Annotated in this window: 48 protein-coding genes (2 of these 48 cut by a window edge); 25 read left to right on the top strand and 23 right to left on the bottom strand. The window is 72.4% G+C overall.

Going from position 1 to position 57,003, the window contains the following annotated elements; translation table 11 throughout:
• A protein-coding gene (locus tag ACZ4N4_RS39300) for a glycoside hydrolase family 15 protein (protein ID WP_453566829.1) crosses the window boundary here: on the bottom strand, positions 1-1,097 show its 5' portion. It extends 739 nt beyond the left edge of the window; only the first 1,097 of its 1,836 coding nucleotides appear in the window; its start codon is at positions 1,095-1,097; its stop codon lies off the left edge, out of view.
• 170 nt (positions 1,098-1,267) lie between these two features.
• On the opposite strand from ACZ4N4_RS39300, the gene ACZ4N4_RS39295 reads away from it, so the two are divergent.
• The 5 genes from ACZ4N4_RS39295 to ACZ4N4_RS39275 all read left to right on the top strand — a co-directional run bounded on the left by ACZ4N4_RS39295 (position 1,268) and on the right by ACZ4N4_RS39275 (position 6,342).
• The gene (locus ACZ4N4_RS39295) at positions 1,268-1,474 is read left to right on the top strand and encodes a hypothetical protein (RefSeq protein WP_453381762.1); all 207 of its coding nucleotides are present in this window, start codon (positions 1,268-1,270) and stop codon (positions 1,472-1,474) included.
• A gap of 2 nt (positions 1,475-1,476) precedes the next feature.
• The gene (locus ACZ4N4_RS39290) at positions 1,477-2,091 is read left to right on the top strand and encodes a nucleoside deaminase (protein WP_467598030.1); all 615 of its coding nucleotides are present in this window, start codon (positions 1,477-1,479) and stop codon (positions 2,089-2,091) included.
• A 111-nt stretch (positions 2,092-2,202) separates the two neighbouring features.
• Positions 2,203-3,606: a Si-specific NAD(P)(+) transhydrogenase gene (gene sthA, locus ACZ4N4_RS39285; protein ID WP_467598027.1), complete on the top strand. Its 1,404-nt coding sequence runs from the start codon at positions 2,203-2,205 to the stop codon at positions 3,604-3,606.
• A 292-nt stretch (positions 3,607-3,898) separates the two neighbouring features.
• Positions 3,899-5,371, top strand: a complete 1,473-nt coding sequence (locus tag ACZ4N4_RS39280) for an APC family permease (protein ID WP_467598025.1) — start codon at positions 3,899-3,901, stop codon at positions 5,369-5,371.
• 11 nt (positions 5,372-5,382) lie between these two features.
• Positions 5,383-6,342 (top strand): hypothetical protein, encoded by a 960-nt coding sequence (locus ACZ4N4_RS39275; protein WP_467598022.1) that lies wholly within the window; start codon positions 5,383-5,385, stop codon positions 6,340-6,342.
• A 10-nt stretch (positions 6,343-6,352) separates the two neighbouring features.
• On the opposite strand, the gene nicT is transcribed toward ACZ4N4_RS39275, so the two are convergent.
• From nicT to efeU, 3 genes are all read right to left on the bottom strand, one after another.
• Positions 6,353-7,513, bottom strand: coding sequence for a Nickel transporter NicT (nicT, locus tag ACZ4N4_RS39270; protein WP_467598019.1), 1,161 nt, complete (start codon positions 7,511-7,513; stop codon positions 6,353-6,355).
• Positions 7,514-7,652: 139 nt separating this feature from the next.
• On the bottom strand, positions 7,653-8,912 hold the full coding sequence (gene efeB, locus ACZ4N4_RS39265) for an iron uptake transporter deferrochelatase/peroxidase subunit (RefSeq protein WP_467598017.1): 1,260 nt from the start codon (positions 8,910-8,912) through the stop codon (positions 7,653-7,655).
• 47 nt (positions 8,913-8,959) lie between these two features.
• Positions 8,960-11,158, bottom strand: coding sequence for an iron uptake transporter permease EfeU (efeU, locus tag ACZ4N4_RS39260; RefSeq protein ID WP_467598014.1), 2,199 nt, complete (start codon positions 11,156-11,158; stop codon positions 8,960-8,962).
• A gap of 240 nt (positions 11,159-11,398) precedes the next feature.
• Here efeU and ACZ4N4_RS39255 point away from each other — a divergent pair, with 240 nt between their 5' ends.
• The gene (locus tag ACZ4N4_RS39255; protein ID WP_467598011.1) at positions 11,399-12,100 is read left to right on the top strand and encodes a phosphatase PAP2 family protein; all 702 of its coding nucleotides are present in this window, start codon (positions 11,399-11,401) and stop codon (positions 12,098-12,100) included.
• Between the two features lie 47 nt (positions 12,101-12,147).
• Here the strand turns inward: ACZ4N4_RS39255 and ACZ4N4_RS39250 are convergent, their stop codons facing one another.
• On the bottom strand, positions 12,148-13,095 hold the full coding sequence (locus ACZ4N4_RS39250) for a lysylphosphatidylglycerol synthase domain-containing protein (RefSeq protein ID WP_467598008.1): 948 nt from the start codon (positions 13,093-13,095) through the stop codon (positions 12,148-12,150).
• 146 nt (positions 13,096-13,241) lie between these two features.
• Here ACZ4N4_RS39250 and ACZ4N4_RS39245 point away from each other — a divergent pair, with 146 nt between their 5' ends.
• Together ACZ4N4_RS39245 and ACZ4N4_RS39240 are read left to right on the top strand one after the other, a co-directional pair.
• Complete coding sequence (locus tag ACZ4N4_RS39245) at positions 13,242-13,625, top strand: BlaI/MecI/CopY family transcriptional regulator (RefSeq protein ID WP_450756838.1); 384 nt, start codon at positions 13,242-13,244, stop codon at positions 13,623-13,625.
• Positions 13,622-14,515 carry a M56 family metallopeptidase gene (locus tag ACZ4N4_RS39240; protein WP_453566847.1) on the top strand — a complete coding sequence of 298 codons (894 nt, stop codon included), beginning with the start codon at positions 13,622-13,624 and terminating at the stop codon, positions 14,513-14,515. The genes ACZ4N4_RS39245 and ACZ4N4_RS39240 overlap by 4 nt, the downstream gene beginning before the upstream one ends.
• Before the next feature lie 198 nt (positions 14,516-14,713).
• On the opposite strand, the gene ACZ4N4_RS39235 is transcribed toward ACZ4N4_RS39240, so the two are convergent.
• Together ACZ4N4_RS39235 and ACZ4N4_RS39230 are read right to left on the bottom strand one after the other, a co-directional pair.
• Positions 14,714-17,059: a glycoside hydrolase family 65 protein gene (locus ACZ4N4_RS39235; protein WP_467598005.1), complete on the bottom strand. Its 2,346-nt coding sequence runs from the start codon at positions 17,057-17,059 to the stop codon at positions 14,714-14,716.
• Positions 17,056-17,790, bottom strand: a complete 735-nt coding sequence (locus tag ACZ4N4_RS39230; RefSeq protein WP_467598003.1) for a beta-phosphoglucomutase family hydrolase — start codon at positions 17,788-17,790, stop codon at positions 17,056-17,058. Before ACZ4N4_RS39230 ends, ACZ4N4_RS39235 begins: the two co-directional genes overlap by 4 nt.
• A gap of 77 nt (positions 17,791-17,867) precedes the next feature.
• On the opposite strand from ACZ4N4_RS39230, the gene ACZ4N4_RS39225 reads away from it, so the two are divergent.
• Positions 17,868-18,533, top strand: coding sequence for a nucleoside/nucleotide kinase family protein (locus tag ACZ4N4_RS39225; protein ID WP_467598000.1), 666 nt, complete (start codon positions 17,868-17,870; stop codon positions 18,531-18,533).
• A gap of 102 nt (positions 18,534-18,635) precedes the next feature.
• On the opposite strand, the gene ACZ4N4_RS39220 is transcribed toward ACZ4N4_RS39225, so the two are convergent.
• The 6 genes from ACZ4N4_RS39220 to ACZ4N4_RS39195 all read right to left on the bottom strand — a co-directional run bounded on the left by ACZ4N4_RS39220 (position 18,636) and on the right by ACZ4N4_RS39195 (position 26,892).
• Positions 18,636-20,453, bottom strand: a complete 1,818-nt coding sequence (locus ACZ4N4_RS39220; RefSeq protein ID WP_467597997.1) for a hypothetical protein — start codon at positions 20,451-20,453, stop codon at positions 18,636-18,638.
• 15 nt (positions 20,454-20,468) lie between these two features.
• Positions 20,469-22,223, bottom strand: a complete 1,755-nt coding sequence (locus ACZ4N4_RS39215; RefSeq protein WP_467597994.1) for a hypothetical protein — start codon at positions 22,221-22,223, stop codon at positions 20,469-20,471.
• Positions 22,224-22,225: 2 nt separating this feature from the next.
• Entirely contained in the window at positions 22,226-23,128 is a 903-nt protein-coding gene (locus ACZ4N4_RS39210; protein WP_467597991.1) for a carbohydrate ABC transporter permease, read from the bottom strand.
• The gene (locus ACZ4N4_RS39205; RefSeq protein ID WP_467597988.1) at positions 23,125-24,036 is read right to left on the bottom strand and encodes a carbohydrate ABC transporter permease; all 912 of its coding nucleotides are present in this window, start codon (positions 24,034-24,036) and stop codon (positions 23,125-23,127) included. The genes ACZ4N4_RS39210 and ACZ4N4_RS39205 overlap by 4 nt, the downstream gene beginning before the upstream one ends.
• A gap of 119 nt (positions 24,037-24,155) precedes the next feature.
• Entirely contained in the window at positions 24,156-25,484 is a 1,329-nt protein-coding gene (locus ACZ4N4_RS39200; RefSeq protein ID WP_467597986.1) for an ABC transporter substrate-binding protein, read from the bottom strand.
• 274 nt (positions 25,485-25,758) lie between these two features.
• Complete coding sequence (locus ACZ4N4_RS39195) at positions 25,759-26,892, bottom strand: ROK family transcriptional regulator (protein ID WP_453566863.1); 1,134 nt, start codon at positions 26,890-26,892, stop codon at positions 25,759-25,761.
• A gap of 324 nt (positions 26,893-27,216) precedes the next feature.
• On the opposite strand from ACZ4N4_RS39195, the gene ACZ4N4_RS39190 reads away from it, so the two are divergent.
• The 6 genes from ACZ4N4_RS39190 (at position 27,217) to ACZ4N4_RS39165 (ending at position 36,442) form a co-directional block, all read left to right on the top strand.
• The gene (locus tag ACZ4N4_RS39190) at positions 27,217-28,125 is read left to right on the top strand and encodes a BadF/BadG/BcrA/BcrD ATPase family protein (protein WP_467597983.1); all 909 of its coding nucleotides are present in this window, start codon (positions 27,217-27,219) and stop codon (positions 28,123-28,125) included.
• A 276-nt stretch (positions 28,126-28,401) separates the two neighbouring features.
• Complete coding sequence (locus ACZ4N4_RS39185; RefSeq protein ID WP_467597980.1) at positions 28,402-30,330, top strand: phosphatase PAP2 family protein; 1,929 nt, start codon at positions 28,402-28,404, stop codon at positions 30,328-30,330.
• A gap of 93 nt (positions 30,331-30,423) precedes the next feature.
• The gene (locus ACZ4N4_RS39180; RefSeq protein WP_467597977.1) at positions 30,424-32,106 is read left to right on the top strand and encodes an ArnT family glycosyltransferase; all 1,683 of its coding nucleotides are present in this window, start codon (positions 30,424-30,426) and stop codon (positions 32,104-32,106) included.
• A gap of 134 nt (positions 32,107-32,240) precedes the next feature.
• Positions 32,241-33,164 carry a MurR/RpiR family transcriptional regulator gene (locus ACZ4N4_RS39175; RefSeq protein WP_453566869.1) on the top strand — a complete coding sequence of 308 codons (924 nt, stop codon included), beginning with the start codon at positions 32,241-32,243 and terminating at the stop codon, positions 33,162-33,164.
• Positions 33,165-33,596: 432 nt separating this feature from the next.
• Entirely contained in the window at positions 33,597-33,980 is a 384-nt protein-coding gene (locus ACZ4N4_RS39170; protein ID WP_467597974.1) for a hypothetical protein, read from the top strand.
• Between the two features lie 95 nt (positions 33,981-34,075).
• On the top strand, positions 34,076-36,442 hold the full coding sequence (locus ACZ4N4_RS39165) for a SpoIIE family protein phosphatase (RefSeq protein WP_467597972.1): 2,367 nt from the start codon (positions 34,076-34,078) through the stop codon (positions 36,440-36,442).
• Between the two features lie 339 nt (positions 36,443-36,781).
• On the opposite strand, the gene ACZ4N4_RS39160 is transcribed toward ACZ4N4_RS39165, so the two are convergent.
• Entirely contained in the window at positions 36,782-37,588 is an 807-nt protein-coding gene (locus tag ACZ4N4_RS39160) for a peptidoglycan-binding protein (protein WP_467597970.1), read from the bottom strand.
• Positions 37,589-37,762: 174 nt separating this feature from the next.
• Here ACZ4N4_RS39160 and ACZ4N4_RS39155 point away from each other — a divergent pair, with 174 nt between their 5' ends.
• The 4 genes from ACZ4N4_RS39155 to ACZ4N4_RS39140 all read left to right on the top strand — a co-directional run bounded on the left by ACZ4N4_RS39155 (position 37,763) and on the right by ACZ4N4_RS39140 (position 42,489).
• Positions 37,763-38,506, top strand: coding sequence for a TetR family transcriptional regulator (locus tag ACZ4N4_RS39155; RefSeq protein ID WP_467597967.1), 744 nt, complete (start codon positions 37,763-37,765; stop codon positions 38,504-38,506).
• 189 nt (positions 38,507-38,695) lie between these two features.
• Complete coding sequence (locus ACZ4N4_RS39150; RefSeq protein ID WP_450756800.1) at positions 38,696-39,130, top strand: Zn-ribbon domain-containing OB-fold protein; 435 nt, start codon at positions 38,696-38,698, stop codon at positions 39,128-39,130.
• Positions 39,131-39,181: 51 nt separating this feature from the next.
• Positions 39,182-39,568, top strand: coding sequence for a nuclear transport factor 2 family protein (locus ACZ4N4_RS39145; protein WP_467597965.1), 387 nt, complete (start codon positions 39,182-39,184; stop codon positions 39,566-39,568).
• A gap of 155 nt (positions 39,569-39,723) precedes the next feature.
• Positions 39,724-42,489 (top strand): alpha/beta hydrolase, encoded by a 2,766-nt coding sequence (locus ACZ4N4_RS39140; RefSeq protein ID WP_467597962.1) that lies wholly within the window; start codon positions 39,724-39,726, stop codon positions 42,487-42,489.
• Between the two features lie 170 nt (positions 42,490-42,659).
• On the opposite strand, the gene ACZ4N4_RS39135 is transcribed toward ACZ4N4_RS39140, so the two are convergent.
• A complete protein-coding gene (locus tag ACZ4N4_RS39135) occupies positions 42,660-43,055 on the bottom strand; it encodes a PPOX class F420-dependent oxidoreductase (protein WP_453566881.1) in 396 nt (131 codons plus the stop codon).
• 36 nt (positions 43,056-43,091) lie between these two features.
• A complete protein-coding gene (locus ACZ4N4_RS39130; protein ID WP_467597959.1) occupies positions 43,092-44,264 on the bottom strand; it encodes a MalY/PatB family protein in 1,173 nt (390 codons plus the stop codon).
• A gap of 192 nt (positions 44,265-44,456) precedes the next feature.
• Here ACZ4N4_RS39130 and ACZ4N4_RS39125 point away from each other — a divergent pair, with 192 nt between their 5' ends.
• On the top strand, positions 44,457-45,830 hold the full coding sequence (locus ACZ4N4_RS39125; RefSeq protein WP_467597956.1) for a S1 family peptidase: 1,374 nt from the start codon (positions 44,457-44,459) through the stop codon (positions 45,828-45,830).
• Between the two features lie 83 nt (positions 45,831-45,913).
• On the opposite strand, the gene ACZ4N4_RS39120 is transcribed toward ACZ4N4_RS39125, so the two are convergent.
• Both ACZ4N4_RS39120 and ACZ4N4_RS39115 read right to left on the bottom strand, forming a co-directional pair.
• Positions 45,914-46,102 carry a hypothetical protein gene (locus tag ACZ4N4_RS39120; RefSeq protein WP_351323903.1) on the bottom strand — a complete coding sequence of 63 codons (189 nt, stop codon included), beginning with the start codon at positions 46,100-46,102 and terminating at the stop codon, positions 45,914-45,916.
• Between the two features lie 141 nt (positions 46,103-46,243).
• Positions 46,244-47,401: an ROK family protein gene (locus ACZ4N4_RS39115; protein ID WP_467597953.1), complete on the bottom strand. Its 1,158-nt coding sequence runs from the start codon at positions 47,399-47,401 to the stop codon at positions 46,244-46,246.
• Positions 47,402-47,533: 132 nt separating this feature from the next.
• Between ACZ4N4_RS39115 and ACZ4N4_RS39110 the strand changes: the two genes are divergently transcribed.
• Positions 47,534-48,736 carry a Gfo/Idh/MocA family protein gene (locus ACZ4N4_RS39110; protein WP_467597950.1) on the top strand — a complete coding sequence of 401 codons (1,203 nt, stop codon included), beginning with the start codon at positions 47,534-47,536 and terminating at the stop codon, positions 48,734-48,736.
• Between the two features lie 29 nt (positions 48,737-48,765).
• Here the strand turns inward: ACZ4N4_RS39110 and ACZ4N4_RS39105 are convergent, their stop codons facing one another.
• Positions 48,766-49,461: a L,D-transpeptidase family protein gene (locus tag ACZ4N4_RS39105; RefSeq protein ID WP_450756784.1), complete on the bottom strand. Its 696-nt coding sequence runs from the start codon at positions 49,459-49,461 to the stop codon at positions 48,766-48,768.
• 141 nt (positions 49,462-49,602) lie between these two features.
• Between ACZ4N4_RS39105 and ACZ4N4_RS39100 the strand changes: the two genes are divergently transcribed.
• On the top strand, positions 49,603-50,997 hold the full coding sequence (locus ACZ4N4_RS39100) for a pyridoxal phosphate-dependent decarboxylase family protein (protein WP_467597946.1): 1,395 nt from the start codon (positions 49,603-49,605) through the stop codon (positions 50,995-50,997).
• Here the strand turns inward: ACZ4N4_RS39100 and ACZ4N4_RS39095 are convergent.
• A complete protein-coding gene (locus tag ACZ4N4_RS39095; RefSeq protein WP_467597943.1) occupies positions 50,983-51,801 on the bottom strand; it encodes an SDR family NAD(P)-dependent oxidoreductase in 819 nt (272 codons plus the stop codon). The two genes, ACZ4N4_RS39100 and ACZ4N4_RS39095, sit on opposite strands and share 15 nt — an antisense overlap.
• Before the next feature lie 50 nt (positions 51,802-51,851).
• Between ACZ4N4_RS39095 and ACZ4N4_RS39090 the strand changes: the two genes are divergently transcribed.
• A complete protein-coding gene (locus ACZ4N4_RS39090; RefSeq protein WP_450756778.1) occupies positions 51,852-52,379 on the top strand; it encodes a hypothetical protein in 528 nt (175 codons plus the stop codon).
• Positions 52,380-52,492: 113 nt separating this feature from the next.
• On the opposite strand, the gene ACZ4N4_RS39085 is transcribed toward ACZ4N4_RS39090, so the two are convergent.
• Complete coding sequence (locus tag ACZ4N4_RS39085; RefSeq protein WP_467597940.1) at positions 52,493-53,122, bottom strand: MBL fold metallo-hydrolase; 630 nt, start codon at positions 53,120-53,122, stop codon at positions 52,493-52,495.
• Entirely contained in the window at positions 53,122-54,210 is a 1,089-nt protein-coding gene (locus ACZ4N4_RS39080) for an S-(hydroxymethyl)mycothiol dehydrogenase (RefSeq protein ID WP_467597937.1), read from the bottom strand. Before ACZ4N4_RS39080 ends, ACZ4N4_RS39085 begins: the two co-directional genes overlap by 1 nt.
• Positions 54,211-54,621: 411 nt before the next feature.
• Here ACZ4N4_RS39080 and ACZ4N4_RS39075 point away from each other — a divergent pair, with 411 nt between their 5' ends.
• On the top strand, positions 54,622-56,400 hold the full coding sequence (locus ACZ4N4_RS39075; protein ID WP_467597934.1) for an ABC transporter ATP-binding protein: 1,779 nt from the start codon (positions 54,622-54,624) through the stop codon (positions 56,398-56,400).
• 110 nt (positions 56,401-56,510) lie between these two features.
• Here the strand turns inward: ACZ4N4_RS39075 and ACZ4N4_RS39070 are convergent, their stop codons facing one another.
• Entirely contained in the window at positions 56,511-56,807 is a 297-nt protein-coding gene (locus ACZ4N4_RS39070; RefSeq protein WP_467597932.1) for a hypothetical protein, read from the bottom strand.
• 172 nt (positions 56,808-56,979) lie between these two features.
• Here ACZ4N4_RS39070 and ACZ4N4_RS39065 point away from each other — a divergent pair, with 172 nt between their 5' ends.
• A protein-coding gene (locus ACZ4N4_RS39065) for a nuclear transport factor 2 family protein (RefSeq protein ID WP_450756768.1) crosses the window boundary here: on the top strand, positions 56,980-57,003 show its start. Its footprint extends 342 nt past the window's final position; 24 of the gene's 366 nt are visible here — the first part of the coding sequence; the start codon lies at positions 56,980-56,982; its stop codon lies off the right edge, out of view.

The following is a 57,003-nucleotide window of genomic DNA, read 5'->3' as shown; positions in this document are numbered from 1 at the left end:
TCCAGCTGGAGCTGGTCGGCCGCGGCGTTGCCGACGCGCACCGGGGCGGATCCGCAGTGGCCCTCCAGATGCGTGAGCTCACGCTCGGGCAGGTCGGTGCGGCCGTCGATGCCGTACATGATCTGCAGCGGCCCCGAGGCGGCGCCGTCGCCGGGGGTGATGCAGGTGGTGAGGAACTTCATGAAGGCCTCGGCCTCGCCGGTGAAGCCGAGCCGCAGCAGGGCGTAGACGGCGAAGGCGGCGTCCCGGACCCAGACGTAGCGGTAGTCCCAGTTGCGCTCGCCGCCGAACTGCTCGGGGAGGCTGGTGGTGGGCGCGGCCACGATGGCGCCGGTGGGCGCGTAGGTGAGCAGCTTCAGGGTGAGTGCGGAGCGGTGCACCATCTCGCGCCAGCGGCCCCGGTAGCGGGACCGGGACAGCCAGCGCCGCCAGTAGCGGACGGTGGCCTCGAACTGCCGTTCGGCCTCCATATGCGCGCAGCCGCGCGGCGCGATGTGCTCGCCGGCCTGGTCGAGGGCGAAGACCGCGGACTCGCCCTCGCCGAGTTTGAAGTCGGCGTGGGCGTCCGCTCCGTCGCTCTCCATGACCACCGTGGCGGTGAGCGCCAGGGACAACGTCTCGGACTCGAACAGGGCGGTGCCGTCGACCAGACGCAGGGTGTGCGCGTCGGCGCCGTAGTTGAAGCGGGGGGCGACCCGGACCCGGAAGGGCACGGTGCCGCGCACGCAGATCACCCGGCGGATGAGCCGGTGCCGCTCGCTGTCCCCGGACTCGCCGGTGACGGGCATGAAGTCCTGGACCTCGCCGACGCCGTCGTCGGTGAAGAACCGGGTGATCAGCACGTTGGTGTCGGGGAAGTAGAACTGCTTGGTGCGGGCCGGTACGGCCGGGGCCAGCGCGAAGTGGCCGCCGCGCTCGGCGTCCAGCACGGCCGCGAAGACGCTCGGGGCGTCGAAGGACGGGCAGCAGTACCAGTCGATGGTGCCGTCGCTGCCGACCAGGGCCACGGTGCGCAGATCGCCGATCAGCCCGTGCTCGGCGATCGTCAGGTAGCGGGGGCTACCGGGCGCATTCTGAAAGAACCGCTGTTCGATCATCGCGGCGGCCTCCCCGGAACGGATGTATGGGCACATTACATCCAAAAGGGGATAATTTCCTTCCGGCATCGGGTACCCGGTGCCGGAAGGGCCCCGGGCCGCTCCGGATGCGGGGTGCGGCCGGCCGGGCAATCGTGAGAGTGTGCACCCCGCTCCGCGAAGGAGAGACCATGTCGACCTCAGAACCCGAAGCGTCCCGGTCGTCCGACGACCGCGCCACCCCGGACTCCCTGCTGCACAGCGCCCCCGGCACCGGGGTGGCGCCCGAAGACCTGGTGATGGCCTCGGGCCGGGACGTCACCCCGGCCACGCTGGAATGGGCCAGGAAGAAGATGGAGCGTGAGGGGCCGAACTGCGTCGAGAGGCTCCTGCCCTGACGTTGGACAGGCGCCGCCTTCTCGGCCTCCTCGGATCGGCGGGCGTGGTGTCGTCCGGGCCCGCCGTACTCCCACCGCGGGCCGTCCCCGCCGCCGTCGCCACGTCCACGGGCGGCGACGGCGCGGACCACGCGCCGTTCAGGAGCGAGGACCACGCGCGGTTCATGAGGGCCGCGGTCGAAGAAGCGCGCCGGAATCCGCGCTACCCCTTCGGCGCGGTACTCGTGGGCTCGGGCCGGGTCCTTGGACGCGGGGTGAACACCTCGGCCGAGAACCCGACGTACCACGGGGAGATGCTCGCCATGGCCGACTACGTACGCCGGGTCGGCAACCGCGGATGGGCCGCGACCACCCTGTACTCGACCGGGGAACCGTGTGCCATGTGCATGAGCGCCTGCGCCTGGGCGGGTGTGGGGCAGGTCGTCTGGGGCACCTCGATCGACGGGCTCGGCCGGACCGGGCTGGACCAGATCGCCCTCCCGGCGCGGGCGGTGGCCGACGCGGCCAGGTCCTTCTACACCCCCCGGCTGCTGGGAGGCGTCCTCTCCGGGACGACGGACGCGCTGTTCCGACGGGCCCAGCTCCTGCGCGGCGGCCGGGCGGGCGGGGCGCGGTGAGCCGCCCGGGCGGCGCGGGATGCGCAACGGCCCAGGTCCGTACCGGATTTCACGCGAAGGTTGGCCGTTCTCTCTTTCGAAGCGGGGGCGCCTGCTGACAGACTCCGCAAGGTGCCAGACTTCGACATGCTCGTCATCGGATCCGGACCCGGCGGCCAGAAGGCCGCCATCGCCGCGGCCAAGCTGGGCCGCCGGGTCGCCGTGGTCGACAGCCCCGAGATGGTCGGCGGTGTTTCCATCCACACCGGCACCATCCCCTCCAAGACCCTGCGCGAGGCGGTCCTCTACCTGACCGGCCTCACCCAGCGCGATCTCTACGGCCAGAGCTACCGGCTGAAGGAGGACATCACCGTCGCCGACCTGACCGCGCGCACCCAGCACGTGGTCAGCCGCGAGGTGGACGTCATCCGCAACCAGCTCTCCCGCAACCACGTCACCCTCTGCTCCGGCACCGGCCGGTTCGTCGACCCGCACACCGTCGCCCTGCGCGAACCGAACGGCGACGAGAGGCTGCTGACGGCGGAGCACATCGTCATCGCCACCGGCACCCGGCCGGCCCGCCCGGACAGCGTCGAGTTCGACGGCCGCACCATCATGGACTCGGACAACGTGCTGTCGCTGGAGCGGGTGCCGCGCTCCATGGTCATCGTGGGTGCCGGCGTGATCGGCATGGAGTACGCCTCGATGTTCGCCGCGCTCGGCAGCAAGGTCACGGTGGTCGAGAAGCGCGCGGCCATGCTCGACATGTGCGACGTCGAGGTCGTCGAGTCGCTCAAGTACCACCTCAGGGACCTGGCCGTCACCTTCCGGTTCGGCGAGACGGTCGCCGCCGTCGAGCGGCACGCCCGGGGCACCCTGACCGTGCTGGAGAGCGGGAAGAAGATACCGGCGGACACGGTGATGTACTCGGCGGGCCGGCAGGGCCTGACCGACGGACTCGACCTGGACAAGGCGGGTCTGTCCGCGGACCGGCGGGGCCGGATCAAGGTGGACGAGCACTTCCGCACCGAGGTGCCGCACATCTACGCCGTCGGCGACGTCATCGGCTTCCCGGCGCTCGCCGCGACCTCGATGGAACAGGGCCGGGTCGCCGCCTACCACGCCTTCGGGGAACCGGTCGGACAGATGGACAACCTGCAGCCGATCGGGATCTACACCATCCCGGAGATCAGCTTCGTCGGCCGGACCGAGGACCAACTCACCGAGGACTGCGTGCCGTTCGAGGTCGGCGTGGCCCGCTACCGGGAGCTGGCCCGGGGGCAGATCATCGGGGACTCACACGGGATGCTCAAGCTCCTGGTCTCCCCCGACGACCGGCGGCTGCTCGGTGTGCACTGCTTCGGCACCGGAGCGACAGAACTGATCCATATCGGTCAGGCGGTGATGGGCTGCGGCGGCACGGTCGACTACCTGGTGGACGCCGTCTTCAACTACCCGACGCTCGCGGAGTCGTACAAGGTCGCGGCCCTGGACGCCACCAACAAGCTGCGACAGCTCGACCGGCTGGAGGACTGAGGGGCTCACGGAACCACTGCTTCCGGTGTGGGGGTTGGCCACCCCGAGTGGCATATGTGATTACCGGTCGGTCAGCTTGAAACGCCAAAGGGTGCCGCTATAGTCACACCCACCCACGCGGTGTGACCGTTCGCCGACTCTCGGCATGCGGCCTTCACCACCCCTTTGTCTCTTCCGACCGGCCCCCTGCCCGAGGCCAACCCTCACCGGCTGCGAGGCGGGTCGTGCACCCCCCGTACCACCGCGGGCCTGCACTCCCGTGGGCCCTGCACGACCGGAAAGCGGCACAACCATGAGCAACAACAGGGGCAGAGGGCTGCAGGCCAACGCCCTCGGCACGTTCGACACGGTGGTGATGGCCGTAGCGGGCAGCGCACCGGCGTACTCGCTGGCCGCGACCACCGCGGTCCTGGTGGGTGCGGTGGGGATGGCCAGTCCGGCCGCGCTGCTGTGGTGCGCGATACCCATGCTGGGCATCGCGCTGGCCTTCAGCTACCTGGGCCGGATCGATGTCAACGCGGGTGCCAGCTACTCCTGGGTGGGCCGCACCCTGCACCCCTTCCTCGGCTTCGTCAGCGGCTGGGCGCTGGTGGTGTCGGCCACCATCTTCATGGTGGCCGGCTCACTGCCCGCCGGCTCGATGACACTCTCCCTGTTCGACTCGGGCCTCGCCGACAACGTGGCGCTGTCGACGGTGGTCGGGGCCGCCTGGTTCCTGGTCATGCTGGCGGTGGTGCTCGGCGGCGCCCGGCTCACGGTCCGCGCCCAGCTGCTGATGTCCGGCATCGAGCTGGCGATCCTGCTGCTGTTCGCGGTGCTCGCCCTCTTCCACACCGGCAACGCCCGCGCCTTCCACTGGTCGTGGCTCGGCTTCAGCCACTTCGACAGCGTCTCCGGCTTCGCCTCCGGCGCACTGATCGCCGCCTTCTACTACTGGGGCTGGGACGTCACCAGCAACCTCAGCGAGGAGACCCGCAACTCCCGCCGTACGACCGGACTCGCGGGCCTCATCGGGGTGGGCATCGTCTTCGCCCTTTTCGAGGTGTTCACCATCGCCGTGAACGTCATCCTCTCCTCCGACCAGATCGCGGCCAACGACGCCAACGTGCTGGCCGTGCTGGGCGACGAGATCGCGCCGGGGTGGGGCGGCAAGCTGCTGATCGTCGCCGTGATGCTGTCCACCATCGCCACCCTGGAGACGACCCTCATCCAGGTCACCCGCTCGCTGTTCGCGATGGGCCGCGACCGCACGATGCCGGCCGCGCTGGGCAAGGTACACCGCACCTGGAACACCCCCCACGTGGCGATCGCCGTGGTCGGCGCGGTGGCGCTCATGATGTTCATCGCCTCCAACGCGCTGCACTCGGTGGGCGAGATCCTCTCCGACGCCATCTCGGCGATCGGCCTCCAGATCGCCGTCTACTACGGTCTCGCGGGCCTCGCGGTGGTCGTCGCCTACCGCAAGATGCTCTTCAAGTCCACGGGCAACTTCCTGCTCGGCGGGCTGTGGCCGCTGCTCGGCGCGGTGTTCATGTTCTGGATCTTCGTCGAGTCGCTGAGCGAGCTGAGCGGCGCGGCGATCGCCATGGGCGTCGGCGGTCTGGCCGTCGGCCTGATCCCGATGCTCTGGTACTGGAAACAGGGCAGCGACTACTACCGGCCTGCCAAGCTGGACGCCACCCACACCGTCGAGACCGACTACGTGCCCGACGACCACGCCACCGCACAGGCCCAGGCTTACGAAGGCCTCCCCACGGATTTCTGAGGTAGTACCCGATGGCGAGAGACCGCTTCGTCCCCGACTTCGACCCGGATTGCGGGGACACCGCCCTCACCTCGGCCCGTCAGGACATCGTCATCGGCCGCTGGCAGGGCCTGCGAGACCTGCTGCGGGCCACCGGCCCGGACTGGCTGGTCCGCGGGCACCGGGTGCGTCTCCTCGCGCAGGCCTGCGCGGGCAGTTCGACGGCGGAGTCCTGGCTGGCCGCGGAACCGCACGGCGCCGACGCGCTGGCGCTGCGGGCGGCGACCGAGACGGCCCGGGCCTTCACCCTGGCCATCTCGGCGGGCCGGGGCGCGCCGATCGACCGGTCCAGGATCGACGCCGCCGTACTGGCCTGCCTGGCGGCCGCGGAGGCGTACCCGCAGGACCCCACCCCCTGGGTCTCCCTGATCTCGGTGGCACGGCTGTATCCGACCGGCGTGCGCCGGCAGGAACTCGCGCGCTGGTGGGACGAGTTGCACCGGCGCGACCCGTACAACGTGGAGGGCCATCTCCAGGTGCTCCACTACTACTCCGCGCGCTGGCACGGCACACACGGCCTGATGTACGACTTCGCCCGGGACGCCGCCGGGGTCGCCCCGCCCGGCTGCGCACTGCCGGTCCTCGTGCAGTACGCCCGCGTCGAGGAGTTCCGCTATGCCCTGGACGAGGCGAGGGGCCAGCAGACCTCGGTGGGGCACGGCCAGCACTGGAAGCACGACGGCGCGGTCAGCGACGTACGGCGCACCTGGGAGCGCTGGATCGCCCAGCGCGGTGAGGAGCCCGTCGCCCCCGGCGAACTGCGTGACCTCAACTACCTCACGCACGCTGCCTGCCAGGCGGGGGTCATGGACATCGCCTCGGCCCTGCTGCGGATCCAGGGGCGGCGGGTGACCCGCACCCCGTGGTCGTACACCGGTGACGCGGAGAAGCAGATCGCCAAGTGGCGGGCGGACCTGAAGATCCGCGGCTGACGGCGGCGGGCTACGCCTCGGTCTGCTCGGCGGGCCGGGCGAGGCCCGTCGTCCACTTCTCCTCGATGCGGCCCGCCTTCCAGATCAGCAGGGCGATCGCCCAGGTGGCGAAGAACAGGCCGACGATGACGAAGCCCACGGTGTTGAGGTCGAGGCCGGAGACCCAGTCCCAGAAGGCGCCGTGCAGGTCCAGCTTGTCGGCCAGGAGGCCGAGGAGTTCCACCGTGCCGATGATGAGGGCGACGGCGACGGACAGGCCGGTGATGGTGAGGTTGTAGTAGACCTTCCGGACGGGCTTGGAGAACGCCCACTCGTAGGCGAAGTTCATGAACGAGCCGTCGATGGTGTCGAGCAGCGACATCCCGGCCGCGAAGAGCACCGGCAGGGTCAGGATGGCGTACCAGGGCAGACCGGAGGCGGCGCCGGAGCCGGCCACCACCAGCAGGGCGATCTCCGTGGCGGTGTCGAAGCCGAGACCGAACAGCAGGCCCAGCGGGTACATCTGCCAGGGCTTGCGGATGGAGCCGGTGACCCGGCCGAGGAAGCGGTTCATGAAGCCGCGGTTGTTGAGCTGCGTCTCCAGGGCGGCCTCGTCGTAGGCGCCGGAGCGCATCTGCCGGAAGACCTTCCAGATGCCGGCCAGGATGACGAGGTTGATGCCGGCGATGAGGTAGAGGAAGGTCCCGGAGACCGTCGTACCGATGAGGCCGGTGACCTCGTGGAGGTGCGAGTTGTCGTCCTGGACCGGACCGGCCAGGGTCTTCATGCCGAGCGAGAGCAGCAGGGCGAGGCCGAAGACGATGCTGGAGTGGCCGAGCGAGAACCAGAAGCCGACGGACAGCGGGCGCCGGCCTTCGCCCATCAGCTTGCGGGTGGTGTTGTCGATCGCGGCGATGTGGTCGGCGTCGAAGGCGTGCCGCATGCCCAGGGTGTAGGCGGTGACGCCGATGCCTATGCCGAACGATTCGGTGCCGACGCTGAAGTGCTGCGGGGCGATGATCCCGACCAGGGTGCCCCAGCCGATGACGTGCAGGGCGAGCACGAAGGCGGCCATTCCGCCGACCCTGATCCACTCCTGCCGTGTCATGGAGCCCCGGAGACGGTGCCAGGCCGAGCGCTTGGTCTCGGCCTGGGCGGGGAGGGACGGAGCGGAACCAGGGGCGGCCGTCATCGAGAGGTGCATCCTTCGGTCGAGCATGTTGAGCAGCTGCGATCTGCAGCCAGATGTCATCCTCCCGTACTTGCAAATCGCTCGCACTAAAGCCGGTGACAGGCCTTTCCCATGAGAAGGTAAAGGAAGGGTAAGGCGCTCATGCGGCCAGCAGCCCGCTGCCCAGCCAGTCCTTGCCGTTCCGCACGCCGGGCAGGGCGAAGAAGTAGCCGCCGCCGGTCGGGGAGATGTAGTCGACGAGGGGCTCGTCGATCAGCCGGGTCTGGGTGGCCTCGAACTGGCGCCGGACGTCCTGCTGGTAGCAGCAGAAGACCAGGCCCATGTCGAGGTTGCCGACGCCGTCGACACCCCGGTCGTAGTTGTACCCGCGGCGCAGGATCCGGGAGCTGTCGGTGCCGGCGGTGCGCGGGTTGGCGAGCCGGATATGGGCGTCCAGCGGGATCGCGTTGCCCTGCGGGTCCTTGGCGTAGTGCGGGACGTCGGTCTCCTTGGCGCCGTCCAGCGGGGCGCCGGTGTCCTTGCGGCGGCCGAACATCAGCTCCTGCTCGCTGAGCGAGACCCGGTCCCAGAACTCGACCAGCATCCGGATGATCCGGATCACCTGGTAACTGCCGCCCGCCGTCCAGGCGGGCTCGCCCTGGCCGCCGCCGACCCAGATCAGCCGGCTGGTCTCCCGGGCCGAGTTCACGTCCGGGTTGGCGATGCCGTCCTTGAAGCCGAGCAGGTTGCGCTGGGCGCCGGTGGGGCGCGGGGCGTTCTGGAAGCCGTCCACGCGCCACTTGATCTGCATGGCACCGCGGGTGTGCTTGGCGATGTCGCGGAGCGCGTGCAGCACCGTGTCCTGGCTGTCGGCGCAGATCTGCAGTGAGAGATCGCCGTGGCACTCGGCGGGCTTGAGGTTGTCGTTCGGGAAGGTCCGCATCGGGGTCAGCCGGGCCGGCCTGGCCTTCGCCAGGCCGTAGCGGTCGTCGAAGAGGGAGGCGCCGACGCCGACGGTGACGGTCAGCGCGTCGGAGGGGACCTCGGGGCCGAGGATGCCGTTGTCGGCCGGCGGCGCGCCCACGCCGAGGTCGGCCGGGGTGCCGCCGGAGGTGAGGAAGCGGGCCCGCTCGGTGATCATTTTCAGCAGGTCGGCGAGGTCCTGCCGGGTGTCGGCGATGACGTCGAGGGAGACGAAGGTGGCGGCGGCCGGGGCGGGGGTGAGGATGCCGGCCTGGTGGGTGCCGTGGAAGGGGACCCTGGCGGGGCCGGTCGCGGCCTCCGCGGTACCGCCGGCCTGGCCGAGCGCGAAGCCGCCGCCGGCCAGGACCGCGCCCGCGGCGCCGGCGCCCAGTGCCGTCCGCACGAAGGAACGGCGGCCCGCGCCCATCGGGCAGGACGGGGTCTCGGCAGCGGACATCGGAGGGTTCCCTTCGTCGTGTGGGTGCTGGTGCGGTGCGGGGTTCATCAGGCGGACTTCCTGATCTCCAGGAGGTCCGGCACCGGGGAGAGGTCCTCGAGGAGCTGGCCGGTGGCTCCGCTGATCCGCTGCCGGGTGACGGTGTCGAGCTGCTCGACCGGGGTCCAGCTCGGACCCTGGTGCTCGGCGTCCAGGAGCATCTGCAGGCGGGCGATGCCGGCGTCGACGGTCGGCAGCAGCCTGGGCGCGCGGGTGGTCAGCAGCGGCCTGAGCACCGTGAGCAGCTCGCGGGTGCCGGCCAGGTTGGCGTCGGCGGTGGCGAGGTTGGTGCCGCTGCCCTCGTCGGTGTCCGCGGTCAGCTCGAACTGGAGGGTGTTCTCCAGGATCTCGTGGGCGCGCAGCGGCAGGTCGCCCGGATGGAAGTCCTGGGCGGGGAACGCCTTCTGCAGCCCGGCCGCCGCGTCGGCGAGCGCCTGGGCGGGGGCCTTCAGCTGATCAGCCGACTGCCCGTGCCAGAGCCCGTACTCGACCCGGTGGAACCCGGCGAAGTCCTTGTCGGCCACCCCGCCGGCGAGCCCGTCGGCGCGGCCGTTGATCTTCTGGTCGTAGTCCTCGAAGGTCCCGTAGGCGGCACCGAGCGAGGCGTAGGTGAGATGGGCGGACAGCCAGTCGGTCCGGGCCCTGTCGAGGTGGTTGCCCGCGATGTCGGCGTCGAGCGTGCGGGTCTGGGCGACGAGGGTGGCAAGGCCCTGCCCGACGTACGCCTTGTAGGCCTTCAGGGGTGTCGCGAGGTCCTGTTCGGAGACCGGTACGACGGCCTGGGCGCCGCTGCCGCCGCCGGAGACCGTGACCGACGCGGAGGTGACGGCCCTGCCGCCGGAGGGGACGCAGCGCCAGGCGTAGGTACCGCCGGCGACGGTGGCGACCAGGGCGCGGGTGGTGCCGGGGGCGAGGCCCTCGACCTCGCCGTAGACGGCGTTGCTGCTCGGATCGATCAGGTACACCTCGGCGGTCCTGCTGCCGGTGTTCCGCATCTGGAAGGTCTGTCGGCCGGGCTCGGGCACTGTGAAGCCCCTGCCGCACCCGGTCTCGGAGACGGCAACGGTCTCACCGCCCGTGGATTTGGGCCGGGCGAAGGCGACGACGAGTCCGGCGACGACGGCCGGGACGGCGACCACGGCGACGGGGACCACCCAGCCCGGCCGGCGACGCGGCCTCCTGACCGGGCGCGGGCGGGAGCCGTCGGCCGTGGGCGCCGACCGCGGTCCGGGGCTGTCGGCGGCGGGCGCCGACGGCGGTTCCGGCTCCTGCTCGTCCGCGGCAGGCGCCGACGGCGGTTGCGACTTGTCCGCGGCGGGCGTCGACTGCGGTTCCGGCTCCCGCTTGTCCGCGGCGGGCCGTGCCCCGGGCTCGGTGGTGGTCTGGCGCGGCGCCGTGGCCCGCACTCCGCGCACGAACAGCGTCATGACGACGGCGAGGTAGCCGGCGTACCCGAGCACCTGGAGCCAGGTCATGGCCGGGGTGATGTTGAGGACGCCCTGGAGGAGCGTGCTGTACCAGGAGCCGGCGTCGACGGTGCCGCTCAGGTCGAAGACGTACGCCGTCCGGCCCGGAAAGACCCCGCCCTCCTGGAGGTCCCGCAGCCCGTAGCCGAGGACGCCGGCCGCGATCACGATCAGCACGGCCCCGGTGTAGGTGAAGAACCTCGTCAGGTTGATCTTCAGGACCCGGCGGTACAGCCCCCAGCACAGGGCCGCCGCCAGCACCAGGCCGACCCCGGCGCCGGTCAGCGGCCCCGCGGACTCGCCGGCCGCCTGCGCGGTGGTCCACAGGAACAGCGCGGTCTCCAGACCCTCCCGGCCGACGGCGAGGAACGAGGTGACGACCAGCACTCCCGAGCCCATGGCCAGGGCGCCCGTCACCTTCTCCTTGATCTCGCCGGAGAGGCTGCGGGCCGAGCGGCGCATCCAGAAGACCATCGCGGTGACGAAGGCGACCGCGATCACGCTGAGGCTCCCGCCGAAGGCCTCCTGCGCGGTCGCGGAGAGCGAGGCGGCGGTGAAGGTGAGGACCGCGCCGAAGCTCAGCGCCAGCGCGATCGCGGCCAGGACACCCGTCCAGACCTGAGGCAGCCGGTTTTTGGCACCGGCCCGCACCAGCGTGGCCACGAGGATCGAGACGATCAGGCCGGCCTCGAGGCCCTCCCTCAGCCCGATCAGGAAACTCGGAAACGCGTCGTCCCACATCCGCCGCAGCCCTCCCCGGCAGGCCCGTCCCCGCCATGCGGCTCGAACTTAGTGAAGGCATGCCTTACTTCCGCCGACCATGATGACTACAACCGTGTAGTCAATCAGTCATGAACCGGCAATGGTGCGGCAAAGGTCGCGACGGGGCACTGACTCGCACCATGGGGAACGCCGGCAGAGCGCCAATCGTCTACATTCCAGTAGACAGTCATCGCGCAGGAGAGGGCCGCCACCGGGGTCATGAACCGCAAGAAGACCGCGGAGTTCGCGGGAAGTATCGGGCTCGGCGCCTGGGCGGGGTTCGCCGTACTGGCTCTGGTCGTGACCGGTCGCCACGGCGCCCCGCTCGCGGTGGACCGCACCCTGCTGGCCTGGTCCCTCGCTCATCGCCCGGAGGTGGCGGTGGCCGTGGCCCGGGGGCTCACCGCGACCGGCACCGGGGTCGTGCCGTACGCCCTGGCCGTGGTGGCCGGGCTGCTCGTGGGCCGCACCCCGCGGCAGCGGATCGCCGCCGTGCTTTTCTGCGTGACCTGCCTCGCCCTGGGCCAGGCGGCCCGGTACGGCGTGCTGGAGCTGATCGCCCGGGCCCGGCCGCCGCAGGCGTACTGGCGCACCCACGCCTACGGCTGGTCGTTCCCGTCCGGCCACAGCACGACGTCCGCGCTGGCCGCCGGTCTGGTCGTGCTGGCCCTGGGGATCCGGGCCCCACGCGGCCGGACACCGTGGTGCGTGGCCGTCGCCTGCTGGGGACTCGCCGTCGGGACCACCCGGATGTTCCTCGCCGTGCACTGGTGCACGGACGTGATCGGCGGCTGGCTCTTCGCGGTCGGCTGGCTCGGGGTCTGCTGGTGCGTGGCCGTCCGTTGGGTGCCGGATCCGGCGGCCCCGGACGACGTACCGGAGAGTCCGGTGACGGAGACCGGCGGGAAGCGCGGCGGTTGACGTCGGAGTCCGCGCCGCCGGACTCCCTCCTGGTGCCGGCCTCCCGGTCACAGTGCCCGGCGCCGGACCAGCAGCCCGAGGACCAGCAGGCCCGGCAGCAGCGGCAGCCACATGGTCAGCAGCCGGTAGCCGAGCACGGCGGAGGCGGCCGCGGCGGCCGGGGTCCCGGAGGCCGTCAGGGCGAGGGCGAGGGCCGCGTCGAGCGAGCCGAGCCCGCCGGGCGTGGGCAGGAGCGCGGCGGCGCCGCTTGCGGCGAGGTACAGCAGCGCCACCCGGGCCGGGGACAGCGAGAGTTCGACCGCCCGGGTCACGGCGATCAGGACCAGGGCGTGCAGCCCTGCGAAGGCCAGGGAGCCGCCCCACAGCGCGGCGGCGCGGGCGGGGCGGGTGTGCAGGGCCCGGAGGTCGGCGGCCACGGTGGTCACCGCACCCCGGCAGCGGGCCCACACCCGGGCCCGGACCAGGACGGCGAGCAGGACGGCCGCGGCGGTCACGGCGAGGATCGCGGCCACGGACACGTGCGGGATCCGCAGCAGTCCCGGGCAGGCGGGGGCGAGGACGGCGATCAGAACCAGCCGGACCACGGCACCGGCGGCGGCCTTGACCGCCAGGGCCGACGCGCCGCGGCCGGCCGGGAGGCCGCAGCGCATCAGGAAGCGCAGGTTCACCGCGCCCGCGCCGAGTCCTGCGGGCAGCAGATGGTTGGCGGCCGAGGCGGCGAACTGCGCGGCGACCAGGCGCCCGCCGGGCAGCCGGCGGACGACCGCGCCCTGCTGGGCGAGGGCCGAGGACGCCCAGGTCCCGACCGCCGCCAGGGCCGCCACGAGCATCCAGCCCTGGTCGGCGACGGCGAGCCGGAGCGCCCCGTGCTCCACGGTCGGCCAGTGCCGGCGGAGCAGCCAGCCCGCACCTGCCAGCAGGGCGAGGCAGAGGCCGGTCTGCCAGTAGACACCTCGGCGGCCCGTGACGGGCGTGGCGTTCACGTTCGGGACCATCGAGGCACCCACCCCTGTTCCCCTACAGCTCGCAGGACCGTTTTGGGCTTCAGGGACAAACACTGACAAACTAATGAGAATTACTGGTGGAGGCAGCGCAGGTACGTCCATACGAACGTCGGCACTACGCGCTGTAAGGTTGTGCCATGGCTGGCACAGGGTCCCGCGGCAGAGCGGAGCGGCGCAGCGCAGGAGAGCTGGAAAGCGAAGTGCTGGCAGCCCTGTGGGCGACCGAACACCCCTTGACCCCGGCCGAGATCCAGTCCGAGATCGGCGGCGGACTCGCCTACAACACGGTCCACACCATCCTCAAGCGGCTGTACGACAAAGGGCTGGTGCTGCGGGACGCCGACGGGCGGCGCGGTGCCTACCGGCCGGCGAAGAACGCGGCCGAGCTGACCGCCGAGGCCATGCACGAGGCCCTGGACCGGGGGCCCGACCCGATCGCCGCCCTCCAGCAGTTCGTGTCCGGGCTGAGCGCGGAGGAGGAGCGGGCGCTGCGCAACCTGTTCGCCGGGGGCGGCGCATGAGGTTCGACGTCTACACCCCGCTGCTGGTGTCCCTGCTGCTGCCGTCGGTCAGTCCGCTGATCGGCCGCCGGGTGGCCCCGGCCCTGGCCGCGCGCGTGCTCACCGCCGCCGCCGCACTGACCGCCGCCGCGACCACCTGGTCCCTGGTGCTGCTGACCACCGCCCTGCTGGGCGACGCCCCGCCGGTGATCCGGGAGGCCCGCGAGGACGGCCGCCCGCTGACCGACCCGGTACCCGAGGTGATCGGCCTCGCCGCCTGTCTCGCGCTGGCCGTGGTGGTGTGGCGGGTACAGCGGGCGGTGCGCGCCGAGCGCCGGACCCGGCGGGCGCTGCGACGGCTGTGCGCGGGGCATCCCGGGGACACCGAACTGGTCGTGGCCGCCTGCGAGGTGCCCCAGGCGTTCGCGATCCCGGGCCGGCCGGGCCGGATCCTGGTCACCTCGGCGATGCTCAGCGCGCTGGCCCCGGCCGAGCGGCGGGTGCTGCTGGCTCATGAACGGGCCCATCTGACCCACCGGCACGGCCTCATGGTGACGGCCGCGACCCTGGCCGCGGCCGCCAACCCGCTGCTCGGCCCGGTCCGAGCGGCCGTGACCTTCCTGGTGGAGCGGTGGGCGGACGAGCAGGCGGCGACCGAGGTCGGGGACCGCGGGACCACCGCCCGGGCGCTGGCCCGCGCCGCCCTCAGCGCGGGCCGAGCCCGCCAGTCCTGCGCCCTCAACTTCACGGACCGCGCGGTCACCCGCCGGGTCGCGGCGCTCCAGACCAGCCCGCCGCCCTCCCTGTGGCCGGCCGCGGCGGGCGTGCTCGTGCTGGGTGCACTGGCGGCACTGTTCGCGGCCGACGCGACGGGCGATCTGGTGGGGCTGCTTTTCAACGCGCTCACGTGAAGCGCCCCTTCGGGGGCGCTGGGCGTACCCCCGGCCGAAGGCCGGGGGAGGAACTGCGCGACCAGCCACGACGGCGGCGCGGACGACCGATCGCGCATCTTCTCGGACAGCGCCATTGAGTGCGGACGCGTCGCAGAGTGCCGGTGCGTGGTGGCCGGTCGCACACTTCCCCGCGCCCCCGAGACGGGGCGCTGCCGCTCAGGCAGGCCGAGTCGGCGCCCGGTGCGGGGGCTGGCCAGGTGTCGGTCCCGGCCTGGCCGGTGGCACCGCCCGCACCGCCGGGCTGTCTGTGCTGACCGTGACCGGCTCCCCGTGGTGGTGGACGGTGAGCGGCGGGCCGTCGAGGAGGGTGTAGGTCGCCTTGTCGGCGCCGATCTCCACGCGCAGCCTGCTGCCCCGCAGTTGCAGATTGAAGGCGAGACGGCGCAGCCGCTCCGGCAGCCGGGGCGCGAACCGGGCGCCGTCGTCGTAGTGGCGCATCCCGCCGAAGCCGGCCACCAGCGCCATCCAGGTGCCGGCCAGGGAGGCGATGTGCAGTCCGTCGCGCGTGTTGTGCTCCAGGTCGTCGAGGTCCATCAGCGCGGCCTCGGCCGTGTAGGCGTGGGCCAGCGTCAGATGTCCGGCCTGGGCGGCGACGACGGCCTGGCAGCAGGCGGACAGGGAGGAGTCGCGCACGGTCAGCGGCTCGTAGTAGGCGAAGTTGCGGGCGATGTGCTCCTCGTCGAAATAGGCCCCGCAGGTGTACATCGCCAGGACCAGGTCGGCCTGTTTGACGACCTGTTTGCGGTAGAGGTCGAAGTAGGGGAAGTTCAGCAGCAGCGGGTACTGCTCGGGGCTGGTGTTGGCGAAGTCCCACCGCTGGTAGCGGGTGAACCCGGCGTGCTGTTCGTGGACGCCCAGTTCGTGGTTGTAGGGGACGTGCACGGAGTCGGCGGCGTCGCGCCAGGCGGCGCTCTCCTCCGCGTCGACACCGAGCCGCGCCGCCTGCCGGGGGTGGCGTTCGACCGCGTCGGCGGCGGCCAGCAGGTTCGCCCGGGCCATCAGGTTGGTGTAGGTGTTGTCGTCGGCGACCGCGCTGTACTCGTCGGGGCCGGTGACGCCGTCGATGTGGAAGGCGCCGCGGCTGTCGTGGTGGCCGAGCGAGCGCCACAGCCGGGCGGTCTCCACCAGCAGCTCGACGCCGGTGTCCCGTTCGAAGTCGGTGTCGCCGGTGGACGCGACATAGCGGACCACCGCGTCGGCCACGTCGGCGTTGACGTGGAAGGCCGCGGTGCCGGCCGGCCAGTACGCCGAACCCTCCGAGCCGGCGATGGTCCGCCAGGGGAACGCGGCGCCGTCCAGGCCTAGTTGGGTGGCGCGTTCACGGGCGGCGGGCAGGGTGTTGTAGCGCCAGCGCAGCGCCTCGGCGACGGCGTCGGGGGCGGTGTGGGTGAGGACGGGCAGCACGAACATCTCGGTGTCCCAGAAGGCGTGCCCGTCGTATCCGGACCCGGTCAGGCCCTTGGCGGGTATCGCGCGCTGTTCGGCGCGGGCCCCCGCCTGCAGCACATGGAAGAGGGCGAAGCGGACGGCCTGCTGGACCTCCTCGTCGCCGTCCACCTCCACGTCGGCGCGGGACCAGTAGTCGTCCAGGTAGTCGCGCTGGTCGTCGGCGAGCCCCTGCCAGCCCTCGTGCGCGGCGGCCGCCAGGGCCGCGTCCACCTGGTCGGCCATGGCGGGCAGCGAGCGCACCCCGGACCAGCCGTGGGCGACGAACTTCTCCACCCGCAGCCGCTCCCCCGGCTCCAGCACGGAGGTGACGGTCAGCCGGGCCACGTCGGTGTCGCTCTCGGCGTCGGTGGTGGTCCGCCCGGGACCGGCGACCGTGTGGTCGGCGGCGACCGCGACCCGCAGGCCGCTGCGCCGGGTGCGGTGCACCAGGCGCAGCCGGCGCCCGGAGGCGAAGTCGTCCTCCTGCTCCAGCGGTGACTCCAGGGCCACCGCGGCGCGCGGGTCGCCGTTCGCGCCGGGCAGCTGCTCGTTGGCGACCAGCTCGGACTGGATCACGATCCGGCAGCGCCGGTCGACGGCCTCGACCTCGTAGGCGACGGCGGCCACCGCGCGCTGGGTCAAAGACACCAGCCGGGTCGAGCGCACCCGCACGGTGGAACCGGCGGGCGAGGTCCACTCGCAGGTCCGCTCCAGCACGCCCCGGCGCAGGTCGAGGACCCGCTCATGGGCGACCAGCCGGCCGTAACGCAGGTCGAAGGGCTCGTCGTCAACGAGCAGCCGCAGGATCTTGCCGTTGGTGACGTTGATGACGGTCTGCCCGGACTCGGGGTAGCCGTAGCCGGCCTCGGCGTACGGCAGCGGGTGTACCTCGTGCACGCCGTTGAGGTAGCTGCCGGGCAGGCCGTGCGGTTCGCCCTCGTCGAGGTTGCCGCGCCAGCCGACATGCCCGTTGGACAGCGCGAACACCGACTCGCTCTGCGCGAGCACGTCGAGGTTGAGGGCGGTCTCGCGGACCGTCCAGGGCTCCACGGCGTACGACCGGTGGGTGATCACTCCTTGCCTCCCAGCTCGGCGAGGTCCTTCACGACGGTGTCCGCGCCGTGTGCGTACAGGGCGTCCGTCTGGCCGACGCGGTCCACGCCGACGACGTACCCGAATCGGCCGGCGCGACCCGCGTCCATGCCGGCGAGGGCGTCCTCGAAGACGGCGGCGTGGGCGGCCTCGACGCCGAGCTCGTGGGCGGCGGCCAGGAAGGTGTCCGGGTGCGGCTTGCCGGGCAGATGGCGCTCGGCGGCCACCACCCCGTCGATGCGGACGTCGAAGAAGTGCTCGGCGCCGATCGAGCGCAGCACGTCACGGCAGTTGGCGCTGGAGGAGACGATCGCCGTGCGCAGTCCCCGCGCGCGGACCGCCTCCAGGTAGCGCAGGGTGCCGTCGTAGGCCTCGACGCCGTCGGTGCGGATCTTCTCCAGGAGCAGTTCGTTCTTGCGGTTGCCGAGGCCGTGCACGGTGTCGGCGTCCGGCGGGTCGTCCGGGGTGCCCTCGGGCAGGTGGATGCCGCGGGAGTCCAGGAAGGCGCGGACCCCGTCGGCGCGCGGACGTCCGTCGACGTACTCGTCGTAGTCGGCGACCGCGTCGAAGGGCCGCTGGCCGTCGTGGCCGCGCAGGAAGGAGTCGAAGGTCTCCTTCCAGGCCGCCGCGTGCACGACGGCCGTCTTGGTGACGACGCCGTCGAGATCGAAGAGACAGGCCTGGATGGTGTCGGGCAGACCGAGTGCTGTCATGTCCGGCATCTTCCCCACCAGGCGGCTTCCAGGGGGTGGTACACACCACATCCCGGGCCCGGTGTCACACTTTTTGCGTGCCGCTGACTTTCGACGACCTCCTCGACCGGGCCCGTTCACTCACCGGACGCGGTCCGCGCGCGATCCTCGGCATCGCGGGCAGCCCCGGCGCCGGCAAGACCACGCTCGCCGAGCATCTGGTGCGCGAGCTGAACGGCTCCGGCGAGCCGTGGGTGGCGCAGGTGCCCATGGACGGCTTCCATCTGGCCGACGTCGAACTGGACCGGCTGGGGCTGCGGGACCGCAAGGGCGCGCCCGCGACCTTCGACGCGGCCGGGTACGCGGCGCTGCTGCGGCGGCTGCGCGAGGACACCGGCGAGGTGGTGTACGCGCCGGGCTTCGAGCGGGTCCTCGAGCAGCCGCTGGCGGGCGCGATCCCGGTACCGCCGACGGCCCGGCTGGTGGTGACGGAGGGCAACTACCTGCTGCTGGCGGAGGGTCCGTGGGGGCGGGTGCGGGCCGCCCTGGACGAGGTGTGGTTCTGCGAGATCGACGAGGCCGAGCGGATACGGCGGCTGGTCGCCCGGCACGAGGAGTTCGGCAAGGGGCACGCGCAGGCGGTGGCCTGGGTGGCGGGCACCGACCAGCGCAACGCCGACCTGGTCGCGGCGACCCGGGACCGGGCGGACCTGGTGGTCCCGGACACGGCGCTGCTTCGAGCGCGGTTCGGCAGCGCCCCGTAAGGGGCGCTGGGGGTCCCCCCACCGAAGGGTGGGGGAGGAACTGCGCGACCAGCCACCACGGCGCGGCAGCCGAACGACGGCACGGCACTTGCCGCGGAGCGCTCAGCAGCCGGTGAGGGCGAGCCCGGGATCACCGTGGGCGTCCTCGGTCTCGATGACGGCCGTGAACGCCTCGGTGCGCACGGTCAGGTCGCCCTCGAACGACGGCGTGAAGTCTCCGCCGGGCCCGTACCGTACGGCGAACACGTGCAGGTGCGGCGGTGCGCCCGGCGCCGGTTCGGCCTCGTACGCCGTGGAGGCGACCAGGTGGCGCCAGCCCTCGTCCGGGTTGCCGTAGCCGCGCGGGTCGGCGGCGAGTGCGAACGCGGCCTGCTCCTGGGTGAGTTCGGCACGCGCGTCGAAGTGGTCGGCGCCCTGCTGTGCGGGATGGGTGAGGCGCAGCGCGCCCGCGGCGGCGATCTCGCCCTCGGCGACGCGACGCACCCGGTCGCCGTCGTCCGCCGCGTACGGCAGCCCGGCCAGCAGGTACGGCGTCCCGGCCAGGCGCTCGACGGCCACCGTCACCCACAGCCGGGCGCCGTCCGTGACGTACAGGGAGCGCACGTGGCGCAGTACGTGGTCGCGGCCCACGACCGGCTTGCTGACCAGCTTGGCGGCCAGGCCGTCGGCGCGCAGGTCCCGGACCCGGACCTCGCCCATCGGCCGGCAGTACAGGAAGCCGTCCAGGACCGGGCCGAAGCCGTGCTGCCGGTTCACCGCCGCCGGGAGGTGGTAGGTGCCGGCCGCCTCGATCAGTGCCGGGGTCATCCGCTGGTCGAAGGCCACCGAGACGGTGCCCGCGCGGAGTTGGTGGCGGGCCGGGAGGGTCGAGGGGGTGCGGTGCCAGGGCGTGGTGTCCTGGATCTGCCAGACCAGCATCCACGCGAAGTGCCCGTCGACACCGCCGTCCGCCTTGACCGCGTGCCGGCCCCAGTTGGTGTCGCCCCGGTAGCGGCCCAGGTCGGAGCCGATCCGGGCGCTGAAGTAGCGCAGCCCCAGGACGGACTCGAAGCCGGAGTGCTGTTCGCTGTAGCGGGGGCCGCCGTTGTCGAAGCCGCCACCCGGCAGGCGGGCGTCGAGGTAGCGGGCGAGCGCGTCGCCGTCCTCCGCGAACATCGCCTCGCCGCTGATCCGGTGGGCCTGGGCGAGGAAGGACAGGGAGATCGGGCCGTAGTTGTTGTCGTAGGCGCCGCCGTGCTCGGGGGGCAGCAGGGCGCCCCGGTCCAGGACGCGGTGGGCGCGGATCCTGTCGGTGTACAGGGCCAGCGCCCGCTCGCGGACCTGCTCGCCTTCTCCGGCGGGAAGGTGGCGGGCCAGCATCAGCCCGCCGACCACGCACCCGATCGCCTGGTTGCCGGCCTCCTGCGGGTTGAAGAAGGTGGCCTCGGTGAGCCAGCGCCAGTAGCCGCGGCCCACCTCGGTCAGCGCGGTGCGCTGTGCGTCGTCGACCAGGCCGTCCGCGAGGTCGAGGACGTTGACGGCCTGCAGCAGCGCCCACACCGTGCTGGGCCAGTCCCCGATCGGGTGCGCGCCCGGCGCCAGGACGTAACGGGCGTACGGGAGGCCGGAGTCGCGGGCCGTCAGGTTGGGGTATCCGGGGTTGTCCTCGGTGTAGACCCGCTCGCGCAGGTGGAAGGCGAGGCTGCGGCGCACGGCCTCGGGCAGCCGCGGGTCCTTGGCGCGCTGCCAGGCGAGGGCCAGCAGTGAGGTGACGCCGAGGGAGGTGTCGCCGATGTCGTCGTCGGCGTCGGGGTGTTCGAGGTTGCCCTCGGGCGTGAGGCGGGCCAGGGCCTGCTCCACGACGTCGGCGAGGACCGCGTCGTACGCCTCGGGGGTGGACGGCAGGTCGTGCAGCGGGCCGAGCTGGCGCGGCAGGTGCATGGGTGGATCAGCCCTTCATGCCGGAGGAGGCCATGGCGTGGTGCGTCGGGGTCGGACGGCAGGCGAGGGACGGCGGGCGCGCAGTGCGACGGTCAGTGTCTGCGGGCCGTGTCCACCGATGTAGACGCGGTTCCCGGTGGTCGCGTCGGTGCCGCCCAGCACGGTGTGGTCCTGACCCGGGTCGTACCGTAGTACGTCGCTCCGGTCCGGCCCGGCGAGCGGTTCGCCTGCCTCGACGTCGGCCTCGACCCGGATCTCGTCGTCACCGACCCGGTAGGTCATCGGCCCGGTCGTCAGGCACCAGCGTCCGTCGCCGATCGGTTCGGCGCCCTCCGGCACGCCGCCGGGCCGGAAGGTCAGTTCGAGGGCCCAGGGCACCCGTGGTCCGCCGATGTCGATCCGTAGGTCGGCACCGTCCTCCCGCAGCTCGGCTTCGACGCGGGTCGCGTGGGAGACCTCGTCCCGGGGCCGGTCCTGGAAGGCCATCGCGGCCGAGAAGCGTCCCTCGTCCGCGACACGGTAGGCGCCGTCGTCCCGTCGCCGGTCGGGCGGGAGCGGCTGGTAGTAGGCGGCCGTGAGGGTTTCGGTGAGCCGGTACCGGCTGCCTGCGAGCTGTTCCATGCCGGCGGCGCGGAACGGGCCCAGGTCGAAGAATCCCCGTGAGAGGCGGACCGCGTCGAGGACGGCGTCACCGGCGAACAGACGCAGGAAGGTGGGATTGCAGGCGAGGCCCGAGCGGATGCGCCGGTGTTCCGGCACGTCCGAGCCGCCGTACAGGACGCTGTGCGCGGTGGCGGAGGCGCGTGCGGCGAGGCGCGCCGTGGTGAGGTAGCGGGCGCGGGGAAGGGGTTCCGGTGCCGGTGCCGGCAGCACGCGGCACAGGTCGGGGGTGAGGATGGTCTCGGCGAGCAGGCCGGGGTCGTCGATGCCGTCGGCGGCCGCCAGCCGCGCCGCGCGGCTGAAGTCGCGTCGGCCGGAGCGGATCGCGAGCAGCCGGTAGTGCGCCAGGTAGGGCGCCAGCGGGAACGGGTGGTTCTGGTCCTGCCGTCGCGAGTGGACGGTCTCCACCGTGCCGTCCGGTCTGATGAGGTCCAGGGTCGCGGTGAGGTTGCGTTCGACGGCGTCCCACAGGTCGGTACGGCCGAGGACGTCGGCGAGGAGCAGCAGCGACGGGTTGGACACGTGAGCCGCGTAGTTGGCGCTGCGCTCCGAGTACAGGCCCTCCGCGTCGATGTCGACGCCCTCCGCGAGCCACCCGTCGATGCGGTCGGGCAGCCGGCTGTCCGGGAACGACCGGTGCAGCCGGGCCAGCGCCGCGCACAGCTCCCAGCGGTGGTTCGGGGTGTGCACCCCACCGGTCAGGAGGGCGCCGGAGGCGGCGCCGGCGATCTCGGCGAGCGCGCCGGTGACGTCGCGGAGTTCCGGCCCCGCGCCCGCGGCGAGGATGTGCGCGTCGCACACGTCGTTGACGGTGAACGCGGAGTCCGGCGGTGACTGCACGTTGTCGCCGCCGGCGAAGAGGCCGGTGCTGGTCTGCGCGGCCCGCAGGGCACGGAGGTGGGTCGTCGCGGCGGCGACGGCCTGCCCGCTGCCGTGCAGTGCCGAGTCCGTGGAACGGTACGCCGCGACCAGAGTCCTCACCCGGCGTGCCAGGGCGCGGTGGGTCACACCGGCGGGTTCCTCGTCGGGACCGGCCGCCAGCGGGACGGCCAGCCGGTCGGCCGCGCCGGCCGCCGCGCGGACGAACTCGTGGTCGAGCGGGGTGGGCACGGTCAGTCCTTCAGTCCGGCGTTGATGTCGGCGCCCATGACGTAGCGCTGGAAGACCAGGAAGATGACGATCAGCGGGATCATGGAGATGACCGAGGCGCCGAGCAGGACCGACCAGTTGATGTTCTGCGCGCCGACGATGCTCTGGATGCCGATCTGCACGGTGAACTTGTTGGGGTCGTTCAGCATCAGCAGCGGCCAGATGTAGTCGTTCCACCGCCACTGGAAGGACAGGATGGCGAGGGTCAGCATGATGGGCCGGGAGAGCGGCACCATGATCCGCAGGAAGATCGACAGTTCGCGGGCGCCGTCGATGCGGGCGGCTTCCACGAGTTCGTCGGGGACCGTCAGGAAGAACTGGCGGAACATGAAGCATCCGGTCGCGGTGAGCACGGCCGGGAGGATGATGCCGGCGAACGAGTTGTAGAGGCCGAGGTTGCGCACCACCAGGAACTCGGGGGCGAGCATGACCTCGCCCGGCAGCATCGTGGTGGCCAGGATGCAGATGAAGAACGCCTTGAGCCATCTGTTGTCGTACTTGGCCAGCGCGTACCCGGTGCAGCAGCTGACGCCCACCGTCAGGATCGTCGTGATGACGCACACGATGGTCGTGTTGACGAAGTACTGGGAGAAGTTGGCACTGCGCCACGCCTCGAAGTACCCCGACAGGGTGGGGTGGTGCGGAACCAGCGTCAGCGGATAGGAGAACAGATCCCCGGCCGGTTTGAGGGAGCTGAGGATGAACCACAGCACCGGCAGCCCGTAGAGGCACGCCAGGATCCACAGCAGGGTCGTCGCGGGTACCGCCCGCCGGAGCCCACCCGTGCTCGCACCGCGGGGCCGCTTTTTGGAAACGGCCCGTCCGGGGCCGGCGTCGACCGGGCGTGTCGTGTCTGTGGTTGTCATCGGTTCTCCACCCGCCGGTTGACAATCAGCTGGATGATCGCGACGGCCATCAGGATGAGCATGAGCACGAACGACGCGGCGCTCGCGTAGCCGATCTGGCCCCGTTGGAAGCCGGTCTGATAGATGTACTGGACAAGCAGGTTGTTCGACGTTCCGGGTCCGCCGTTGTTGAGGGAGACGAACACCGGGTATTCCTTCATCGCGTTGATCGTGTTGAGCAGGATCACGATGAACGAGGTGGGCGCGATGCTCGGCAGCGTGATGCTGACGAACTGGCGCCAGGGGCCGGCGCCGTCGAGCGAGGCCGCCTCGTAGTAGGACACCGGCACGTTCTTGATCGCCGCGATGAACAGCAGCATCGAGAAGCCCGTCCAGGCCCAGGATGCCGCGAACACCACCACCAGCAGCGACAGGTCCGCGTTCGACTGCCACGGAACGGCGGACCCGCCGAACTTCTCGATGACGTAGTTGACCAGACCGAAGTTCTCGCCGAACAGCCACCGCCACAGGACACCCACGACGATGGGCGACAGCAGCCACGGGATGAAGAAGATGACACGGGCGACGGACGCCCCCTTGGCGTGCTTGCTCACCAGCAGGTTGGCGGCGAGCAGTGAGAGCGCGAAGTTCAGGGGAACGAAGAGGACGGCGTACAGCAGCGTGCGGGTCAGCGCGTCGTAGAAGGCGGAGTCACCGAACAAGTTGTGGTAGTTGTCCAGTCCGACGAACTGGAACGCACCCACGCCCGTGTAGTTCGTGAAGGAATAGACGAGCCCGATCACCGCCGGCCACACGAAGAACAGCGCGAAGAGCACGACATTGGCCGCGATGAGGACGAGCGGCGCGAGAATGTAGGTGCTGCGTCTCCTGGGCGGCCTCACGGACATGTCCGCGGCGCTTTTTGTCATCTTCCTGACTTCCGTGCTGGTGGATGGATTGCTGCGGGCTCACGCCGTGAGCCCGGCCTCACGTGGGCACCCAGGGTCCGGGCGGCGGCGTCTCGAGCGCGCCGCCCGGGCCGCCTGGCCTACGACCCGCCGCCGACCTGCTGGTTGTAGCCGTCCACGATGTTGTCCAGGGCCTTGTCGACCGACTGCTGGCCGTTGATCGCCTTGCCCAGCTCCGTCTTGGTCGGGTCGGTGGCGAGGCTCTTGCCCTTCAGCACCCAGTTCGTCTGCGCGCCGTTGAAGTAACCCGAGATCGGGGCGTAGAGCGGGATCTCCTCGTTGTACAGCTTGAACGCCGACTGCGCCGCCTCGGAGGTGAAGGGGTACTTCGGGCTCAGACCGCTCTCGACCGGGAGGAACCCGGAGGTCTCGACCAGCTCGGTGTACTGCTTCGGCTCGTACACCCAGGACAGGAACTTCTGCGCGGCGGTGGCCGCGGCGCCGTTGTTGTTGAAGCCCACCATCATGCCGCCGCTGTTGACGTCACTGGCCTGCACCGGCTGGGCGGGGGTCGGGACGCTCGCCCAGTCGAACTTCTTGATGCTGTCGGCGAAGGAGGCGACCTGCCACACGCCGGACCAGTAGGCGACCACGTCACCGCTCTGGAACATGGCCGACGGGTCGGCGCCACTGGTCCACACCGACTTGGGCATGGTCTTGTCGTCGTTCAGTCCGACGAAGTACTTGACGGCCGTCTTGGTCGCGGCGTCCACCGAGAACTTGCCGGAGGAGTCCGCGTGGACGTACTGGCCGCCCATCTCGTACACCATCGCGCGGAGCCGGGACGGCGACTGGTCGAACGTGAGGGAGTACTTGGCGCCGGTCTTCTCCCGGACCTTGTTCGCCGCCGCGATGAACTCGGTCCAGGTCCAGGTCTTCTGGGGCGACGTCGGGACGGCGACGCCGGCCTTCTTGAACAGCGTCTCGTTGATGAACAGGCCGGACGCGGTGACGTCCGAGGGGATGGACAGCACCTTCCCGGACGAGTCCTTGGCGAGGAAGTTGGCGTTGATCTTGTTGGTCTTGTCGCCGGCGATGGAGCTGAGGTCGATCAGCTTGTTCGACCAGATCGGGTCAAGCGCCGGCACGTCCGCCACGTCGGGCAGCGAGTTCGCCTGCGCGGCGTTGTGCAGCTTCGTCGGGTAGCCGTCGTAGGGGATGTTGACGAGCTTGACGTCGACGCCGGCTTCCTTCTTGTACTGCGCCACCAGCTTCTTCCAGCCCGCGTCCTGGCCCGGAACCGTGGAGATCCAGAACGTCAGCGACTTGGAGGTCCCGCCCGAGCCGGATCCCGACCCGCAGGCGGAGAGCAGCAGGGCTCCTGCCGTGGCCACGGCAGCGAGAGGAGCCAGACGGCGTATGCCGCCGCGGCCGAGTCGGCGAGAGCGCCGCACACCCACACTGGTCATCTTCAATCCCTTTTCGTCGTAGCGGAAGAAGCACGGCGCCAGCCGAGGCGGCACGGGTGCATTTTGCGGGAGATTTCGCTTTCCGGGGGCACGGCCTCGCCCGGCCGTGTCGCCTTGACGGGTGGGGTCCCCGGCCATGACGGCCGGCGTCGCACAAGCACGCCCTCGTGCGGCTGCCGTACTTCGCGTACGGGCTGAAGGCTCACCCGGAGTCGGCGTCCCGGCCGACTTAGAAAGCGCTTGTCCGGACATTGGCAGACCGATCAGGAAGCCGTCAATCCTTCACCTGCACGCCTTCGGTCACGTTTTGGACTCCCTTGGCCACGGCGAGCCGGGCGGCACCCACTACCGTACCGAGATCGCCGATCTGGCTGCTGACCACCTCGGTGGGCCAGCTCAGCCGCCCCAGCTCGGCCCGCACCCCGGGCAGGAGCTGGGGATACGCGCCGGTACTGCCGCCGAGCACGATCAGCCCCGGATCCAGCACGGCCGCCACCGCGGCGGCCAGCCGGCCCACGTCGGCGGCGTGCCGGGCGACCAGTCCGCGGGCGGGCTCCCGGCCCTCGGCGGCCAGCGCGAAGAGCCCCTCGGCGGTCCGGGGGCGCGGGCCGTCACCGGGCCGCCAGGCCGCGGCGGCCCGGCGCAGCAGGGCCTGCGAGCCGACGTACGCCTCCAGGGCCTCCTGACGGGGCTCTCGGTCGTCGTCCCAGGGGTAGGGCAGCCGGGCCAGCTCACCGGCCGCGCCGTTGGCGCCGCGCAGCACCTGGCCGCCGATGACGATGCCCAGACCGATACCGACGCCGATCCGCAGGTAGCCGAAGGTGCGGTGGCCCCGGGCGGCGCCCTCGTGGAGTTCGGCGAGGGCGGCACAGTTCACGTTGTTCTCCAGGTGGACCGGCACTCCCGGCGGCAGGGCGACCGAGACCGCGTCGAAGACGGGGCCGGCCTTGGCGGTCGCGGGGCGCATCCCGGTGCCCGCCAGGTCGGGGGCGGTGACGTCACCGATGGCGACGACGATGGCCCGCAGCGGGGCGCCCGCCGGCAGCGCGGCCAGGGCCTCGCGGACGGCGTCGGCGGCGCGGTGGCGGGGCGTGTCCGCCTCGGCGAGCAGGGTGCCGTCCAGGGCACAGCCGCGCACCCGCGTGCGGGCCGGCCCCAGGTCGACGGCGAGGACCGAGCCGGAGGCGGGCCCGAGGCCGTAGACGGCGGCGGAGCGGCCGGTGCCGCCGGACGCGGTGCCGGAGTGGGTGGCCAGCCGGGCCCCCTCCAGCTCCGCGACGGCGGCGGAGACCGTCGGCTTGGACAGGCCGGCGAGGCTCGCGAGCTGCGGCCGGGTGGCGCTGCCGGCCTGGGCCAGCACGGCGAAGACCGCACCGGCGCTCTCGGTGAGCCGGGGGGCCTCAGTCACGACGTGTTCCACAGTTCCCCCATGGGTCAGGGGCCGCGCTCCCCCGGGTGTCGCGGGATGCGGCGATGCGGTGCCCTTGTGCCGCGCGGTTCTGGCCTCGACAGCGTCCCGTTGATCGAGTCCGCGGCAACTCTTGACGCACTGTACTTCGTTAGTTAACTTCCTAACGAAGTACACGGTACTCGCCTGCCGTGCTCCGCAAGAAGCCCGTCCCGGGGCTTCCCGACTTACTCAACTCCTGTTCGGCCAGGCACGGTTCGCTCACCGTCGCAGCACAGTGCCAGGCTCTTCGGCGCTGTTCGCCCAGACGACGAAAGAGGATCCGTGCAGGACACCACTCCCTCTTCCCCACTCGTGATCGGCATCGACGTGGGGGGCACCAAGACCCATCTCCGCGCACTCACCGGCGCGGACCTGGTCGCCGATCACGTCCGTTTGAGCAGCGGCTGGCGGCCGCACGACCCGGCCGCCGCCGCCCGCTGGCTGACCGCGCTGGTCCACGAGGCCCTGCCGGCCGGCACCCGCCCCGCCGCCCTGGCCGTCGGCGGGCACGCCTGTGAGACACCCCGCCAGTGCGCCCGGATCACCGCCGCGCTGCGCGACTTCCACGAGATACCCGTCCTCGTCGTGGGCGACGCGGAACTCCTCGTCCCCGCCACGGGCCTGGACAAGGGCGTCGGCCTGGTCGCCGGCACCGGTTCGGTGGCCGTCGGACGGCACGCCGACGGCAGCCCCGTGCAGGTCGGCGGCTGGGGCGCGGTCCTCGGCGACGAGGGCGGCGCCGCCGGACTGGTCCGGGACGCCGCCCGCGCCGTCTGGGCCGCACACGACCGCGGCGAGGCACCCGACGCCCTCGCGACCGGACTCGTCGCCGCCTTCGGGGTGGCCGAAGTACCCGCACTCGGCGCCGCGCTGGAGGGCGCCGACGACGTCTCCGCCGAGTGGGGCCGGCACGCCCCGGTGCTTTTCACCGCGGCCGACGCGGGCTCCCGGCTCGCCGCCGACGTGATAGCCGACGGCGGCCGCGCCCTCGCCGGCCTCGTGGTCCGGCTCGCCGCACGCGGTCTCGCCGTGGACGACGTGGTGGTCGCGGGCGGCACGATCCTCTCCCAGCCACGCCTGTACGACGCCTTCGCGGCCGCGCTCGCCGAGGCCGTGCCCGGGGCGCGGCCACAGCCGTTGCGACTCCCGCCGGTCGAGGGCGCGGTGGCGCTGGCACGTTCGATCCTGTGAGAAACCCGTCCGCAGCCCGTCCGGTCCCGCACGCCTGGACCACGGGCTGTTCGACGCTGCGAACGCGCAGGTCCAGGCCCGTTCCTCCGGTGGACCACCGGGCTGCCGTTCAACTCCGGGTCATGTGACGGTCGTCCGACCATGACCGCCGGGACACGAACTCGCCCTAGAACTGCGCTCGTTCAACCCTTTTCCCACGCGAACCCACACGCTCACGCGTATCTGGAGCATCAGCCGTCCGCGTGAACTCCCCCAGAACTCAAGAGAGGGACACCCATGCCGTCACCTGCCGGGCACCACACCTCCTCACCGGCCCGTGGACTCGCCGTCGGCCGACGGGGATTCCTGAAGACCTCGCTCGGCGCCTCGGCGGGTGTGCTGGCTGCCCCGACGTTCGCCGGCTGGCTCGCCGCCGCGGACGCCAAGGCCGCGACCGCTCTCGCGTTCGTCGACGACTACAAGACGAACATCAGCACCAACCTGACCGCCGACACCAACGCGGTGGTGCGCATCCTCGGCGGCTTCGCGCGGATATGGAAGACCGGTTCCGCCTGGAACACCGGTAGCGTGCTGCGCGCGGACATCCTGCGCGACAACATGCGGTACTGCGCCAAGATCACGCGCAGGCGCTCCGTCGCCGAGGCGAAGAAGGCGTTCGTCTACGACCGCCAGCACCAGAGCTACGCGATGATCGCTGGCCTCGGCCCGCTGGCGGACCTGTACAAGGCCGGTTCGCTCGCGGTCACCTCGATCACCAGCGCCCCCGACGGGACGCCCGCGACCACGATCAACGACGCCGTCCCGGCCGACGCCCCGGCGGGCTCCGCGCTCGGCGCCGGCTCGCACGACTCGGCGCTCGGCAAGGTCGCCGAACTGGTCGACACCGTGCGCGGGAACTACGCCTCCGGCAACCCCTCCAAGTACGCCTACCAGTACCCGCGCCCCTGGCGCATGAACGAGGACAGCGAGGTCGTCGACACCGGCAGGACCGACGCCTACGGCTTCCCGGTCTACGACTCCGAGGTGGCCGTCGCCCCGCAGCTGCTGCGCCAGCGCAGCACCTCCCCGGTCGACGACGGCGGCTTCCCCTCCGGCCACACCAACGCATTCCATCTGGCGGGTCTCGCCTACGCCTACGCGGTGCCGGAGCGCTTCCAGGAGCTGGTCACCCGCGCCCTGGAGCTCAGCGACACCCGCATCATCGCCGGCATGCACAACACGGTCGACGTGATCGGCGGCCGCATCATGGCCACCGCCCTGGCCGCCGCGACCCTCGCCGACCCGGCCAACGCCGCCCTCAAGGCGGCCGCCCGCGCCCAGGCCCTCGCCTACTTCGAGGCGCGGACCGGCGCCACCGCCGACACCCTGTACGCCTACGCCCACTCGGCCGGCCCCGCCGCCGACCCGTACGCCGACCGGGCGGCCAACGAGCGCGCGGCCACCCCCCGGCTGACGTACATCCTGCGGCGGCAGGGCGGCGAGCCGCTCACCGTGCCCAAGGGCGCCGAGGTGCTCCTGGAGACCCGCCAGCCCTACCTCACCGCCGACCAGCGCCGGGAGGTGCTGCGCACCACCGCCCTGCCCGCCGGCTACGCGCTGCTGGACGGCGTCGAGCAGTGGGGCCGCCTCGACCTGTTCGCCGCGGCGGACGGCTACGGCGCCTTCGACACGGACGTCACGGTCACCCTGGACGCGGCGGCCGGCGGCTTCTCGGCGGCCGACAGCTGGCGCCACGACATCGACGGCCACGGCGGTCTGACCAAGCAGGGCACCGGCACGCTGACGCTGACCGGCGGCAACGGCTACCGCGGCGGCACCGTGGTGGCCGGGGGCACCCTGGTGGCCGCCTCGGACGAGGCGCTGGGCCGCGGCGACGTCCGGATCGAGGCCGGCACCCTGCGGGTGGCCGCGGAACTGTTCCTGCGGGGGACGTACACGCAGGGCGCGGGCACCCTGGAGGTGACGCTCGGCACGGGCCGTAAGGCGCCGCTCCAGGTCAAGCACCTGGCCGTGCTCGGCAAGGGCAGCAAGCTGTCCCTGGAGCTCGACACCGAGCACCCGCCGGCCGCGGGCCGCACCCTCCCGGTGCTCGACGCTCCGCGGCTGCGCGGACAGTTCGACCACATCGAGCTGAACTCCGACAAGCTGCGGGCCGTACCCGTGTACACGGCAGACGGTCTGTCGGTACGACTCGTGAAGCGGTGACGCGCCCGGTGACGGGAGCGATGCGAGAGTGGGACCCATGATCCCGCTCCTGGTCGCTCCCGTCACCGCGGGCCCGGCGTCCCCGCGGGGCGGATGATGGCAAGCGAACAGCAGTCGGTCCTCGATCCCGGCGCCCTCGGTGACCCCGCACCCGCTCCCCGGCCGGCCCCCGCGGCCCGGCTGACCGCCGCCCTGCGCGCCCGACGCCGGTGGCTGGTGCCGGTCCTCGTGGGGCTGCTGCTCGCCCAGATGGCGGTCGCGATGGTGACCAGCGCCGTCCAGCAGACGCCCACCATCGACGAGCCGGTCTACGTGGCCGCGGCCACCGACTACCTCCACGAGCACCGGCTGCGCTACAACCCCGAGCACCCGCCGCTCGGCAAGCTCGTCGTCATGGCCGGGATCGCGGTCGCCGACCCGCACTACGACCCGTCGTACCAGGGCGACCAGGGGCAGGTGGGCCGGCATCTGCTGTACGCCTCGGGCAACGACCCCTGGCGGCTGATGCTGTGGGCCCGGCTGCCGGTGATCGCGCTGACGCTGCTGTTCGCCGTGGTGGTCTTCGCCTTCGCCCGCGAGGTCCTCGGCACCGCCGCCGGGCTCCTCGCGCTCACCCTGTACTGCTTCTCCCCCGACCTGATCGCGCACGGCTCGCTGGCCACCCTGGACGTGCCGTCGGCGGGGTTCGTGCTGACGTCCGTCTGGCTGCTGTGGCGGGCGCGGCGCCGCCCTGGGCTGTATCTGCCCCTCGCCGGGGCGGCGTTGGGCGCGGCGGTGGCGACGAAGATGAGCGCGCTGCCCGCGCTGCCGCTGCTGCCCGCGCTGGCGGTGCTGTCGGTGTGGCGCCCCGGCCGGGTGCGGCGCGCGGTCACGGCGGCGGCGGTGGTGACGGTGACCGCGGTCGCCGTCGTGTGGCTGTCCTATCTGGCCGTCGATCCCCGGCTGCGGTCCGTGTCCGCGGTGCCGGTCCCGGCGATCCACGGTCCGCGGGGCCTGCTGATCGACCTGATGCCCTTTCCGCACGCCTACCGGGACGGCATGCGCCTGCAGTTCGGCCTGGAGGACTATCCCTGGCAGGGCTATCTGTTCGGGCACCTCTACACCGGCTCCCGCTGGTACTACCTGCCGGCCGCCCTCCTGGTGAAGACCCCGCTGGGCATGCTGGCGCTGTGGGCGGCCGGCGCGGTCGCGGTGGTGGCGGTACGGCGGCTGCGGCCGGCCGCGCCGTACGTGCTGCTGCCGCCGGCCGTGCTGCTGGTCTCGGCGATGACCGGGTCGCGGGACTTCGGGACGCGGTACGCGCTGTTCATGCCGATGTTCCTGGCGGTGGGCGGCGCTGCGGTGCCGGCGGTGCGGTGGCGGTGGTCGCGGCCGGTGGGCGGGGCGCTGCTGCTGTTCGTGGCGGTGAGTTCGCTGCGGACGTTCCCGTTCTATCTGCCGTACTCCAACGAAGCGTTCGGCGGTCCGGCGAAGACGCATCTGCGGCTGCACGACTCCAACGTGGACTGGGGCCAGGACCTGGGCCGGCTCGCCGACCGGCTGCGGGAGCGCTACCCGGGCGAGCGGATCTGGCTGGTCTACAAGGGCAGTGGCATCCCCTCCTACTACGGCATCCACGCCACCGATCCCCGCACGGTGCCGTCCCGCGAGGTGCACGGGCTGCTGGTGGTCTCGGACTCGTCGGTCGCCAAGGCACGGGGCCGGCTGGCCGCGCTGATCGACAGCAGCCGTGCCGTCGACGACGTCGGGCATTCCATCACCGTCTACCGGCGGTGACCGCCGGAACCCCGGTGCCTGCCTCGCACGTTGTGCGTTCGGCCGCCGGAGCGGTCGGACGGTCGGCACAACCCCTGGTCACCACGGTCCGTGAGCTATGTTGAGTCCTCGTGGGAGACAAAGGAGGCGCTTCGGTGCCATCGCCGCAGCAGGCTCGCGCCCAGGCATCCGCGATCACCTCGGGCAAGACGGTGCCGGAGGCGGAGGCCGCGCCCACCTCCCAGCTCCGCGAACTCTTCGACGGTCCCCGGCTCTCCCCCGGCCAGCGGCGCATCGCCCAGTACCTGATCGACCACATCACCGAGGCGGCCTTTCTGTCGATCACCGACCTCGCCGAGCGGGTGGGGGTCAGCCAGCCGTCGGTGACCCGGTTCGCGGGCGCGGTCGGCTTCAGCGGGTACCCGGCGCTGCGCGAGCGGCTCCAGTCGATCGCGCTGCGCACCCTGGCGGGCGGCACCGGAGCCGCCACCGAGCACCGCAGCAACGAACTCCAGGCGGCCGTGGACGCCGAGATCGAGAACCTGGAGAACCTGCGCCGGGACTTCGCCGACCCGGACCGGGTGATCTGGATCGGCCGCGAGCTGTCCCAGTCTTCCCCGCTGACCGTGCTCGGGCTGCGCATCTCCGTCTCGCTGGCGGAGTACTTCGCCTACGCCGCCCGCCGTATCCATCCCGACGTACGGCTGGTGACCCGTGGCGGGAGCGTGGCCTACGACGCGCTGCTGCAGTCGCGGGAGGCGGGCGGCACCTGGGTGCTGGCGTTCGGGATGCCGCGGCACGCGCAGGAGACGCTCACCGCGATCCAGGTGGCGCGGACCGCGGGTCTGCGGGTCGCGCTCGTGACCGACCAGGCGCTCGGCGCCCTGGCCGACGAGGCCGACGTCACCTTCAGCACCGGGATCGGGTCCCGCCTGGTCTTCGACACCTATGCGGCGCCCGGCCTGATGGCCGCCGCCCTGCTCCAGGCCATGACGGACGCCGACCCCGAGCGCACCCAGGCACGCCTGGAGGAGTACGAGCACGTCGCCGAGCAGCACCAGTTCTTCCTCAAGGACTGACCCCCGGGGTCCGGCGCACCGGCCGCCCCTCCCCCTTGCCGCCGCAGGAGCCCGTAGCGGGACCATTCACCGCATTTCACGCATGAATGTTTTCATACGTCTTGCAAACCGGTCGGCATATATAAATACTGCTCACGGACCAACCCGGCACCCTCCGGGCACGTTCCGCACCGAGGACGCACCGCTCGCACCCGCCCCGAGAAAGCCGACGGACCGCCCATGCGCACGCAGCACCACCCGCAGTGCCGGCGGCCGACGCCCGGGGTCCCTGCACGGACGCCCCCAGCCGCCGTCTCCTACCCGCGTCGGCGCCCGGGGTGTTCGAACGGGCATCGCCTGCGCGATTCGCCCGCGGCGGCTCCGGCCATCCCCTAGGCCGGAGCCGCCCAGACATCCGTCGACCACCCTTCCCGACGCCGCACCCCGGAAGCGATGATCATGACCCTGACGACGACCACCCGCATCAGTCCCGACTGGCCATGCCAGGTCAAGACGCCGGGCAGTTACGACTGGGAGCGCTCCGCCACCAAGTGGCTGCGAGAGCTGGTGCCGGCCCGCTACGCCAGCTACCCGGCGCTGATCCGGCACCCCGTGCTACTCGCCCGGCACGCGCAGATACAGGTCCAGCACGAGATCCGGGTCGCCCGCACGGCACTGCAGACCGCACGGGCCGAACTGCCTCCGCTGGGGCTGCCCGAGTCGGTCATCGAGCACACCATCAAGCTGTACGCGGCGGAGGTGCTGCAACTCCAGCACATCGCGCGCAGCGTCCGTGCGGTCACCGAGGCGCTCGTCGGGCACAGTACCGGCCGCTGACGGTTGCGCTCCGAGTCCGCTTGGAGGATGCACAGCTCCTGCACCGATCGGGCACGGGTGTGATCGGATGCCCCTTCCTGTGCCATGCTCGATCCGTGACGAGCGAGCAAGCGCCGGCGGTCGGCACCGGGTCCGGCGCCGAGCCGGCGGCCCTGGCCAAGGTGGTGTCACGGCAGCGCGCCGAGCTGGACCGGCTGCGGGACCAGGCGGCCGCCTCCGCCGTGGTGGAGCGGGCCACGGGCGCCCTGATGGCCACCACGGGCTGCTCCCCCGACGCCGCGCACGAGGCGCTGGCGCAGCGAGCCCGGGCCGGGAACCGCACGCTGCTGGAGGAGTGCTGGCTCACCCTCGGCGCCCTGATGCCCGCCGCGCCCCCGGCCGCCGGTCCCGTCACCGAACTGCCCGCCCCGGTGGAACCCCGCAGGACGCCCGCCCCGCTCGGCACCGCCGAGACGCTCGGCCGCCTCGGCAAGGCCCTGGTGCACGTCGGCTCCCCGCAGGAACTGGCCGGCGCGCTGCTGGACCAGCTGGCGCCCGGGACCGGCGCCGACGCGGTACTGCTGTACCGGCGACTGCCCGGCCAGGGACTCGAACTCATCGGGTACGCCGGTGTCGACGCGGCGCTCGCCGCCCGGTGGCGCCGGGTGCCGCCACTCAACGGGTTCGCCCCGCTGGAGAGCCTCAAGACCGGTGCGCCCCTGTGGCTGGAACACTTCACCCGGGACCGGCAGGACTACCAGCTCATCGACGAGCCGCCCGGTCGCTGGCTGTCCCGGGCCTGGCTGCCGGTCACGGCCGGGGACGCGGCCGGTGTGACCCTCGGTGTGCTGCGCCGGCACGGAGCGGTCTTCGATCCCGCGGAACGCGAGCTGCTGCGGGCCGTCGCCCGGCTGTGCGCGGGCCGGCTCACCTCTCTCGGCGCCCCGGCCGAACCGCCGGCCTCGGACTTCTCCCGGACGGTGCAGACGGTGCTGGACGCGCTGCCCGGCGCGGCGGTCCTGCTGACCCCGCTGCGCACCGCCATCGGGGAGGTCGAGGACTACCGCATCGAGGCGGCCACCCCGAACGCCGTCGACATCCTGGGCCGCACCGGCCGCGAGCTGGTCGGCGCGCACATCCTGGAGAGCTATCCCTCCGTCGCCGGGGAGTCGCTGTGGCAGGGGTATCTCAAGGCGCTCGACGGAGAGCCGTACGAGGGTGAGCCCTTCGTCCACGAGGAGGCCGTCGCGGGCACGACCGTGCGGGGCGCCTACTCGGTACGGGCCGTGCGGCTCGGCGACGGGCTGCTGGTGACCTGGCTGCGGCACGACATGGAGGGGCGCCAGGAACAGCGCCTGGCGGACATGCAGCGGCTGGGCAACCTCGGCTGGGCGAACTGGAACCTGATCACCCGTCAGGTCAACTGGTCGTCGCAGGTGTACACGATCCTGGGCCGCGACCCGGGACGCGGCGCGGTCGCGCTCGACCTGCTGCCGGACCTGGTGCTGCCCGAGGACGCCCACGCGCTGGCCCGCGCGGTCGCCGAACTCGCCCGCAACGGCGGGTCGTTCGACGTCCCGTTCCGCATCAGGACCGGCAACACGGTACGGCATCTGCGCGCCGTCGCAGAGGGGGTGACCGCTGCGGACGGCATGGTCGTCGAGGTGCACGGCTTCGTCCAGGACCTCACCGCGCAGCGCAGTGCCGAACTCGCCCTGGTGGACAGCGAGCGGGCGATCCTGATGCAGCGCGGCATCCTGGAGGCAGAGCGCGCGCTGGCCACCCGGCTCCAGCACGCGCTGCTCCCGCTGCCCAGCGGGCCGGTGCGGCTGTGCGGACTGCGGGTCGAGGTCGCCTATCTGCCCGCGCAGGCGGGGGTGCACGTCGGCGGCGACTGGTTCAGCGCCATCGAACTCCCCGACGACTCAGCGCTGTTCGTCGTCGGCGACGTGGCGGGCCACGGTGTCGACGCCGTCGCGACGATGGCCCAGCTCCGGTTCACCGCCAAGGGCATGGTGACCACCGGCTCCTCGCTGACCGGTGCGCTCGCCCGGCTGAACTTCCTCCTCCTGCACTCGCGCGACAGCCAGTCCACCGCGACCCTCGTCCTCGCCCATTACCAGCCCGCCGAGCGCCGGCTCGTCTGGGCCCAGGCGGGTCATCTGCCGCCACTGCTGGTGCGCGCGGGCGAGGTCCGGCGGCTCGACCGCCCCGACGGCATACTGCTCGGGGCCTCGGCGGACCCGGTCTACGAGTCCGCCGAGTTCCAGCTGGAGCCCGGGGACCGGCTGCTGATGTACACCGACGGCCTGGTGGAGCGGCTAGGCGAGGACCTCGACCTGGGCCTGGCCCGCCTGGCCGAGGCCGTCCGCACCTCCGAACCCGAGTCCCTGGACGCGCTGCTCGCCGCGATGCTGGAGGGCGAACGGCGGGACGACGTGTGCGTGCTGGACATCCGGGTGCCGGTGGCGGACGAGGAGTAGCGGAGCGGCCGCGGCCGTCGGTCGTCGTCGGGGCGCCGCCAGGGCCGGAACAGGCCCACCACCAGTACCGGAACAGACCCACTGCCAGGGCCGGCAGGAACACGGCGGGCAGCAGCAGACCCGGGATGCGGGAGCCGTTCATCGGCGTGGCCTTCGGGGTCGTACGGCGTGGCCGTCGGGCTCGTACGGGCGGAGCGCGGCGGCACGAGGCCACCATTGGCTGCTCGTGGTGACGCCCGCTCCTCGCACGATCCCGGCGCTTTCCCGATCCGTTGCCCGGCGTTGGAAGACACCGGCCGGAACGGCCGGCGGGATCGCCCACCGGCCGTTCGGCGCCGGTCAGCCGTCGGTCGGGCTGGTGCGCGACTCCAGGGCACGGCGGGTGTCGTCGCCGTACACGCCCCGCTCGTCGCCGCTGATGCCGTACCAGACCTGGAAGCGTTCCACGGCCGCGGTGAGGGCGGCGTCGTACGTTCCGCCGGTGGAGCCGTCTCGGTAGACGTCGGGGATGCGCAGCAGGCGCTGCTCCAGGTCGACGACCTCGGGGCCGGTGTCGCCCGCGCGGAGGGTGCCGGCGCCGTCGGGGTCGGTGGCGGTGTCCGACGCGGGCGGGGTGGTGGCCGGTGACGTGGTGGTGGACGGGGAGGGCTGGGCCGCCGCGGCGGTGCCCTCACGGCCGGGCAGCAGGAGTGCGCAGCCGAAGCCGACCAGGGCGGCCGCGCCGACGGCCACCACGGCGGCGGCCCGGCGCAGTCCCGGGCCGAAACCGAAGGCGCGGGAGGAGCGGGCGCCGTGGCCGCCCCGTCCGGTGCGCGGGCCGTCGACGACCGGCGGCAGCTCCTGGGTCTCGTCCTCCGTGCCGGCGTCGGGCCATGGTTCCCCGTCGAAGGCCTCGAAGCCCGCCGGACCCGGCTGTTTCCCGGCCTGTTTCCGGGGCTGCTTTCCGGACTGTTTCCCGGTCTGGTTCCCGGATTGCTTGCCGGTCTGGTTCCCGGCCTCTCTCGCCTTCTCGTCGGCCTCCGCCTCCTCCCGGATCTCGCGCATCAGCTCCGCGAGAGCGTCGAGTCGGCGGGGGCGCAGGACCCGGACCGGTTCCAGGATCGGCCCGCGGTGCGGTTGCTCAGGGTCGGGCGGTGTCGACAACACTGCTCTCCTTCCACGTCCCGTGCGCACGGGTGTCCTCGATCCCCGGGAACACATACGGCAGGACCGGTCCACCGGTTCAGCCCGGGCCGGACCGGTGGCGGAGGAGTGCACTCAGTTCCCCACCGGGTGTGCACTGAGTGCCATGAGGTGCGGTGGAGTGCTACGTTCGCGTCCATGAGCTCCAGCAGCACCGCGCCACACGCGAAGCCGCCCATGCGGGACGCCCTGGTCGCGGCGGCGTTCCGGCTCTTCCTGGAGCGCGGCTACGAGCAGACGACCGTCGACGACATCGTCGCCCTGGCCGGGGTCGGACGGCGCTCGTTCTTCCGGTACTTCCCCTCCAAGGAGGACGTGGTCTTCCCCGACCACGAGGGCTGCCTGGCCGACATGACCGCCTTCCTGGCGGCGAGCGACCCGGAGTGCGAGCCGGTGCGGCGGGTGTGCGACGCGGCGCGGCTGGTGCTGCGGATGTACGCGGAGAACCCGACGTTCTCGGTGCAGCGCTACCGGCTGACCAAGAAGGTCCCGGGACTGCGCGCGTACGAGCTGTCGGTGGTGTGGCGCTACGAGCGCGCGCTGGCCGAGTATCTGCGGGGCCGGTACGCCGGCCGCCCGGACGGGACACTGCGGGCGGACGTGATCGCGGCGGCCGTGGTCGCGGCGCACAACAACGCGCTGCGCTCCTGGCTGCGTTCGGACGGCGAGGGCGACGCGGCGGCGACGGTCGACCACGCCCTCGGGTACGTGCAGACCGCGTTCGGCACCGCGGCCGCCGGGCCCGCCGCGGGCGGTGAGCCGGCCGCGCTGTTCGGCGCGCCGGTGGAGCATCCGGACGACGTGGTCGTCCTGGTCTCCCGGCGGGACGCCCCGCTGTGGCGGGTGGTGCAGGAGATCGAGACCGCGTTCGGCCGTGCCTGACGGCCCTGGCATCCGCTGACCCTCGCAGAATCCCCGCAATTTTGGGGTACGCAGTGCCTTTACTGCTGACACTGAGTGCCATACGCTGACGGCGTGCACGGTGGCACGGCGAACCGGGCACATGCGTGCGCGGCCGGGTCCGGGCACGCCGGATTCGGGTTTCCGGGCGAGCGCAGGGAGTTGACCAGCGTGTACCACCACTCAGCGAGCGCCGCGCAGTCGGCGGTCGGATTCGCGACGAGCGTTCTCGACCCCGCGCCCGCGGACCAGCGCCTCGCGGACCATCACAAGGACGCCATCGTCTTCCAGCGCTGCACCTGGTGCGGCACCGCCACGTACCACCGGCTGCTGTGTCCGGTCTGCCAGGGCAGCGAACTGCGTACGGAGCGCAGCGAGGGCACCGGTACGGTCCGCCACTCCACGGTGGTGCACCGCAACACGCCCGCCGCGCGCAACGTCTCCCTGATCGAGATGGCCGAGGGGTTCGTCGTGCGGGGCCGGGTCATGGGGCCGCCGATCGGCATCCACAGCGGCGACCGGGTCAGGCTCTCCACGGCCAAGGACCCGGTGCGGGGCGAGCCGGTCTTCCAACTGCTCGACGAGCCGTACCGGGCCTGGAGCTGACGGCACGCAATCCGCTTGCACGGCAACCGGCGGCCTGGCGAGCATGCGTCCATGAGCGATGAATCGGCCCAGGTGGAGGCGGCGATCGCGGGCGAGCTGCGGCTCATGGACCCGGAGGTGCGCGCCTCGCGGGAGCTCGCGGCCGAACTGCTGGACCCGAAGTTCGTCGAGGTCGGCGCATCCGGCCGCCGGTACACGTACGAGCAGGCGCTCGGCGGGCTCGCGGACCGGGCCGGCGCCTCGAAGGACGGCCCACGCTACGAGCCCTCCGGCATGACCGGGGTGGTGCTCGCTCCCGGTCTGGTGCAGCTGACCTTCGAGGCCCGCCTTGGCGACCGCCGCTCCCGGCACAGCTCCCTGTGGCGCAGGCGCGACGGGGAGAGCGGCTGGCGGATGTACTACCACCACGCCACGGTCGTGCCACCCGGCGTCGAGTAGCGCGGCGGCACCTTCGCCGGATGCCGCCCCTCCCGTACGTAACCAATCCCTCTTCCGGCACAGGCAACCCACAGACTTTGCTCTCCGTCCTCCGGGGGGCGAGGGGCTCCTCGGGACGGCCGGGGCGCCCGTACTCGCCTTCCGAGGAGGGAACATTGGTCCGTACCCGGCGCATATGGGTCACCGCGGCCGCGGTGCTCGCGCTCGTGGGAGGGGTGTCCGGCACCGCCGCGCACGCCCGGCCGGCCCCGGCGGCCGCCGAGTCCGGCGGGAAGCTGCCGCCGGGCTGGCGCATCGACGGGGGCCGCTCGGCGCCCCAACTGGTGTGGCGGTCCGGCAGACAGGTGCCGATGGGCGACGCACGGGTGGAATTCCGTGCGGGGGGACGTCTGTTGGGGGTGCCGAAGCCGGAGCGGGACGGACACACCTTCCGGCTCGGTCTCGAAGCGGCCCGCGCCGGTGAGCTGACGGGCCTTCAGGTCTGGTCGGGCGGGCGGAGGTTGGACACCCGGTCCGCGGCCACCGAGGCACCCGCGCCGGCCGCCCGGCCGCCGGCCCCATTGCCCGCCGGCCCGGTGGACCCGGGCAGGCCCGGCCGCTACCGCACGACCACCGGCGACTACCGGCTCAAGCCGGTGCGCCTGCCCGGGTTCTCCGTCCCGGTGGAGATGAGCGCCGTGGTGGTCGCGCCCACCGGCGTCACCGGCCCGCGCCCGCTCGCGCTGTTCCTGCACGGCCGCCACGCCACCTGTTACACCCCGCACGGCGACGACGGGCAGGCCTCCGGCGCCTGGCCCTGCCCGGCCGGGACGCTCCCGATACCGAGTCACCGGGGCTACCTCCGCGACCAGCGGCTGCTGGCGTCCCAGGGCTATGTGACCGTGTCGATCTCGGCGAACGGGATCAACGGCCAGGACTGGCAGGCCGAGGACGGCGGCGCCCAGGCCCGTTCCTCGCTGATCCGACTGCACCTGGGGCACTGGGCCGACTGGGCACGGAACCCGCGGCAGGCACCGCCGATCGTCCGCGAGGCACCGCGCGCCGACCTGTCCCGGGTGCTGCTGATCGGGCACTCGCGCGGCGGCGAAGGTGTGAACCGGGCCGCGCTGGACAGCCTCTATCCCCCGCCGGCCGACCAGGACGGCTACCACGGGAAGGTGCGCTGGCACATCAGCGGCACCGTGCTGATCGGCCCCACCGTCTTCGGCCAGAACCCGGTCCCGGACGTCCCGTCGCTCACCGTCCTGCCGGGCTGCGACGGCGACGTCTCCGACCTGCAGGGCGAGATGTACGTCGACGGCACCCGTGCGGTCAGCACCGGCAAGGCCCTGCACAGCGCGGTCTACGTGATCGGTGCCGACCACAACTTCTTCAACACCGAATGGACGCCGGGACAGGCGCAGGCTCCGGCGGAGGACGACTTCTACGACGACCCCGACCACCGGGACCCCGTCTGCTCCCAGGGGACCGCGACCCGGCTGACCGCCGACCAGCAGCACCGGGCGGGCTCGACGTACATCGCGGCGGCGGCCCGGCTGTTCGTCGCGGGGGACGACAAGGTGCGTCCGCTGCTGGACGGTTCGGGGCGGCGGGCGCCCTCGGCGGATCCGGTGCGCGTGCTGAGCCACGCGGTCGGCGCGAACCGTGGCGCCGGGTTCCTGCCGGACGGCAAGGTGACCGTGAGCGGTGGCCGGCTGTGCGCCGCGGCCGATCCGGACCCGGCGGCGGCCTGCCTGGGCGAGGGCGCCGAGGGCGGCTCGCCGCACTTCGCCCAGTGGGAGACGCCACGGGAGTCAGGGCGGAACGCGGTCGCACTGCGCTGGACGTCCGCGGGCGCCACGACCCGCGTCACGGTGGCGCGGCCGGTCTCCCTCCGGGGCGCCGAGGCGCTCGCGCTCCGGGTCTTCGTGCCCCCGAACACCCAGGGCACCCGGCTCGACGTGGCCGTCACCGACACGCACGGACACCGGGCCGCCCTCGGCCGGGTCCGGGTCGACGGGCTGCCCGGCAGCGGGCGCACCGCGTCCTACTGGGCGCGTGAACTGCGGGTACCGCTGACCGCCGCCCGCCGGGCCGGGGTCGAGCTCAGCTCGGTCAAGTCCCTTGAGCTGACCTCCCGTTCGGCCTCGGGGCGGGCCTGGCTGATGGACGCCTGGGGCTGGCGGCCGGGCACTCCGGCGGTACGGGCGGCCACGCTGCCGCGCGTCGACGTCGGCCGTCTCAGGGTCGACGAGGGCGACTCGGGCGTACGCACGTACCACGTTCCGGTGCGGGTGTCCGGGCACGGCAGCGGGCAGGTCCGGGTGTACGTCGTCGACCCGGCGACCGGCACCGCGAAGGACCGGCTGGTCACCGTACGGCCCGGCGGCCACGCCGCCGACGTACCGGTCGAGGTGCGGGGCAACACCCGCTACGGCGCGGACCTCCCGTACGACGTGCTGGTCAAGGCCGTCCACGGGGCGGTCGTCGGCTCCTACCGGGGCGGGCTGACCGTGCACGACGACGACCCGGCGCCCGAGGTCACCGTGACCCCGCTCGCGGACAAGGTGACGGAGGGCTCGGCGCTGAAGTGGCGGATCTCGCTGTCGGAGGCCGCGGACACGGACATCGACGCGCTGTTCGTCCCGGTCCCGCCCGGCGGTGGCGCTCCTGAACTGTCCACCAAGGACGTCGACCCGCAGTGGCTGGCCGACGTCTCGGGCGCCGCACCGGACCCCGAGCGGCCGCTGTCCAAGGTGGACGGCCTCGGTCTGTGGCTGGACATCCCGGCCGGCCGGACCAGCCTCGACGTGTCGGTGCCCACCGTCGCGGACCGGGTCGGTGAGCCGGCCGAGTCGGTCGGTTTCCGGCAGACCGGCGACGACGGTACGCCGCTGCCGGACGCCCTGCTGCTCAACGGCACGGTGCTGGACGCCTCTTAGCGCTCCTCGCACGCCCGGACGCGTCCGCGCCCCTCACCCGGCCGGACGCGTCTCGGGCTTCCCACCCGGCCGAACGTGCCTCGGGCCTCTCCCGCGCCCGGACGCGTCTGCCGGGCCTCGCGCGACGGACGCGTCTTACGCTCCTCGTGCCCTGGGGAGATACGGCCTCCTCAGGGCGCGAGGGTCACCCGGATGCCGACGGTGCCCTCGCGGCCGCGCCGCAGCCTGCTGCCGAGCAGGGTGAGGCGTCCGGTGATGCCGTACTTGCGGGCGATGAGGTCGCGGTAGCGGGCGGTGGTGGCCCCGTCGGTGATCTCGGCGGTGGCCGGGACGGGGTCGCCGGTCGGCCGTCCGCGCAGGTCGCAGGGGCCGACCCGGACATCGGCGCGGCGGCGGATCCGCTTGACCTTCCACGAGTCGGCGGTCGTCCAGACGCCGAGCGTGTCTCCGTCCCGCACCACCCAGACCGGGGTGGGCACGGGGGTGCCGTCCTTGCGGAAGCTGGTGACGAGCAGGTACTTGCCGGCGCCGAGCCGGTCGAGGTCGGTCCCGGTGGTGTCGTCCATGCCGGAAGTGTAGGGGGCACCCCGCCGCGCGGTGCCTCAGACCAGGGCCGCGGCCATCCGCCGTACCGCTTCCGTGATCACCTCGGGCGAGGTGGCGAGGTTGAGCCGTACGTGCCCGGCGCCGCCCGTGCCGAAGGGGATTCCGGAGTTGACGGCGACCCGGCCGCGCGCCAGGAAGACCTCGGCCGGGTCGTCGCCGAGTCCGAGGGCACGGCAGTCGAGCCAGGCGAGGTAGGTGGCCTCGGCGGGCCGGTACCGGACCGCGGGCAGGTGGCGGTCGAGGAGGCCGGCGAGCAGACGCCGGTTCTCGTCCAGGCCGACGAGCAGGGCGTCCAGCCAGGCGGTGCCGTCGGCGAGGGCGGCCGTGTGCGCGATGACGCCGATGTGACTGGGGCCGTGGCTCACCTCCTCCGGGAGCCGGGCGAGGTCGGTGGCGGCCCCGGGTCCGGCGACGGCGAGCGCGGCCTTCAGACCCGCCAGGTTCCAGGCCTTGGAGGCCGACATCAGGGACAGTCCGCGCTCGGCGCCCGGCACGCTCAGGTACGGGACGAAGTCGACGCCGGGGGCGGTGAGCGGCGCGTGGATCTCGTCGGCGACGACCCGGACGCCGTACCGCTCGGCGAGTTCCGTCACGGCGGTGAGTTCCGCGGCGGTGTGGACGGTGCCGGTCGGGTTGTGCGGGCTGCACAGCAGATGGGCGGCCCGCCCGCCGCCGAGCCCGCCGAACGCGTCCTCCAGGACATCGAGGTCGATACGCCCGTCGCCGCCCAGCGGGGCCTCCACCACCCGCCGGTCCATGTGCTCGATGAACTGGTAGAACGGCGGATACACCGGCGAGTTGACGACCACCGGGTCACCGGGCCCGGTGACCAGTCTCAGCATCTCGACCACCCCGAGCATCACGTCGGGGACGATCGCGGTGCGGGCCACGTCCAGCCCGTGCCAGCCCCAGCGCTTCGCGGCGAACGCGGCGAGCGCCTCGGCGTAGCCGGTGCCCGCCGGGTAGCCGGTGTCCCCGAGTTCCATCGCGTCCGTGACCGCGCGGACGACCGGCCCGGCGAGCGGCACATCCATCTCCGCCACCCACACCGGGAGCACGTCCTGCGGATAGGTGCGCCATTTCATGCTGGTACGGCGTCGCAGCCGGTCGAGGGTGAGGGCGCGCAGCGGGTTCGGTTCGTCCGGGTTCTCCTGCGGGATGCTGGTCATGGGGTCAAGATAGGCGGCCCCCCGGGTGCCCGGGAACGCGCGCGGGCGGCCATGTCGTACCGCCATGGGATCGCAAAGATCACCCTCGTGGTGAACACCCCCGCGCCCGGCCCCGTATGGAGAGCAGGGCGCTCGACGACCGGAGGGCCCCGCGGTGTCCACACCGCGCGTTCGGGGTTTCGGGAGCCATGGATGAGGCACGCACGACGACGGGTCGTCCGGCGGGGGACACAGCTGGCGGCGGTCGGCGGACTCCTTCTGGGAGGCGCGATGGTCACCACGGCCATGGCGAGCGAGACTCCCGGCACGTCCGCCGTCCCGTTCAGCTCCGCGACCCAGGCCGGTGACACCGGCGCCGCACTGGTGGCCAAGCTCGGTACGGCCCGTACGGCGGGCAGTTGGATCGGCGCCGACGGCAAGCCGGTGGTGGCGGTGACCGACGAGGAGGCCGCCGCGACGGTGAAGGGGGCGGGCGCCGAGCCCAAGATGGTGTCGCACAGCATGAACGAGCTGAAGGCGGCCACCGCCACGCTCCGTGGGGCACCGCGGGTGGCCGGCACCGCGTGGGCGGTGGACTACCGGACCAACCGGGTGATGGTGGAGGCCGACAGCACGGTCTCGGCCTCCGACTGGTCGGACCTGAGCCGGGTCGCCGCGGGCATCGGCAGCTTTGTGCAGATGCAGCGCTCTCAGGGCACGTTCTCCCCCCGGCTCAACGGGGCGCAGCCGATCCTGTCGACGGGCGGCCGCTGTTCGGCGGGGTTCAACGTCACCAACGGACAGACCGACTTCATCCTCACCGCCGGTCACTGCGGTCCCGCCAACACCATCTGGTTCGACGACAGCCAGGGCAACCAGCAGCTGGGCACCACGATCAACACGCAGTTCCCGGGCAGCGACTTCTCACTGATCCAGTACGCCGGCGGCAAGGCCGGTGACAACGCGGACGTGGTCGCCATCGGCAACGGCCAGGGCGTGCGGATCACGGGGGCGGCCGATCCGACGGTCGGGCAGAAGGTGTTCCGCAGCGGCTCCACCAGCGGGCTGCACGACGGTACGGTGACCGCGCTCAACGCGACCGTCAACTACCCCGAGGGCACGGTCACCGGGCTCATCCAGACGAACGTGTGCGCCGAACCGGGCGACAGCGGCGGTCCGTTGTTCTCCGAGGGCATCGCGCTGGGCGTGACCTCGGGCGGCAGCGGCGACTGCACCGCGGGCGGGGTGACGTTCTTCCAGCCGGTGACGCGGGCGATGGCGGCTCTGAACGTGCAGTTGATCGCGTCGGCGCAGAACGCGGCCGGGGGGCAGGGCGCCTCACCGGCACCGTCGGCGGCCGCGACCCACAGTGCGATCGCGCCGAGCGCGGCCTCGCCGGGTTCGGCGGCGCCGGTCGGCTCCTCGGACGACACCAGCCTGGTCGCCCGGCTCACGGACACCCGTAATGTCGGTCCGGGCCTGCTGGTGATCGGGGGCAGCCTGGTCGCCCTGGTCGCGACCCGCTACTTCCGGGCGGAGCAGGACCGTAAGGCGTACCAGCGCTACTACTCGGCTACTTGGGGCTGACGGCGGGGATCCGGGGAGGCTCCGGAAGGACCCACGGGGCTACGAGAAGGGCACCCGTCCCGACGGGTGCCCGGGACGGGCGGTCAGGCCGCCTGGTCCGGCTGGTGCGGGGAGGCGGCCGCCCATTCGAGGACGAGCCGCTGGTATTCCTCGCGCTGCTCGGTGCTCAGTGTCCCGCCCGACCGGAGCCACAGGGCCCGGATCTCCTCGTTGACCTCGTCGGCCGATCGCTCGGTGACGGCTTCAACAGTGGTGGACATGGTGTGAAGCATATGCCGATCGACGTGAAGGCGCCGTGAGTAAGTACGACCGATATGGACATATCGGACCGTGTTAATCATCACGTCAATGAGTCGGGGAAAAAGGGGAGTTAGATACCGGGCGACGGCGGGCGTCCGGGCGGAAACGGCAGTTCAGGCCCCGTCGCCGCCGAGCACGAGTACCTGGATCGCCAGCACGGCCGCGCCGCGCGCCCAGTCGTGGAAGTCGGAGACCTTGGTCTCCAGGTGGATCGGCGCCGCGAGCGGATGCCGGTGGGCGCGGACGGTGTCCCGCACCGTGCCCCCGGCCACCTCCATCAGGCCGACCCCTTCCCCGGCGAGCAGGATCTTCTGGGGCATGACGAAGTTGGCGATGTGCGCGAGCAGGGTGCCCAGCGCCCGGCCGGCCTCGCCGATCACCCGCGCGGACATCGGCTCGCCCTCCGCGGCGCGCGCGAGGATCTCCTCGTAGGACGCGTCGTGGCCGGTGGCGGCGCCGATCTGGTAGCGGATGCTGGGGATGGTGAGCAGCGACACGGCGCTGCCGCGCTCGCCCTGGGGGGTCAGCGGACCCTGCGGGTCGATGATCCAGTGCCGGCCGAAGCCCCGGTCCTCCTCGGCGTACGGCACCCGCCGGCCGCCGAGCACCAGCCCGTAGCCGATACCGGCGCCGATGGTCAGGACGACGAAACGGTCGAGTCCACGGCCGGCGCCGAACCAGGTCTCGGCCTCGACCAGGGCGGCCACGTCGTTCTCCACCACGACCGGCAGCCCGGTGCGCCGCCGCACCAGCTCCGCCAGCGGGACGTCACGCCAGCGCAGGTAGGGCGACTCGCCGACCACCGCGTGCTCGCGCACGAACCCGCCGACGCCGATGCCGATGCCCGCGACAGCGGGGTGCCGGGCGCCCAGCTCCGCGGCCATCCGGGCCAGCAGGTCGGCGACCTCCTCGGGGTCGTGGCTGGTGAGCGGCCACTCGAGGCGGGCGACGATGTCGCTGCGCAGGGTGGTGACGACGCCGTACACCGTCTCGTCGGTGACCTTGAAGCCGAGAAAGAGGCGGGACTCGGCGACCACGTCCAGCGGCTGCGAGGGGCGGCCCTGGCGCGTCTCGGCGGAGGCGCCCGCCCAGGGGGCCTCGACGAGCAGCCCGGACTCGATGAGCGGCTTGGTGAGGCGGGTGAGGCTGCCCTGGGAGAGGTTCAGCCGGCGGGCCAGCTCGGTGCGCGACAACGGGCCGTGCACGAGCGCCTCGATCGCCACGGAGCGTTCCGCGGGGCTCAGCGGCAGCCAGTCGGACACGGCATCCATTTCCTTTCGTTCCTGAAGTAACTCGGTCACCCTACCGTGCGCCGGGTGCGCCGCAGAAGCGCCCTTCTGACGTCGCTCCTACTTCCGTCCGCCCCTTGACGGCTAGATTCTTCCGAAGCAAAAGTAACCACCATGACTTTCTCACTCGGCATCGTCGGTGCCGGCCAGTTCTCCGGCCAGTTCGCCACGCTGTTCCAGGCCCATCCCGGCGTCGGTGACGTGTACGTCACCGACCTGCTGCCCGAGCGGGCGGAGCAGCTCGCCGCCGCCCAGCGACTGGCGGGGACCTTCCCGTCGTACGAGGCGATGCTGGAGTCGGCGGACGTCGACGCGGTCGCGATCTTCACCCAGCGCTGGACGCACGGCCCGCTGGTCCTGGCGGGCCTGAACGCCGGCAAGCACGTGTACTCGGCGGTTCCCATGGCGATCACCGCCGAGGAGATCGCGGCGATCATCGACGCGGTCAGGACGACCGGCCTGACGTACATGATGGGCGAGACCAGCCAGTACAACCCGGCGACCGTGCACGCCCGCAACCAGATCGCCGAGGGCGCCTTCGGGCGGCTGTTCTACGCCGAGGGCGACTACGTCCACGACATGGACCTCGGCTTCTACGACGCGTACCGCTACAGCGGGGGCGACAACTGGAAGGCGACCGCCAGCTATCCCCCGCTGCTCTATCCGACGCACGCGGTGGGCGGGGTGCTCGGCGCCTGGCAGACGCACGCGGTGAGCGTGTCGGCGATCGGGGTGGTGGACGACCGCGGCGACGGCGTCTTCGACAAGGACGTCAGCCAGTTCGGCAACGACGTCTCCAACGCCACCGCGCTGTTCGAGGTCGCGGGCGGCGGTTCGTTCCGCACGAACGAGTTCCGGCGGGTGGGCTATCCGTCGCACATCCGCGAATCACGCTTCCGGTTCTTCGGGACCGAGGCCAGCATGGAGCAGCTGGCGACGGTGGCGCTGTGGCAGGACAAGAAGGGCGTGAAGGACATCAGCGAGCTCCTCGAGCCCAAGCCCACCATGTCGCCCGACGATCCCTCGCTCCAGCACATCGCGCCGGAGCTGCGGGCGGCCTTCACCTCCGGGTCGGCGCCGGTGCACGACCGGGAGCGGCTGCCGCGGGAGTTCGACACGCTGCACAACGGGCACGAGGGCAGCCACCACTTCCTGGTCGACGACTTCGTGACGGCCGTCAACACGCGCGCCCTGCCGACGGTCAACGCGTGGGTCGCCGCCCGGTACACCCTGCCGGGCATCATCGCGCACGAGTCCGCGCGGCAGGGCGGGGCCAGGCTGGAGATCCCGGACTTCGGGGACGCCCCGGAGAGCTGAGCCGGGGCGCCGGCCGGGGCCGGGTGCCGTCAGGTGCCCGGCTTGCGGCCGTACACGTAGACGTCGTCGCCGTTCTTCAGCAGGGACCAGTACTTCTTGGCGTCCTTGGTGGTCATGTTGACGCAGCCGTGCGAACCCGGCGGGTTCCACATGCTGAGACCCACCGAGTGGAAGGCCTGGCCGCCGTCGAAGAACTGGCTGTAGGGCATCGGCACGTTGTACACGGACGAGACGTGGTCGATGTCACGCCAGTAGATCTTCTTCAGACCGGTCCGGGTCTCGTACCCGTTGCGGCCGGTACGGACCGGCACCGGGCCGTAGACCAGCTTGTTGCCGTCCTGGACCCAGCTCAGCTGGAGCGTGAGGTTCACGCAGGCGATGCGCCCCTTGTTGGTGGGGCACTTGCCGTCCTTGTTCGGCTTGTCGCCGACGGCCTTCTGCTTGTTCATCAGGTCCATCACGCCCCAGGTGACGGGGCCGGCGTAGCCGATGTCGGGCGTGATGCCGTGCTTGTCCTGGAAGGCCTTGATCGCCTTGCAGTCGGCGGCGGACTGCTTGCCGTCCACCGGCCGGCCGAGGAACTTCTCCACCTGCTTCTGGTACGGCCCCGCCTGCGTGGTACAGCTCGCGGCCTGGGCCGGAGCCGAGGTGAGGGCGAGCGTGAGCGGTGCCACCAGTCCGGTGACGCCGAGTACGACGACACCTCGTCTACGTATGTCCCCCATGTGAAGTATGTCTCCTTCCTGTGTCCTGCGATCTCGTGGTCCTAGACCGGTCGATCGAGGGCATTGGTTGTAGCACCGGTCGGGCTGTGACGAAACGGTTAACTTCGGCGTCGGGGGCGCGGGCGGCCTAGGCTGCCGTCCATGCACCGCATGCTTGCCGACGATCTCGCCCGGTTGCCCGAACTCCTGCGGTCGGCGCGTGACGTGGCCGCCCGTGCACTGGCCGGGCTGGACGAACGGCCGGTGGCCGCGCTCGGTCCCGTACCCGCGCGGGCGGCGCTGCCCGAGCGGGGGGAGGGCGGGGAAGGCGCGCTGGCCCGGTTCACCGAGCGGTGGGCGCCGGGTCTGTCCGCCTCGGCCGGCCCACGCTACCTCGGTTTCGTCACCGGCGGTGTGACGCCCGCCTCCCTCACCGGCGACTGGCTGACCTCGGCGTACGACCAGAACGCGGCCGGGGCCGTCGGCTCCTGGGGTACCGCCCTGGAACGCGAGACGGTGGCCTGGCTGGCCGAACTGTTCGGACTCGGCGAGGCGCACGGCGGGGCGTTCGTGACCGGGGCCACGATGTCCAACACGGTCGGTCTGGCGATCGCCCGGGAGTGGCTCGGGGAGCGGCTGGGCGTGGACGTCTCCCGGGCGGGCGCCGCCGCGCTGGGCCCGGTCGACGTGCTCTCCGGCAGCCCGCACTCCAGCGTCGGCAAGGCGCTGTCGGTGCTCGGCATCGGGCGGGACCGGCTGCGGCCGGTGCCGCTGCTGCCCGGCAACCGGGAGGCGGTGGACGTGACCGCGCTCGACGCGGAGCTGGCCGCGCTCCAGGGGCGGCCGGCGATCGTCGTCGCCAACGCCGGCACGGTGAACACCGTCGACTTCGACGACCTGCGGGCGATCGCCGCGCTGAAGGAGCGTCACGACTTCTGGCTGCACGTCGACGCCGCGTTCGGCGCCTTCGCCGCTCTCTCCCCCGCCCACGCCCCGCTGGTCGCCGGTCTGGACGCGGCCGACTCGGTCTGTGTGGACCTGCACAAGTGGCTCAACGTCCCCTACGACGCGGCCGTGCAGTTCACCCGGCGTCGTGACCTCCAGGTGGCCGTCTTCCACAACGAGTCCCCCTATCTGGGCCCGCCCACCGGCGACCCGGACTTCCTGCACCTCACCCCGGAGACCTCGCGCCGGATGCGGGCGCTGCCCGCCTGGTTCTCCCTGACGGCGTACGGCCGTGCCGGGTACCGCGAGATCGTCGAGCGCAACGTCGCCGAGGCCAGGCGCCTCGGCGCGGGCATCGACGCCCTCCCGGACCTGCGCCTGCTGGCGCCGGTCCGGCTCAACGTGGTCTGTTTCACCCTCGCCGAGAACCCCACGCAGGAGCGGGTGGACGCCCTGGCCCGGGCGCTGGCCGCGTCCGGGGAGACGTTCCTCACCCCGACGGTGTACCGCGGGGTGCCGGCGCTGCGGGCGGCGTTCAGCAACTGGCGGACCACCGAGGACGACACCCGGCGGGTGCTGGCCGCGGTCACGGCGGCGTCAGCCGTCCTGTGAGGCATGCCGGGCCTCCCGGTGCGGCCGCAGCGCCGCGTGGAAGCCGCTGTGGACGGCGGTGAGACCGCCGTCGACGCGGAGCGTGGTGCCGGTGATCCAGGCGGCGTCCCGGGAGGCGAGGAAGGCGACGGCCGCGGCGACGTCGGCCGGCTCGCCGACCCGGCCGAGCGGGTAGAGCGGCCGGAGGGCGTCGAGTTCGTCCTCCCGTCCCGCCCAGGCCGAGGTGCGGACCGTGCCCGGCTCCACCAGGTTGACCCGGACCCCGCGCGCGGCGGCGTGCCCGGCGAGGGTACGGGTCAGCGCGCCGAGGCCGGCCTTGGCGGCGCTGTAGGCGTGGTTGCCGAAGTCGGCCCCGGCGTTGACCGAGCCGATGGTGACGACGGCGCCCCTCCCGGAGGCGGCCAGGTGCGGCAGGGCGGCCCGGCAGCAGCGGTGCACGCCGGTGAGGGTGATGTCGAGGTCGAGGTCCCAGTCGTCGTCCGGCTGGTCCTCGAAGAGCGGGACGTCCGGGGTGCAGTGCGCGGCACAGTTCACCAGGACGTCGAGGCGGCCGAAGGCACCGACGGCACGGTCGACGGCCGCCGCCACGGAGTCGCGGTCGGCCACGTCGCAGCCGAACGCCTCGACCGCCAGCCCCTGTTCGCGCAGGGCGGCCGCCGTCCGCTCCGCCTCCGGCAGGTCCCGGTCGGTCGCCAGCACCCGTGCGCCCTCCTCGGCCAGCCGCCGGGCGACGGCCGCGCCGATGCCGCGGGCCGCGCCCGTGACGAGAACCCCGTGTCCCGCAAAGCGATTGAGTCCGGTCATGGCGACGACCGTACGGGCCAAAGGATCAACAGGACAGATAGCGTGCGGGCATGTCCGCGTTCTTGCAGCAACTCCCGGCCCTCATCGGCGTCGTGATCGGCGCGCTCGGTTCCTATCTCGCCGTGGTGCGGGGTGACCGGGTGCGGTTCCGGCGGGAACAGGAGGCGCGCTGGGACGAGCGCCGGCTGACCGTGTACGCGGAGTGGGCGCAGGCGCTGAAGAAGACCGTCTCCGTCGACTACCGGGTGGCCGCCCATCTGGGCAACGACCCGCATCCCCACCCGCTCTCCCCGCAGGAGGCCGAACCCCTGCTGGCCGCAGCCCAGTTGGCCCGTGATCCGTACGGCGAGAAGCTCATCATGCTGGGCAGCCCGGCGGTGGTCGCGAAGGGCCAGGAGTGGGTGCTCGCGGTCATGGCGATGGAGCGGTTCCTGCGGGAGGGGCGGCGGGATCCCGAGGCGTGGCGGATCCTGCTGGAGCGGCAGCGCGACGGCCGCGACGACTTCTACGCGGCCGTCCGCGAGGACCTGGCGCTGCCGCCCGGTCACCCGGGACGGCTGCCACTGGCGGAGGCGTAGTCACCGGCCGGTCCGGCGGACGGTCCGGCGGGTCAGGCCTGGGCGCGTGATCCCTCACGGTCTTCGTCGAGGGCCGCGCGGAAGCCTGACATCCTCCGTCGCCCTTCCCGGCGTCAGTGGCCGCGGGTGACCCACTCCGCCAGGTGAGGGGCTTCGGCGCCGATGGTGGTCGACTCGCCGTGCCCGGTCAGGACCTTCGTCTCCGGCGGGAGGGTGAGCAGCTTGTCCCGGATGGAGTCGATGATCGTCGGGAAGTGGGAGTACGACCGTCCGGTCGCGCCGGGGCCGCCCTGGAAGAGGGTGTCACCGGTGAAGACGGTGGCCAGCCCGGGCTCGTACAGGCAGACGGCGCCGGGCGCGTGACCGGGCGTGTGCAGCACGGTCAGGTCGGCGCCGGCCGCCTCGATGACCAGCCCGTCGGACAGGTGGTTGTCGGGGTCGCGGTCGGGGTGGGTGAGCTTCCACAGCGGCAGGTCGTCGGGGTGCAGCCAGATCTTGGCGCCGGTCAGGTCCGCGAGGGCCGGCGCGGCGTCGATGTGGTCGTTGTGGGCGTGGGTGCAGACGATGGCCTTCAGGACCCGGTCCTCGACCGCCTCGGCGATGGCCTGGGCGTCGTGCGCGGCGTCGATGACGATCACTTCGCGTTCGTCGCCGATGATCCAGACATTGTTCTCGACGTCCCAGGTGCCGCCGTCGAGGGTGAACTGCCCGGAGGTGACGACGCGTTCGATGCGCGTGGTCATCACAGCACCACCACCGAACGCAGCACGTCGCCCTGGTGCATCCGGTCGAACGCCTTCTCCACCTCGTCGAGCTGGATGGTCTCGGTGACGAAGGCGTCCAGCGGCAGCCGGCCCTGCAGGTGCAGGTCGATCAGCATGGGGAAGTCCCGGGAGGGCAGGCAGTCGCCGTACCAGCTGGACTTGAGCGCGCCGCCACGGCCGAAGACGTCCAGGAGCGGCAGTTCGAGCTTCATCTCCGGGGTCGGTACGCCGACGAGGACAACCGTCCCGGCGAGATCGCGGGCGTAGAAGGCCTGCCGGTAGGTCTCCGGGCGGCCGACCGCCTCGATGACGACGTCGGCGCCGAAGCCGCCGGTCAGCTCGCGCACCGCCTCGACGGGGTCGCTCTCGCGCGAGTTGATCGTGTGGGTGGCGCCCAAGGTGCGCGCCGTCTCCAGTTTGCGGTCGTCGATGTCGACGGCGATGATCTTCGCGGCGCCCGCCAGCCGGGATCCGGCGATCGCCGCGTCACCGACCCCGCCGCAGCCGATCACGGCGACCGAGTCGCCCCGGCCGACGTTGCCCGTGTTGATCGCGGCGCCGATGCCGGCCATCACCCCGCAACCGAGCAGTCCGGCGACCGCCGGGGAGACGGCGGGGTCGACCTTGGTGCACTGTCCGGCCGCGACCAGCGTCTTCTCGGCGAAGGCCCCGATGCCGAGCGCCGGAGACAGCTGCTGCCCGGTCGAGGCGAGGGTCATCTTCTGCTCGGCGTTGTGGGTGTTGAAGCAGTACCAGGGGCGGCCGCGCAGACAGGCCCGGCAGTTCCCGCACACGGCACGCCAGTTGAGGATCACGAAGTCCCCGGGCGCCACGTCCGTGACACCCGCGCCGACCGACTCCACCACTCCGGCGGCCTCGTGGCCGAGCAGGAAGGGGAACTCGTCGTTGATTCCGCCCTGTTTGTAGTGCAGGTCGGTGTGACAGACCCCGCAGGCCTGTACCTGTACGACGGCTTCGCCCGGCCCGGGGTCCGGCACCACGATCGTCTCGACCCGCACCGGCTCGTCCTTGCCCGGTGCGATCACGCCGCGTACTTCCTGCGCCATGGACCTGCCCCTTTCGTCGCTGTGCTGACGTGCTGTCTTCCGACCCTACGCGTGACCGCTCGGTAACGGCACGGAGCACGTCGATCATCGCGGATCTTTCCCGCCGGTCACCGCATTCCCACCGGCCGGGGGGGAACGCCATGTACCCCACGGGGGTGATCCGGTCGGGGCCGAGGAAGGGCCGAGGAAGGGAGGAAAGGGGGGCGAAGGGCGCCTCGGTGGTCCCGGCGTCCGCCGAGACCAGCGCGATGGCCGCGGTGCCGGCGAAGCTCCCGCGCGACCGACCCCGGCCGGCCGACCTGGACGCGACCCTGGCGAGGACCGGTTCCGCCCGTGGGTGACCGGGCCCCGGGGCGGAACGGGCCGACGTAGCCTTGGTGCGCGCCGCCCACCGCCCGGACGAGGAGCACCGTGACCACCGCAGACGCAGTTTCGCCGCGACGGACGGGAGACCGCACCGGTCCGTCCGCGTTCCGGCTGCTCCTCTCCTACGTACGGCCGCACCGCTGGGCCCTGTTGGCGGGTGCGGTGCTCTCGCTGCTGACCGGGGCTACCGGGCTGCTGCTGCCGCTGGTGGCGCGGGGGTTGATCGAGGACCTCTCCCACGACCGTTCCATCAGCGGGAAGTTGCTCGCCATGGCGGGTCTGGTGGTCACCAACACCGTGGTGGGCGCCCTGGGTTCGTACGTGCTGCGGCGCACCGCCGAGTCGGTGGTGCTGGGAGCCCGGCGCACCCTGTCGTCGTACCTGCTGCGGCTGCGGATCACCGCCGTGGACCGCACCGAACCCGGTGACCTGATGGCGCGGATCACCTCGGACACCACCCTGCTGCGCGAGGTCACCACGGACTCGCTGGTCGCGCTCGGCACCGGCGGGCTCACGCTGGTCGCCACCGTGGTGATGATGGGGGTGGTCGACCCCGTGCTGCTGGGTGTCACGGTCGCGGTGATCGCCGGGGCGGGCATGGTGCTGGGCACCATCGTGCCGCGCATCAACCGGGCGAGCCGGCGGGCGCAGGACGCGGTCGGGGTGATGGGGGCCTCGCTGGAGCGGGTGCTGGGCGCGCTGCGCACCGTGAAGGCGTCGGGCGCCGAGCACCGCGAGGAGCGTGCGCTGCACGCGGCCGCCGAGGAGTCCTGGCGGCAGAGCGTGCGGGCCGCCAAATGGGCCGCCGCGGCGGGCAACACGGCGGGGCTCGCGATGCAGCTGGCGTTCATCACGGTCCTGGCGGTGGGTGGGGCGCGGGTGGCGACCGGCGCGATCGGCATCGGCACGCTGGTGGCGTTCCTGCTCTACGTCTTCTACCTGATGTCGCCGATCCAGCAGGTCGTCGGCGCGGTCACGCAGTACCAGACCGGCGCCGGCGCGCTCGCCCGGATCCAGGAGGCACTCTCCCTGCCCGCCGAACCGCCCTCCGAGCCCGCCGAGTTGCCGTCCGCCGGCGCCGAACCGGCCGCCGTCACCTTCACCGACGTACGGTTCCGCTACGCCCACGACCTGCCGTACGTCCACCACGGGGTCAGCTTCGCGATACCCGCCCGGGGCATGACGGCGTTCGTCGGCCCGTCCGGCGCGGGCAAGACCACCGTCTTCTCCCTGATCGAGCGGTTCTACGACCCGGAGTCCGGCACCATCACCCTCGACGGCCGCCCGCTCCCCGACTGGGACCTGCCCCTGCTGCGCTCGGCCATCGGATACGTCGAGCAGGACGCGCCCGTGCTGTCGGGGTCGCTCAGGGACAACCTGCTCCTCGGCAATCCGGAGGCGGACGAGGACACGGTGACGCGGGTGCTGAAGACGACGCGGCTGGACGGTCTGGTGGCGCGGCTGCCCCTGGGCCTGGAGACGCTGGTCGGGCACCGCGGGACCAGGATGTCGGGCGGCGAGCGGCAACGGGTCGCGATCGCACGGGCGTTGCTGCGCCGGCCCCGGCTGCTGCTCCTGGACGAAGCGACCTCGCAGCTGGACGCGGTGAACGAGGCTGCCCTCCGGGACACCGTCGCCGATGTGGCACGGTCGACCACGGTGCTGGTGGTCGCGCACCGCCTGTCGACGGTGACGATGGCCGACCGGATCGTGGTGATGGACATGGGCCGGGTCCGCGCGGTGGGCACGCACCGGGAGCTGGTGGCGGCGGACCCGCTGTACGCGGAGCTGGCGGCGACCCAGTTCCTGGCGGCCGAGCACTGAGCACGCGGATCCCGCCGCCGCGCACCGAGCGCGCGGTGGTCGGCCGCCGAGCACCGAGTACGGCGAAGGGCCGCCCCTTGTCCGGGACGGCCCTCGCGGTGGGGCGTGGGTCAGGACTCGATGCCCGGCACCAGTCCCATGGCCGGCGCGGCCAGGTCGGTGAGCTGGTGCAGTTCGCCCAGCTTGTGGAGTCCGTTCAGTCCCTGCAGTTGCTCCGAGACCTTGGGGACCTCGTCCTTGTACTCCGCCGGGATGTCACTGCGGGCCAGCGAGTCGAGCACGCTGAGCGGGCTGAGCTTCCCGGGGTGCTGCGCGTCCGCGTCGGCCGCGTTCGCCATCGGGACGGCGAGGCCGGTGACCCCGACGGCGAGGCCGACGGCGGCGACGATACGTCGTGTTGAGATCATGTCTCCAGCAACGGCCCGGGCGCCGGGCCGGACACGGGCAGCCGGTCCCCCTCACCCGTCAGGCGGAGCGCCCGGCCTGCGCTTGCCGAGCCCGGCGGGGCGGAGGAGGCTCGAAGGTGGGGCTGTCGCGGCCCACTCCGCATCGGGTCGCGGGCTCCCGCAGGAGGTCATCATGGGCACCGCGACAGGCTCCACG

The sequence above is a fragment of the Streptomyces sp. NPDC026538 genome, from assembly GCF_055567535.1.
The sequence above is the reverse complement of the archived record's forward strand: the minus strand, read 5'-3'. Positions and strand labels throughout refer to the sequence as shown.

Bases quoted from the DNA above. Each gene is read 5' to 3' on its own strand.
- ACZ4N4_RS39295 (WP_453381762.1), top strand. From the start codon at position 1,268: ATGTCGACCTCAGAACCCGAAGCGTCCCGGTCGTCCGACGACCGCGCC.
- ACZ4N4_RS39240 (WP_453566847.1), top strand. From the start codon at position 13,622: ATGAGGTTCGACGTCTACACCCCGCTGCTGGTGTCCCTGCTGCTGCCG.
- ACZ4N4_RS39120 (WP_351323903.1), bottom strand. From the start codon at position 46,102: ATGCTTCACACCATGTCCACCACTGTTGAAGCCGTCACCGAGCGATCG.
- ACZ4N4_RS39250 (WP_467598008.1), bottom strand. From the start codon at position 13,095: ATGGTCCCGAACGTGAACGCCACGCCCGTCACGGGCCGCCGAGGTGTC.
- ACZ4N4_RS39115 (WP_467597953.1), bottom strand. From the start codon at position 47,401: ATGGATGCCGTGTCCGACTGGCTGCCGCTGAGCCCCGCGGAACGCTCC.
- ACZ4N4_RS39145 (WP_467597965.1), top strand. From the start codon at position 39,182: ATGAGCGATGAATCGGCCCAGGTGGAGGCGGCGATCGCGGGCGAGCTG.
- ACZ4N4_RS39090 (WP_450756778.1), top strand. From the start codon at position 51,852: ATGTCCGCGTTCTTGCAGCAACTCCCGGCCCTCATCGGCGTCGTGATC.
- ACZ4N4_RS39180 (WP_467597977.1), top strand. From the start codon at position 30,424: ATGATGGCAAGCGAACAGCAGTCGGTCCTCGATCCCGGCGCCCTCGGT.
- ACZ4N4_RS39105 (WP_450756784.1), bottom strand. From the start codon at position 49,461: ATGGGGGACATACGTAGACGAGGTGTCGTCGTACTCGGCGTCACCGGA.
- ACZ4N4_RS39095 (WP_467597943.1), bottom strand. From the start codon at position 51,801: ATGACCGGACTCAATCGCTTTGCGGGACACGGGGTTCTCGTCACGGGC.
- efeB (WP_467598017.1), bottom strand. From the start codon at position 8,912: ATGTCCGCTGCCGAGACCCCGTCCTGCCCGATGGGCGCGGGCCGCCGT.
- ACZ4N4_RS39110 (WP_467597950.1), top strand. From the start codon at position 47,534: ATGACTTTCTCACTCGGCATCGTCGGTGCCGGCCAGTTCTCCGGCCAG.
- ACZ4N4_RS39070 (WP_467597932.1), bottom strand. From the start codon at position 56,807: ATGATCTCAACACGACGTATCGTCGCCGCCGTCGGCCTCGCCGTCGGG.
- nicT (WP_467598019.1), bottom strand. From the start codon at position 7,513: ATGACGGCCGCCCCTGGTTCCGCTCCGTCCCTCCCCGCCCAGGCCGAG.
- ACZ4N4_RS39080 (WP_467597937.1), bottom strand. From the start codon at position 54,210: ATGGCGCAGGAAGTACGCGGCGTGATCGCACCGGGCAAGGACGAGCCG.
- ACZ4N4_RS39125 (WP_467597956.1), top strand. From the start codon at position 44,457: ATGAGGCACGCACGACGACGGGTCGTCCGGCGGGGGACACAGCTGGCG.
- ACZ4N4_RS39205 (WP_467597988.1), bottom strand. From the start codon at position 24,036: ATGACAAAAAGCGCCGCGGACATGTCCGTGAGGCCGCCCAGGAGACGC.
- ACZ4N4_RS39200 (WP_467597986.1), bottom strand. From the start codon at position 25,484: ATGACCAGTGTGGGTGTGCGGCGCTCTCGCCGACTCGGCCGCGGCGGC.
- ACZ4N4_RS39135 (WP_453566881.1), bottom strand. From the start codon at position 43,055: ATGGACGACACCACCGGGACCGACCTCGACCGGCTCGGCGCCGGCAAG.
- ACZ4N4_RS39085 (WP_467597940.1), bottom strand. From the start codon at position 53,122: ATGACCACGCGCATCGAACGCGTCGTCACCTCCGGGCAGTTCACCCTC.
- ACZ4N4_RS39275 (WP_467598022.1), top strand. From the start codon at position 5,383: ATGGCGAGAGACCGCTTCGTCCCCGACTTCGACCCGGATTGCGGGGAC.
- ACZ4N4_RS39130 (WP_467597959.1), bottom strand. From the start codon at position 44,264: ATGACCAGCATCCCGCAGGAGAACCCGGACGAACCGAACCCGCTGCGC.
- ACZ4N4_RS39100 (WP_467597946.1), top strand. From the start codon at position 49,603: ATGCACCGCATGCTTGCCGACGATCTCGCCCGGTTGCCCGAACTCCTG.
- efeU (WP_467598014.1), bottom strand. From the start codon at position 11,158: ATGTGGGACGACGCGTTTCCGAGTTTCCTGATCGGGCTGAGGGAGGGC.
- ACZ4N4_RS39230 (WP_467598003.1), bottom strand. From the start codon at position 17,790: ATGACAGCACTCGGTCTGCCCGACACCATCCAGGCCTGTCTCTTCGAT.
- ACZ4N4_RS39255 (WP_467598011.1), top strand. From the start codon at position 11,399: ATGAACCGCAAGAAGACCGCGGAGTTCGCGGGAAGTATCGGGCTCGGC.
- ACZ4N4_RS39155 (WP_467597967.1), top strand. From the start codon at position 37,763: ATGAGCTCCAGCAGCACCGCGCCACACGCGAAGCCGCCCATGCGGGAC.
- ACZ4N4_RS39245 (WP_450756838.1), top strand. From the start codon at position 13,242: ATGGCTGGCACAGGGTCCCGCGGCAGAGCGGAGCGGCGCAGCGCAGGA.
- ACZ4N4_RS39220 (WP_467597997.1), bottom strand. From the start codon at position 20,453: ATGCACCTGCCGCGCCAGCTCGGCCCGCTGCACGACCTGCCGTCCACC.
- ACZ4N4_RS39170 (WP_467597974.1), top strand. From the start codon at position 33,597: ATGATCATGACCCTGACGACGACCACCCGCATCAGTCCCGACTGGCCA.
- ACZ4N4_RS39210 (WP_467597991.1), bottom strand. From the start codon at position 23,128: ATGACAACCACAGACACGACACGCCCGGTCGACGCCGGCCCCGGACGG.
- ACZ4N4_RS39280 (WP_467598025.1), top strand. From the start codon at position 3,899: ATGAGCAACAACAGGGGCAGAGGGCTGCAGGCCAACGCCCTCGGCACG.
- ACZ4N4_RS39185 (WP_467597980.1), top strand. From the start codon at position 28,402: ATGCCGTCACCTGCCGGGCACCACACCTCCTCACCGGCCCGTGGACTC.